Source organism: Streptomyces sp. NPDC018833 (genome assembly GCF_044390825.1).
Taxonomy (GTDB): domain Bacteria; phylum Actinomycetota; class Actinomycetes; order Streptomycetales; family Streptomycetaceae; genus Streptomyces.
Window position 1 is genome coordinate 57,672 of record NZ_JBIRZM010000001.1, and the last position, 56,351, is coordinate 114,022.

At 71.2% G+C, this 56,351-nt stretch carries 49 protein-coding genes, 1 tRNA gene, 1 other RNA gene and 2 pseudogenes (2 of these 53 cut by a window edge); 38 read left to right on the forward strand and 15 right to left on the reverse strand.

Annotation, left to right across the window (positions count from 1 at the left end):
- Together prfB and ACH5AF_RS00195 are read left to right on the forward strand one after the other, a co-directional pair.
- Positions 1-114, forward strand: partial view of a peptide chain release factor 2 gene (gene prfB / locus ACH5AF_RS00190; protein WP_398899022.1) — the end only. Its footprint begins 993 nt before the window's first position; the window shows 114 of its 1,107 coding nt (coding positions 994-1,107); its start codon lies off the left edge, out of view; the stop codon is at positions 112-114.
- A 266-nt stretch (positions 115-380) separates the two neighbouring features.
- Positions 381-1,262 (forward strand): LPXTG cell wall anchor domain-containing protein, encoded by an 882-nt coding sequence (locus ACH5AF_RS00195; protein ID WP_398899023.1) that lies wholly within the window; start codon positions 381-383, stop codon positions 1,260-1,262.
- Between the two features lie 84 nt (positions 1,263-1,346).
- Here ACH5AF_RS00195 and ACH5AF_RS00200 read toward each other — a convergent pair whose 3' ends face one another.
- Entirely contained in the window at positions 1,347-1,541 is a 195-nt protein-coding gene (locus ACH5AF_RS00200) for a hypothetical protein (protein ID WP_398899024.1), read from the reverse strand.
- Positions 1,542-1,791: 250 nt separating this feature from the next.
- On the opposite strand from ACH5AF_RS00200, the gene ftsE reads away from it, so the two are divergent.
- The 5 genes from ftsE (at position 1,792) to ssrA (ending at position 5,668) form a co-directional block, all read left to right on the forward strand.
- Positions 1,792-2,481 (forward strand): cell division ATP-binding protein FtsE, encoded by a 690-nt coding sequence (gene ftsE, locus ACH5AF_RS00205; protein ID WP_147986701.1) that lies wholly within the window; start codon positions 1,792-1,794, stop codon positions 2,479-2,481.
- A gap of 32 nt (positions 2,482-2,513) precedes the next feature.
- On the forward strand, positions 2,514-3,431 hold the full coding sequence (gene ftsX, locus ACH5AF_RS00210; RefSeq protein WP_398899025.1) for a permease-like cell division protein FtsX: 918 nt from the start codon (positions 2,514-2,516) through the stop codon (positions 3,429-3,431).
- Positions 3,432-3,498: 67 nt separating this feature from the next.
- A complete protein-coding gene (locus ACH5AF_RS00215; RefSeq protein ID WP_398899026.1) occupies positions 3,499-4,653 on the forward strand; it encodes a S41 family peptidase in 1,155 nt (384 codons plus the stop codon).
- 18 nt (positions 4,654-4,671) lie between these two features.
- Positions 4,672-5,151 carry an SsrA-binding protein SmpB gene (gene smpB / locus ACH5AF_RS00220; RefSeq protein WP_398899027.1) on the forward strand — a complete coding sequence of 160 codons (480 nt, stop codon included), beginning with the start codon at positions 4,672-4,674 and terminating at the stop codon, positions 5,149-5,151.
- Positions 5,152-5,281: 130 nt separating this feature from the next.
- Positions 5,282-5,668, forward strand: a transfer-messenger RNA (tmRNA) gene (gene ssrA, locus ACH5AF_RS00225).
- Between the two features lie 63 nt (positions 5,669-5,731).
- Here the strand turns inward: ssrA and ACH5AF_RS00230 are convergent.
- A complete protein-coding gene (locus ACH5AF_RS00230) occupies positions 5,732-7,018 on the reverse strand; it encodes an MFS transporter (protein ID WP_398899028.1) in 1,287 nt (428 codons plus the stop codon).
- Positions 7,019-7,112: 94 nt separating this feature from the next.
- Between ACH5AF_RS00230 and ACH5AF_RS00235 the strand changes: the two genes are divergently transcribed.
- The 9 genes from ACH5AF_RS00235 (at position 7,113) to ACH5AF_RS00275 (ending at position 18,911) form a co-directional block, all read left to right on the forward strand.
- Entirely contained in the window at positions 7,113-8,084 is a 972-nt protein-coding gene (locus ACH5AF_RS00235) for a LysR family transcriptional regulator (RefSeq protein WP_398899029.1), read from the forward strand.
- Positions 8,085-8,296: 212 nt separating this feature from the next.
- Positions 8,297-9,649 (forward strand): nitrate/nitrite transporter, encoded by a 1,353-nt coding sequence (locus tag ACH5AF_RS00240; RefSeq protein WP_398899030.1) that lies wholly within the window; start codon positions 8,297-8,299, stop codon positions 9,647-9,649.
- Positions 9,650-9,779: 130 nt separating this feature from the next.
- Positions 9,780-10,925, forward strand: coding sequence for a uroporphyrinogen-III synthase (locus tag ACH5AF_RS00245; protein ID WP_398899031.1), 1,146 nt, complete (start codon positions 9,780-9,782; stop codon positions 10,923-10,925).
- A gap of 813 nt (positions 10,926-11,738) precedes the next feature.
- The gene (locus ACH5AF_RS00250) at positions 11,739-12,338 is read left to right on the forward strand and encodes a CGNR zinc finger domain-containing protein (protein WP_398899032.1); all 600 of its coding nucleotides are present in this window, start codon (positions 11,739-11,741) and stop codon (positions 12,336-12,338) included.
- Between the two features lie 133 nt (positions 12,339-12,471).
- Positions 12,472-13,092 (forward strand): sigma-70 family RNA polymerase sigma factor, encoded by a 621-nt coding sequence (locus tag ACH5AF_RS00255; RefSeq protein ID WP_398899033.1) that lies wholly within the window; start codon positions 12,472-12,474, stop codon positions 13,090-13,092.
- Positions 13,089-13,904: an anti-sigma factor family protein gene (locus ACH5AF_RS00260; RefSeq protein ID WP_398899034.1), complete on the forward strand. Its 816-nt coding sequence runs from the start codon at positions 13,089-13,091 to the stop codon at positions 13,902-13,904. The genes ACH5AF_RS00255 and ACH5AF_RS00260 overlap by 4 nt, the downstream gene beginning before the upstream one ends.
- A 217-nt stretch (positions 13,905-14,121) precedes the next feature.
- A complete protein-coding gene (locus ACH5AF_RS00265) occupies positions 14,122-16,470 on the forward strand; it encodes a HelD family protein (protein ID WP_398899751.1) in 2,349 nt (782 codons plus the stop codon).
- Positions 16,471-16,842: 372 nt separating this feature from the next.
- Positions 16,843-18,276 (forward strand): NAD-dependent malic enzyme, encoded by a 1,434-nt coding sequence (locus ACH5AF_RS00270; RefSeq protein ID WP_398899035.1) that lies wholly within the window; start codon positions 16,843-16,845, stop codon positions 18,274-18,276.
- Between the two features lie 353 nt (positions 18,277-18,629).
- On the forward strand, positions 18,630-18,911 hold the full coding sequence (locus ACH5AF_RS00275) for an HU family DNA-binding protein (protein WP_004571953.1): 282 nt from the start codon (positions 18,630-18,632) through the stop codon (positions 18,909-18,911).
- Between the two features lie 23 nt (positions 18,912-18,934).
- On the opposite strand, the pseudogene ACH5AF_RS00280 reads toward ACH5AF_RS00275, so the two are convergent.
- Positions 18,935-19,427 (reverse strand): annotated as a pseudogene (locus ACH5AF_RS00280) (TetR-like C-terminal domain-containing protein).
- 156 nt (positions 19,428-19,583) lie between these two features.
- Positions 19,584-20,924, reverse strand: a complete 1,341-nt coding sequence (murA, locus tag ACH5AF_RS00285) for a UDP-N-acetylglucosamine 1-carboxyvinyltransferase (protein ID WP_398899036.1) — start codon at positions 20,922-20,924, stop codon at positions 19,584-19,586.
- 289 nt (positions 20,925-21,213) lie between these two features.
- On the opposite strand from murA, the gene ACH5AF_RS00290 reads away from it, so the two are divergent.
- The 7 genes and pseudogenes from ACH5AF_RS00290 to ACH5AF_RS00320 all read left to right on the forward strand — a co-directional run bounded on the left by ACH5AF_RS00290 (position 21,214) and on the right by ACH5AF_RS00320 (position 30,259).
- Positions 21,214-21,774: a YqgE/AlgH family protein gene (locus tag ACH5AF_RS00290; protein ID WP_398899037.1), complete on the forward strand. Its 561-nt coding sequence runs from the start codon at positions 21,214-21,216 to the stop codon at positions 21,772-21,774.
- A 71-nt stretch (positions 21,775-21,845) separates the two neighbouring features.
- Complete coding sequence (locus ACH5AF_RS00295) at positions 21,846-22,130, forward strand: DUF3039 domain-containing protein (protein WP_215181849.1); 285 nt, start codon at positions 21,846-21,848, stop codon at positions 22,128-22,130.
- Between the two features lie 335 nt (positions 22,131-22,465).
- Positions 22,466-23,151: pseudogene (locus ACH5AF_RS00300) on the forward strand (carbohydrate ABC transporter permease); the annotation flags it as partial.
- Between the two features lie 95 nt (positions 23,152-23,246).
- Positions 23,247-24,878: a beta-N-acetylhexosaminidase gene (locus ACH5AF_RS00305; protein WP_398899038.1), complete on the forward strand. Its 1,632-nt coding sequence runs from the start codon at positions 23,247-23,249 to the stop codon at positions 24,876-24,878.
- Between the two features lie 361 nt (positions 24,879-25,239).
- A complete protein-coding gene (locus ACH5AF_RS00310; RefSeq protein WP_398899039.1) occupies positions 25,240-26,136 on the forward strand; it encodes an FAD binding domain-containing protein in 897 nt (298 codons plus the stop codon).
- A complete protein-coding gene (locus ACH5AF_RS00315; protein WP_398899040.1) occupies positions 26,133-27,947 on the forward strand; it encodes a 2Fe-2S iron-sulfur cluster-binding protein in 1,815 nt (604 codons plus the stop codon). Before ACH5AF_RS00310 ends, ACH5AF_RS00315 begins: the two co-directional genes overlap by 4 nt.
- Positions 27,944-30,259, forward strand: a complete 2,316-nt coding sequence (locus ACH5AF_RS00320; RefSeq protein WP_398899041.1) for a xanthine dehydrogenase family protein molybdopterin-binding subunit — start codon at positions 27,944-27,946, stop codon at positions 30,257-30,259. The genes ACH5AF_RS00315 and ACH5AF_RS00320 overlap by 4 nt, the downstream gene beginning before the upstream one ends.
- A 267-nt stretch (positions 30,260-30,526) precedes the next feature.
- Here ACH5AF_RS00320 and ACH5AF_RS00325 read toward each other — a convergent pair whose 3' ends face one another.
- Both ACH5AF_RS00325 and ACH5AF_RS00330 read right to left on the reverse strand, forming a co-directional pair.
- Positions 30,527-30,985, reverse strand: a complete 459-nt coding sequence (locus tag ACH5AF_RS00325) for an alpha/beta hydrolase (RefSeq protein WP_398899042.1) — start codon at positions 30,983-30,985, stop codon at positions 30,527-30,529.
- Positions 30,986-31,263: 278 nt separating this feature from the next.
- A tRNA-Cys gene (locus ACH5AF_RS00330) sits at positions 31,264-31,335 on the reverse strand.
- 205 nt (positions 31,336-31,540) lie between these two features.
- Between ACH5AF_RS00330 and ACH5AF_RS00335 the strand changes: the two genes are divergently transcribed.
- From ACH5AF_RS00335 to ACH5AF_RS00360, 6 genes are all read left to right on the forward strand, one after another.
- Positions 31,541-33,010, forward strand: coding sequence for an MFS transporter (locus tag ACH5AF_RS00335; protein WP_398899043.1), 1,470 nt, complete (start codon positions 31,541-31,543; stop codon positions 33,008-33,010).
- Between the two features lie 33 nt (positions 33,011-33,043).
- Positions 33,044-33,241 carry an Arc family DNA-binding protein gene (locus ACH5AF_RS00340; RefSeq protein WP_187740698.1) on the forward strand — a complete coding sequence of 66 codons (198 nt, stop codon included), beginning with the start codon at positions 33,044-33,046 and terminating at the stop codon, positions 33,239-33,241.
- On the forward strand, positions 33,241-33,609 hold the full coding sequence (locus ACH5AF_RS00345) for a type II toxin-antitoxin system death-on-curing family toxin (RefSeq protein WP_398899044.1): 369 nt from the start codon (positions 33,241-33,243) through the stop codon (positions 33,607-33,609). Before ACH5AF_RS00340 ends, ACH5AF_RS00345 begins: the two co-directional genes overlap by 1 nt.
- 129 nt (positions 33,610-33,738) lie before the next feature.
- Positions 33,739-35,523: a DEAD/DEAH box helicase gene (locus ACH5AF_RS00350; RefSeq protein ID WP_398899045.1), complete on the forward strand. Its 1,785-nt coding sequence runs from the start codon at positions 33,739-33,741 to the stop codon at positions 35,521-35,523.
- A 373-nt stretch (positions 35,524-35,896) separates the two neighbouring features.
- Entirely contained in the window at positions 35,897-36,538 is a 642-nt protein-coding gene (locus ACH5AF_RS00355; protein WP_398899046.1) for an IclR family transcriptional regulator, read from the forward strand.
- Positions 36,539-36,615: 77 nt separating this feature from the next.
- Positions 36,616-37,404 carry a S16 family serine protease gene (locus tag ACH5AF_RS00360; protein WP_398899047.1) on the forward strand — a complete coding sequence of 263 codons (789 nt, stop codon included), beginning with the start codon at positions 36,616-36,618 and terminating at the stop codon, positions 37,402-37,404.
- Here the strand turns inward: ACH5AF_RS00360 and ACH5AF_RS00365 are convergent.
- From ACH5AF_RS00365 to ACH5AF_RS00380, 4 genes are all read right to left on the reverse strand, one after another.
- Positions 37,343-38,770 (reverse strand): MFS transporter, encoded by a 1,428-nt coding sequence (locus tag ACH5AF_RS00365; protein ID WP_398899048.1) that lies wholly within the window; start codon positions 38,768-38,770, stop codon positions 37,343-37,345. The two genes, ACH5AF_RS00360 and ACH5AF_RS00365, sit on opposite strands and share 62 nt — an antisense overlap.
- 76 nt (positions 38,771-38,846) lie before the next feature.
- A complete protein-coding gene (locus ACH5AF_RS00370; RefSeq protein WP_398899049.1) occupies positions 38,847-39,032 on the reverse strand; it encodes a hypothetical protein in 186 nt (61 codons plus the stop codon).
- 12 nt (positions 39,033-39,044) lie between these two features.
- Positions 39,045-39,629 carry an ArsR/SmtB family transcription factor gene (locus ACH5AF_RS00375; RefSeq protein WP_398899050.1) on the reverse strand — a complete coding sequence of 195 codons (585 nt, stop codon included), beginning with the start codon at positions 39,627-39,629 and terminating at the stop codon, positions 39,045-39,047.
- A gap of 100 nt (positions 39,630-39,729) precedes the next feature.
- Positions 39,730-40,212, reverse strand: a complete 483-nt coding sequence (locus ACH5AF_RS00380) for an Lrp/AsnC family transcriptional regulator (protein WP_398899051.1) — start codon at positions 40,210-40,212, stop codon at positions 39,730-39,732.
- Between the two features lie 121 nt (positions 40,213-40,333).
- Here ACH5AF_RS00380 and hppD point away from each other — a divergent pair, with 121 nt between their 5' ends.
- Entirely contained in the window at positions 40,334-41,479 is a 1,146-nt protein-coding gene (gene hppD, locus ACH5AF_RS00385; protein ID WP_398899052.1) for a 4-hydroxyphenylpyruvate dioxygenase, read from the forward strand.
- A 438-nt stretch (positions 41,480-41,917) separates the two neighbouring features.
- On the opposite strand, the gene ACH5AF_RS00390 is transcribed toward hppD, so the two are convergent.
- Positions 41,918-43,534 (reverse strand): tetratricopeptide repeat protein, encoded by a 1,617-nt coding sequence (locus ACH5AF_RS00390; RefSeq protein ID WP_398899053.1) that lies wholly within the window; start codon positions 43,532-43,534, stop codon positions 41,918-41,920.
- A gap of 108 nt (positions 43,535-43,642) precedes the next feature.
- Here ACH5AF_RS00390 and ACH5AF_RS00395 point away from each other — a divergent pair, with 108 nt between their 5' ends.
- Positions 43,643-45,010 (forward strand): FAD-binding oxidoreductase, encoded by a 1,368-nt coding sequence (locus ACH5AF_RS00395; protein ID WP_398899054.1) that lies wholly within the window; start codon positions 43,643-43,645, stop codon positions 45,008-45,010.
- A 17-nt stretch (positions 45,011-45,027) separates the two neighbouring features.
- Here ACH5AF_RS00395 and ACH5AF_RS00400 read toward each other — a convergent pair whose 3' ends face one another.
- On the reverse strand, positions 45,028-45,459 hold the full coding sequence (locus ACH5AF_RS00400) for an SsgA family sporulation/cell division regulator (protein WP_398899055.1): 432 nt from the start codon (positions 45,457-45,459) through the stop codon (positions 45,028-45,030).
- Between the two features lie 228 nt (positions 45,460-45,687).
- On the opposite strand from ACH5AF_RS00400, the gene ACH5AF_RS00405 reads away from it, so the two are divergent.
- Entirely contained in the window at positions 45,688-47,322 is a 1,635-nt protein-coding gene (locus ACH5AF_RS00405; protein ID WP_398899056.1) for an RDD family protein, read from the forward strand.
- A gap of 85 nt (positions 47,323-47,407) precedes the next feature.
- Entirely contained in the window at positions 47,408-48,190 is a 783-nt protein-coding gene (locus tag ACH5AF_RS00410) for an RDD family protein (RefSeq protein ID WP_398899057.1), read from the forward strand.
- On the opposite strand, the gene ACH5AF_RS00415 is transcribed toward ACH5AF_RS00410, so the two are convergent.
- Complete coding sequence (locus tag ACH5AF_RS00415; protein ID WP_398899058.1) at positions 48,179-48,511, reverse strand: hypothetical protein; 333 nt, start codon at positions 48,509-48,511, stop codon at positions 48,179-48,181. The genes ACH5AF_RS00410 and ACH5AF_RS00415 overlap by 12 nt on opposite strands.
- A gap of 378 nt (positions 48,512-48,889) precedes the next feature.
- On the opposite strand from ACH5AF_RS00415, the gene ACH5AF_RS00420 reads away from it, so the two are divergent.
- Both ACH5AF_RS00420 and ACH5AF_RS00425 read left to right on the forward strand, forming a co-directional pair.
- On the forward strand, positions 48,890-51,307 hold the full coding sequence (locus ACH5AF_RS00420) for an immune inhibitor A domain-containing protein (protein WP_398899059.1): 2,418 nt from the start codon (positions 48,890-48,892) through the stop codon (positions 51,305-51,307).
- Positions 51,308-51,428: 121 nt separating this feature from the next.
- A complete protein-coding gene (locus ACH5AF_RS00425; protein WP_398899060.1) occupies positions 51,429-51,743 on the forward strand; it encodes a hypothetical protein in 315 nt (104 codons plus the stop codon).
- Positions 51,744-51,815: 72 nt separating this feature from the next.
- Here the strand turns inward: ACH5AF_RS00425 and ACH5AF_RS00430 are convergent, their stop codons facing one another.
- Both ACH5AF_RS00430 and ACH5AF_RS00435 read right to left on the reverse strand, forming a co-directional pair.
- Complete coding sequence (locus ACH5AF_RS00430; RefSeq protein ID WP_398899061.1) at positions 51,816-52,403, reverse strand: isochorismatase family protein; 588 nt, start codon at positions 52,401-52,403, stop codon at positions 51,816-51,818.
- 188 nt (positions 52,404-52,591) lie between these two features.
- Positions 52,592-53,944 carry a nicotinate phosphoribosyltransferase gene (locus tag ACH5AF_RS00435; RefSeq protein ID WP_398899062.1) on the reverse strand — a complete coding sequence of 451 codons (1,353 nt, stop codon included), beginning with the start codon at positions 53,942-53,944 and terminating at the stop codon, positions 52,592-52,594.
- 92 nt (positions 53,945-54,036) lie between these two features.
- On the opposite strand from ACH5AF_RS00435, the gene clpS reads away from it, so the two are divergent.
- The 3 genes from clpS to ACH5AF_RS00450 form a co-directional block, all read left to right on the forward strand.
- Complete coding sequence (gene clpS / locus ACH5AF_RS00440; RefSeq protein WP_215181899.1) at positions 54,037-54,348, forward strand: ATP-dependent Clp protease adapter ClpS; 312 nt, start codon at positions 54,037-54,039, stop codon at positions 54,346-54,348.
- Positions 54,348-54,941: a DUF2017 domain-containing protein gene (locus ACH5AF_RS00445; protein ID WP_398899063.1), complete on the forward strand. Its 594-nt coding sequence runs from the start codon at positions 54,348-54,350 to the stop codon at positions 54,939-54,941. The genes clpS and ACH5AF_RS00445 overlap by 1 nt, the downstream gene beginning before the upstream one ends.
- 397 nt (positions 54,942-55,338) lie before the next feature.
- Positions 55,339-56,351 carry the 5' portion of an amino acid permease gene (locus ACH5AF_RS00450; protein WP_398899064.1) on the forward strand. It continues 430 nt past the right edge of the window, so only the first 1,013 of its 1,443 coding nucleotides appear in the window; it begins with the start codon at positions 55,339-55,341; the stop codon falls past the right edge of the window.

The following is a 56,351-nucleotide window of genomic DNA, read 5'->3' on the forward strand; positions in this document are numbered from 1 at the left end:
GTCAAGGACCTGCGCACCGAGTTCGAGGTGGGCAACCCGCAGTCGGTGCTCGACGGCGAGATCGACGGCTTCCTGGAAGCCGGAATTCGCTGGCGCAAGCAGCGGGAGAAGTAGAACAGCGCTTTGTCGACAAGGGAACTGCCGCCCCCGAGGCGGCAGTTCCCTTTTATGTCACAGTTGCATCCCCGCACGTCAGTCAACTGACAGCATTTCGGGCATCGCGCCCGCAACGACCTTGACGGTGTTGCGAAAACTGGGAAAGCTGGCGCGCGGCATGCGTGTTCCCGAGGCGCGTGTGAACGGGGGAGCGGTACGAACCCCTGGTCCGGCTGCCACGGACGCTGTCCTGATGACGATGAGCTACTGGGGGTAGCAAACATATGACGAACAAGACGCGGGTTCGTGTCGCGCGCATAGCCGCGGGCGCGGTGATCGCCGCCGGTGCGTCGCTGACCGCCGCGGGTGCGGCACAGGCCTTCGACCTCGGCGCCTCGGTCGAGGTCGGCGGTGTCGAGGTCCAGGCCGGCATCAACGACGACTGTGAGCTCAACCCGTTGATCTGCGAGAGCGGCGGTACGACCGGCGGTGACACCACCACGGGTGGTACGACCGGCGGTACGACTGGCGGTGACACCACCACGGGTGGTACGACCGGCGGTGCGACTGGCGGTACGACCGGCGGTACGACTGGCGGTGACACCACCACGGGTGGTACGACCGGCGGTGCGACTGGCGGTACCACCGGCGGTGCGACTGGCGGTACGACTGGCGGTACGACCGGCGGTACGACCGGCGGTACCACCGGCGGTACCACCGGCGGTACGACCGGCGGTACGACCGGCGGTGACACCACCACGGGTGGGACCACCGGCGGTGACACGACCGGCGGCACGACCGGTGGCGGCAACACCGGTGGTGGAGACAACGGCGGCGGCAACACCGGTGGCAACGGCACCGGCGGCAACACCGGTGGCAACGGCGGCGGCGGCAACGGCGGCGGTGACAACGGCGGCGGCACCGGTGGCAACGACACCGACCCGAACGGCGGCGTGATCGACGGCGACGCCCCGGTGACCGGCGGCACCGACACCGACAGCGCCGGCTCGCAGCCGGTCGAGCAGGGCAAGGCCAAGGAGGAGCTGGCCGAGACCGGCGCCGCCGAGACCACGTTCCTGCTGCTGGGTGCCGCGACGATGATCGCCGGTGGCATCGGCTTCCGTATGCTGCCGCGCCTCGTCGGTGGCGGACGCGCTGCTGTCTGAGCGACACGTAACGTAACGAGCGTATAGCGCGCAGGAGGGCCCGGGTGCCGAGCACCCGGGCCCTCCTGTGTCCTCGGAGAGGAGCTACGCGGTCCTGTAGGCCGCCAGCATCGCCACCGTCGTTATCAGAGCCACCAGCAGCGCCAGCAGCATCACGGGGCTCACGCCACCGAAGGGGCCCTCCTGCTGGAGGCGCTCGCGATTGGCCCGGCAGACCGGGCAACGGCCCTCTGCGACGGGTGCCGCGCAGTTGGCGCACACCAATCGGTCGTAGGTCATGCGCTTTCCTCCTCCCGCGCACCGGAGCCGCAGGCGCGGACCGTTCAGCACATTTCTCTCCCGACAACGCACTGGGAAACGCCACTGTTCCCCTACCACTGTGCCAGCTCGCGCGCTTTTCGGCGCGCCCCGCCGGATTACCCCCGATCCGTAACCGGACATAACAGACATGTCCGGGCGGTGACTGCGCGGCGCGGGCCGGTTCGCGTAAGGTCGCGCTCACCTACTCCCGGCCGACCGTGGTGCACCCGTGATCCGATTCGACAACGTCTCCAAGAGCTACCCCAAGCAGAACCGACCTGCCCTGCGCGACGTCTCCCTCGAAATCGAGAAGGGCGAGTTCGTCTTCCTCGTGGGGTCGTCCGGTTCCGGCAAGTCCACGTTCCTGCGGCTCCTCCTTCGAGAGGAGCGCGCCAGCCAGGGCATGGTCCATGTCCTCGGCAAGGACCTGGCCCGCCTGTCCAACTGGAAAGTGCCGCACATGCGGCGCCAGCTGGGCACCGTCTTCCAGGACTTCCGCCTCCTGCCCAACAAGACCGTCGCGGAGAACGTGGCGTTCGCCCAGGAGGTCATCGGAAAGCCGCGCGGTGAGATCCGCAAGGCCGTGCCCCAGGTCCTCGACCTCGTCGGACTCGGCGGCAAGGAGGACCGGATGCCCGGTGAGCTCTCCGGCGGTGAGCAGCAGCGCGTGGCGATCGCCCGTGCCTTCGTCAACCGACCGATGCTGCTGATCGCCGACGAACCGACCGGAAACCTCGACCCGCAGACGTCGGTCGGCATCATGAAGCTGCTCGACCGGATCAACCGCACCGGTACGACCGTGGTGATGGCGACTCACGACCAGAACATCGTCGACCAGATGCGCAAGCGCGTCATCGAGCTCGAGAAGGGCCGTCTCGTACGCGACCAGGCACGCGGCGTCTACGGCTACCAGCACTGAGCCCGGACAGACTGAAAGGCTGAAAGCACGCCATGCGCGCCCAGTTCGTCATGTCGGAGATCGGTGTCGGTCTCCGTCGCAACCTCACGATGACGTTCGCCGTGATCGTCTCCGTCGCCCTGTCCCTCGCCCTGTTCGGCGGCGCGCTGCTCATGCGCGAACAGGTCAACACCATGAAGGACTTCTGGTACGACAAGGTCAACGTCTCCATCTTCCTGTGCAACAAGAACGACGCGGCCACCTCGCCGCAGTGCGCCAAGGGCGCCGTCACCAGTGCGCAGAAGGAACAGATCCAGTCCGATCTGAAGAAGATGAACGTCGTCGACACCGTCGACCATGAGACGGCGGAGCAGGCGTACAAGCACTACAAGGAGCAGTACGGCGACACCCCCATCGCCTCCACCATCACGCCGGACCAGATGCAGGAATCGTTCCGGGTCAAGCTGCACGACCCCGAGAAGTACAAGGTGGTCGCGACCGCCTTCGCGGGGCGGGACGGTGTGCAGTCCGTCCAGGACCAGCGCAACATCCTGCAGAACCTCTTCGACCTGATGAACGGCATGCGCATCGCCGCGCTGTGCGTGATGGGCCTCATGCTGGTGATCGCGATGATGCTGATCGTCAACACCGTGCGTGTCTCCGCGTTCAGCCGTCGGCGTGAAACCGGCATCATGCGCCTGGTGGGAGCCTCCAGCTTCTACATCCAGACGCCGTTCATCATGGAGGCCGCGGTCGCCGGTGCGCTGGGCGGTGCCGTCGCCTGCGTGATGCTGCTCGTCGGCCGGTACTTCCTGATCGACAACGGTCTGGCGCTCGCCGACAAGATGCAGTTGGTCAACTTCATCGGCTGGGACTCGGTGTTCGCCATGCTGCCCCTGATCCTGGTGATCGGTCTGCTGATGCCCGCCGTGGCGGCTTTCATCGCATTGCGCAAGTATCTCAAGGTGTGACAAGCGCCCTGGGCGCCGTACGGTCAACAGCCGTACGGCGCCTTTCGCTTGTCCTAGACTCGACGCCATGTCGGACCCCGAGTTCAGTCCCCGGCCCCACGGCATCCGCCGCGGGGCAGCCCTGACCTTGGTCTTCGGAGCCGTCCTCGCCACCGCCGCCGCCACCGGCGGTCTGCCGAGCGAGGAGCACGAGACATCGCGCAGACTCTCCGTCCGTGCGGCGGCCGCGACCGTGGACCGCGACGCGGTCGCCCGGGCCGCCGCCGAGGCAATAGCGGACGGCAAGTCGGGTACCGAGGCGGCGGAGCAGTTCGTCAGCCGCAGCGGCGACCGCTGGAGCGCGGTGTACGACAGCGAGGAGTACGAGGAGTTCGAGAACGCCCTCGACGGCGAGTACACCGGCGTGGGCCTGCGGACCCGGCGCAGCGGCGGCCGCACGGAGGTCGCCGAGGTCCAGAAGGGCGGCCCCGCGGACCGGGCCGGAATCCGGCCCGGCGACCGGCTGCGGACCGTGGACGGGCAGGAGGTCGCCCGGCGTCCGGTCACCGACGTCGTGGCACTGCTGCGCGGGGCGGACGGCACGGACGTCGTCCTCGGACTGGAGCGGGACGGCCGGCGCTGGTCCGAGACCCTGACCCGCACCCTGCTGACCACCGAGACCGTCACCGTCCGGCACCTCGGCGAGGACACCGTCGTGATCAGGGTGGCCTCGTTCACCAAGGGCTCGGGCGCACGGGTGCGGGACGCGGTGCGCCGGGCCCCCGAGGGTGCGGGCGTCCTCCTGGACCTGCGGGGCAACGCGGGCGGCCTGGTCTCCGAGGCCGTCACGGCCGCGTCCGCCTTCCTCGACGGCGGCCTGGTCGCCACGTACGACGTGCGCGGCGAGCAGCAGGCGCTCTACGCGGAGGGCGGCGGCGACACCGACCGGCCCCTCGTCGCGCTGGTCGACGCTGGCACGATGAGTGCCGCGGAGCTGGTCACGGGCGCGCTGAAGGACCGCGGCAGGGCGATCACCGTCGGCTCGCGCACCTTCGGCAAGGGGTCGGTGCAGATGCCGAGCCGGCTTCCCGACGGCTCGGTGGCCGAGCTCACGGTGGGCCACTACCGCACTCCGGCGGGTCACAGCGTCGACGGCCGGGGCATCACCCCCGACCTCACGGCCGGCGAAGGGGCCGAGCAGCGTGCGAAGTCGGTATTGAGTGGCCTCAGGGGGGCCTCGTAGTGCGAAAATGACTGCACTATGGCAAAGGAAAAAGGGCGCAAGCTGATCGCGCAGAACAAGAAGGCGCGGCACGACTACCACATCCTCGACACCTACGAGTGCGGTCTCGTGCTGATGGGGACCGAGGTGAAGTCGCTCCGTCAGGGGCGGGCCTCGCTGGTGGACGGCTTCGTCCAGATCGACGGGCACGAGGCCTGGCTGCACAATGTGCACGTCCCGGAGTACAGCCAGGGCACCTGGACCAACCACAGCGCGCGCCGCAAGCGCAAGCTGCTGATGCACCGGGCGGAGATCGACAAGCTGGAGTCGAAGTCCCAGGAGACCGGTCACACGATCGTGCCCCTCGTCCTGTACTTCAAGGACGGCCGGGCCAAGGTCGAGATCGCGCTGGCGAAGGGCAAGAAGGAGTACGACAAGCGGCAGACGCTGCGGGAGAAGCAGGACCGGCGCGAGGCGGAGCGGGCGGTGTCGGCGGCGAAGCGGCGCCAGCGGGCCTGACCCGCCGCACCCGACCGGCGACCGGCTATCGGTGACCGGCGGGAATAGGCTGGCACGCTCGTGCGCTGTTCACGTACGATGGCACCCGCACCCCGGAGACGGGGTGTGCACCACCTTGATAAATCAACATGGGGATGATCGGTTTCGACAGCGGATGTCGAAGCAGGGGAAGCGAGTCGAGGAAGCGGCAATGATCTCGTAAACCATATGTCGCAAACAATAATCGCCACTTCCAAGCGCGATTCCTCCGCCTTCGCCCTCGCTGCCTAATTAGCAGCTAGCGAAGACTCTGCGGAGTGTCAGCCCGGGGCTGTTCCCGACCCGGATCCTGGCATCGACTAGGGAACTAAACCTCCGAACCCGGTCACGGGGTACGGAGGGAAATCAAACAGTGACTGAGCCCGTCGGAGACTTGTTCGCGTGATCTCCGGGGCCGAGAAAAACGCAGCGAACTGCACTCGGAGAAGCCCTGGTTCTGCACCGTTGGACGCGGGTTCGATTCCCGCCATCTCCACCGATGGAGATCCCGGAGGTGTTACGCCTCCGGATCCCCGCATCCCATGTGGACAAGGCCCGGCAGCTACGGTTGCCGGGCCTTCGTCATGCCCGCCACCGCCAGTGCCGTCGCCGCCGCGCACACCGGGACGGCGTACCCGGTCGCCGGGCTCATGTTCTCCACCACCCAGCCGCCGCTCGCCGAGCCGGCCGCGATGCCCCCGAGCAGCGCGGTGACGGCCAGGGTCATGCCCTCGTTGCTCTGGCCCGGCGGGGTCAGACGCTGGACCGTGGTCATCCCCGTCACCATCGTCGGCGCCGTCGCCATGCCGGCGAGCAGCAGGGCGCCCGCCACGGCGAGGACGGAGCCGGTGCCCGCGGCCAGCAGTGGGAGACACATCAGGACGGTCATCGCGGAGAGCGTGGTCACCAGCCCGGCGCTCCGCCCGACCCGGCCGTACACCAGGCCGGCGGCGCACGAGCCGCCGGCCTGGAGGGCGAGCACCGCCCCGGCGGCCGGACCGTCGACGAAGGCGAGCGTGACGACCTCCATGGCGCCGAAGACCGCTCCCGTGACCAGGAAGACGACGAGGAGGGCGGGCATGCCGGGGGCGCGCAGCGGCGAGCTCGCGGAGGCGCGCGGGGCGGCGGGCGGCTCGGTGGAACGCTGGGCGGCGAAGACGAGGACGCCGCCGAGCAGCAGGATCGCGCCGATCAGCGTGCCCGCCTCCGGGAACAGCGCCGCGCACAGGAACGCCGCGAGGACGGGGCCGAGCATGAAGCAGAGCTCGTCGGCCGCCTGCTCGAAGGAGTTCGCCGTGTGCAGGGCGGCCGCGTCGCCCCGGTGCAGGTGGGCCCACCGGGCCCGGGACATGCCCCCGGTGTTGGGGGTGGTGGCGGTCGCCGCGTAGGCGGCGAAAAGCGTCCAGTCGGGGGCGTCGAGGCGTACGCACAGCAGCAGGGCGAGCGAGCCGAGTACGGCGAGCGCGGTGGCGGGCACGGCGACACGGGCCTGTCCGTACCGGTCGACGAGCCGCGCCGTCCACGGCGCGACCAGCGCGGTGGCGGCGAGCCCGGTCGCGGTGACGGCGCCGGCGAGGGCGTACGACCCGCGCGAGCCGGCGATCATGATGACGGCGCTGATGCTGAACATGCCCATGGGCAGCCGGGCGATCAGGGTTCCGGTCGTGAAGGCGCGGGTGCCCGGGGTGGCGAACAGCCGCCGGTAGGGCCCCGGCGGTCTGCGTCGCCGGACGCGTCCGGGAACGTCGTCGAACCGTGGCACGAAGGCGGGCGCCCCGGGCGTGATCGCGGGCGGGGAAGCGGGCAGGGAAAGGCGAACGGCCTGGTACGGCCGGGAGGGCTGCGGCATGCCTCCACCCTCACGGCCGGTGCCGTGACCCGTCCAACACCTGTTCGACGGCTATTCACGCACCTGTGTTGTGGAAAGTGTTGTTCAATGCAGCGTGTCCCGAGACCTGGAACCCCGGCTGCTGCGCGCCTTCGCCGCCGTCGCCCAAGAACTCCACTTCACCCGCGCCGCCGCCCGGCTCTACATCGCCCAGCAGGCGCTCAGCCGTGACGTCCGGCGACTCGAACGGGAACTGGGCACCGAGCTCTTCGTACGGACCACCCGCCAGGTGACGCTCACCATGGACGGCGAGCGGCTGCTGCCGTACGCCCGGCGGGTGCTCGCCGCCCACGACGAGCTGCTCGCCGCCGCCACCGGGGCCGCCCGCCCGCTGCTGGTCGATCTCAACAGCCCGGGTGCCACCATGACCTCCGCACGCGTCCTCGCCCGCGCCCGCGAACTCGCCCCGGACTGCGAGCTGATGGCCCGCTACGAGAGCGGACTCACCCACGCCGCGGCGGAGATCGTGGCCGGCCGGCTCGACGTGTCCTTCGGGCGCTACGCCGGACTCGAGCCCTCCGTGCGGGCGCAGCTGGCCCAGCAGCCCGTACGGCTGGAGCCGATGGCGGTCCTGCTGCCCGAGCACCATCCGCTCACGGCGCTGGAGCGCGTCCCGCTGAGCGCGCTGGCCGGCGAGAGCGTGTACGCCGGTGACGGCAACCCCCGGACACCGGAGTGGACCGACCTGGCGCGCCGGCTGTTCGCCGGGCGGGGCATCACCGTCGCGCCGCCCGCGCCGCTGGCTGTGGGCGAGGAGGAGTTCCGGCGGGTGATGGAGAAGTTCGGCAACCCGGTGCTCGTCGTCGTCGACTTCGCCGCGCTGCCCGGCACCGTACCGCGGCCGCTCGCCGATCCCGTACCGCTGTCGCCGCTCTCCCTGGTGTGGCGCAAGGGGCTGCACCACCCCGGTCTGGACGCGCTGCGCCGGGCCGCGGCCGAGCTCGCCGCGCAGGGGGGCTGGCTGGAGCGGGACCCCGCCGCCTGGCTGCCCGAGCGGGACGCGTCCTTGATGGGTGTGGCCTCCTGAGCCCCCCGTCCGGTGTGCCGCATCCACCGGCTCCTGAGCCCGCCGTCCGGCGGTGTGGTGTCCACCGCAGCCCTACGGCCACGGCCGCGGCCTCACCGAGCCGTGCCGGCGGACGTGAGAGCAAGGTTTCGCACCGGTCACCTCGCGGCACCGGCCTGAAACGCGCCGTCCATAACGTCTTGTCCAGGACCAGACCCAGGTGGAGGCACGCGATGGCAGGCCGGTGGATCGAACAGTGGGACCCCGAGGACGAGACCTTCTGGCAGACGAAGGGGGAACGGATCGCTCGGCGCAATCTCCTCTTCTCCGTACTCAGTGAACACATCGGGTTCTCCATTTGGAGCCTGTGGTCCGTGATGGTCCTGTTCATGGGACCGGAATACGGCGTCGACCCGGCCGGGAAGTTCTTCCTGATCGCCACCGCGACGGTCGTCGGGGCCGTGATCCGGGTGCCCTACACCTTCGCCGTCGCGCGGTTCGGCGGACGCAACTGGACGATCTTCAGCGCACTGCTGCTGCTCCTGCCGACGGGCGCGGCCTACGTGGTGATGGAGCCCGGCACCTCGTACGGCACGTTCCTCGCGGTCGCCGCCCTCACCGGCGTCGGCGGCGGCAACTTCGCCTCGTCGATGACCAACATCAACGCCTTCTTCCCGCTGCGGAAGAAGGGGTGGGCGCTGGGCCTGAACGCGGGCGGCGGCAACATCGGTGTCCCCGTCATCCAGCTCGTCTCCCTGCTGATCATCGGCACCGCGGGCGCGGCGCACCCCCGCCTCGTGCTCGGCATCTACGTGCCGTTCATCGTGGTCGCCGCCGTGTGTGCGGCCCTGTGGATGGACAACCTGGCACCGGTCAAGAACGACACCGGGGCCGCGAAGGACGCCGCCAAGGCCCCGCACACCTGGATCATGGCCTTCCTGTACATCGGCACCTTCGGCTCGTTCATCGGCTACAGCTTCGCCTTCGGTCTCGTACTCCAGACCCAGTTCGGCCGGACCCCGCTGCAGGCCGCGTCGCTCACCTTCATCGGCCCGCTGCTCGGCTCGCTCATCCGGCCCGTCGGCGGAGCGCTCGCCGACCGCTTCGGCGGTGCCCGCATCACCCTGTGGAACTTCGCCGGCATGGCCGCCGCGACCGGTGTCGTGGTCGCCGCGTCCGTCCAGGAGTCCCTGGGAGTCTTCCTCGTCGGCTTCATCTCCCTGTTCGTCCTGAGCGGCCTCGGCAACGGCTCGACCTACAAGATGATCCCCGGCATCTTCCAGAACAAGGCGCTGGCCATGGGCATGACCGGCGAGGCAGCGGCCGCCTACGGGCGCCGGCTGTCCGGCGCCTCCATGGGGCTCATCGGGGCTGTGGGCGCGCTCGGCGGCCTCGCCATCAACCTCGCCTTCCGTCAGTCATTCCAGACGGCGGGCACCGGCACCGGCGCCTTCGTCGGCTTCCTCGCCTTCTACGCGGTGTGCCTCGTCGTGACCTGGGCGGTATACCTTCGCCGGCCCGTCGTCGTCCCCGCCCGCACCGCGGCAACCGAGACGGAGTCCGAGCCGGCCTACGCCAGGGTGTGAACCGACCTGGGGTGTAACAACCACGAAATCTGAGCGATCCGGGCCTGTCACGCGCCTTTGACAGGCTCGGCCGCCAGTTCAGCAGTCCAATGGGGTACATCCAGGGGCACATCCAGTAGGGACGACCGAGATGCACGACCACGGCCAACCTCCCGGCCCGCTCGCGGGCTTCACCGTCGGCGTCACCGCCGCACGCCGCGCCGACGAGCTCGGCGCCCTGCTGCGACGGCGGGGCGCGGCCGTCATGCACGCCCCGGCGCTGCGCATCGTTCCGCTCGCCGACGACGCGGAGCTGCTCGCCGCCACCAAGGAACTCATCGACCAGGCGCCCGACGTGGTCGTCGCCACGACCGCCATCGGCTTCCGCGGCTGGGTCGAGGCCGCCGACGGCTGGGGCTTCGGCGAGGACCTGCTCGCACGGCTGCGCGGCGTCGAGCTGCTCGCCCGCGGTCCGAAGGTGAAGGGCGCGATCCGCGCCGCCGGGCTCACCGAGGAGTGGTCCCCGGCGTCCGAGTCCATGGCGGAGGTCCTCGACCGGTTGCTGGACGAGGGGGTCGCGGGCCGCCGGATCGCACTGCAGCTGCACGGGGAGCCGCTGCCCGGATTCGTCGAGTCGCTGCGGGCCGCGGGCGCCGACGTCGTCCTCGTCCCCGTCTACCGCTGGATGGAGCCCGAGGACCTTGCCCCGCTCGACCGGCTCCTCGACGCGACGATCGCCCGCAGCCTGGACGCCGTGACCTTCACCAGCGCGCCCGCCGCGGCCTCCCTGCTCTCCCGCGCGGAGATCCGCGGACTGCTGAGCCGGCTGCTGGAGGCCTTCGACCACGACGTCCTCGCGGCGTGCGTGGGCCCCGTCACCGCGCTGCCGCTCCAGGCCGCCGGGGTGACCACCGTCCAGCCCGAACGCTTCCGGCTCGGCCCGCTCGTCCAGCTACTCGGCAACGAACTGCCCGCCCGCGCGCGCACGCTGCCCGTCTCCGGCCACCGCGTCGAGATCCGCGGCCACGCGGTCCTGATCGACGAGGAGCTGCGCCCCGTACCGCCCGCCGGAATGGCACTGCTGCGCGCGTTGACGGTACGGCCCGGCTGGGTCGTCTCCCGGGCCGACCTGCTGCGGGTGCTGCCGGGCACGGGCAAGGACGAACACGCCGTCGAGACGGCAATGGCGCGCCTGCGTACGGCTCTTGGCGCACCCAAACTCATCCAGACGGTGGTCAAACGCGGCTACCGCCTGGCCCTGGACCCGTCGGCGGACATGAAGTACGCGGACGCCTGAGGGCAGGGGCCGCGGCTGTCTCACTGGGCTCCCCTCCCGTGACCCCGTGACCCCGCGCCTCGATTGCCGACGGGGCCGGGACGCCCGGCGCGCGGTTGTCGGCCCCGGCCTGCGGGCGGGGGCAGCAGGTCTCGTGGCTCTGCGCCCCTGCCCCAGTGCCTCGATCGCCGACGGGCCGAGTCGGGGGGCGGGGATCCGGCCGATGCTCGGCGGGCGCTGCCGGGTCGGCCCGTGGGCGTAGGCGGGGGGACGCCAGGCCCACGGGCATGGGCAGGGGCCGTTCCGCCACGTGACGCGGTAGGCCCGGGTTCCACCCGGTGGGGCGCCGGTTTGGTCGGGCCAGGGGTGATGCGGCGGTCTCGCGAGGGCGCTTCCCCGAACCCGGCCTCGATCGCCGGCGGGCCACGTGCGCGCCGGGGCCACCGCGCCGGGGGCTGGATCCGGCCGGGTCCGCGAAGTTGCCCGGCCAGGGCGCGGGGAGGGAAACGTGGGCGCGGACCCGCCGGGTCCGCAGGGCAGCCCGGCTGGGGCGAGGCGGTCGGCTCGCCCTGCGGAGCTCCGCCCCTCACCCCACGTCTCGAACGCCGGCGGGGCTGGAGCCGGTCCGGGACCCGGGCTGGGCGGCCTGCCCTCCACAGGGCGCGAGGGGCAGCAGCGCCCCGCGCGGGTGAGGAGTGCTGGATCCGGCCGGGTACGCGCGTCTGCGTGCCTGCCTGTTCAACTCCAGAGGGGGACGCGGGCTTTCGGGGGGTCGCGGGGGCGGGCACTCTGGTGGGGAGCGGCGGTGGTGGACTCCGAGGCGGTGGCAGGCGCATGGTGGCGGGCACGGGCTCGTACGACTGGCGGTTCGACTCCGGGCGCGTCTGCCTGGATCTCGTGGCCACGGCACCACAGGCGGACCGGGCAGGCGCCTGTGGCGAGCCGCTCGCCGAGCCGGGGAGGCTCGCCTGCTGGCTGACGGGCGCCGGGCTCGTGCCCGCCGGGACACGGCTCGGGGCCGTCGACGCCGTATGGGTCGCCGGGTTCCTCGAACTGCGCGACTCCATCGCCCAGTTGGTCGGTGCCGCCCTTGAAGGGCGCGCCGCGGGACCGGCGTTGGAGACGCTCAACGACCTCGCCGAAGGGCCGCCGCCCGGCATACGGGCCGTACGGGACGAGAACGGCACGCTCGTGCGGGCGTTGAGCACCGCGCCGGCGCGCGACGCGCTGCTCGCCGCCGTCGCCCGCGACGCCGTCGACCTGCTCACCGACCCCGTCGCCCGCTCCCGGCTCCGCCGCTGCGAGGGCGACAGCTGCGCCCGCGTCTATCTGGACACCTCCCGCGGCCGGCGGCGGCGCTGGTGCTCCAGCGAGGTGTGCGGCAACCGGGAGCGGGTGGCGCGGCATCGGCGCAGGGCAGCGGCCCATTCATAAAAGATCTTGAATTTTCTTCTCCGTGCGTTGAATGATCCTTCCGTGGTCCCCGTAGTGAAGGGGGACCAGGCCGCGTCCGCGAGGTCCGCCTGGCAGCAGCCGTGAAAAACAGGGTCTCGACCGGGAGGTTCAGGTGCGCAAGGATGCCGCCGTGGCCGATGACCGTCCGCAACGGGCCCGCCATCGCAAAGGGCACCTCCCGGGCCCGGAGGGCTCCGGGGGAGAGAAACCACGCATCGACGCCTCCGTCCCCGACGAGGAGTTGATGCGGGCGCTCTACCGCGACCATGCAGGACCGTTGCTCGCCTATGTACTGCGTCTCGTCGCCGGCGACCGCCAGCGCGCCGAGGACGTCGTGCAGGAGACGCTCATCCGTGCCTGGAAGAACGCCGGCCAGCTCAACCGGGCGACCGGCTCTGTCCGACCCTGGCTGGTGACGGTCGCCCGGCGTATCGTCATCGACGGTCACCGCAGCCGGCAGGCCCGGCCGCAGGAGGTCGATCCGTCGCCGCTGGAGGTCATGCCCGCGGAGGACGAGATCGACAAGGCGTTGTGGCTGATGACGCTCTCTGATGCGCTCGACGATTTGACGCCCGCCCACAGGGAAGTTCTTGTCGAGACGTATTTCAAGGGGCGTACGGTCAATGAGGCGGCCGAAACGCTCGGCATACCCAGTGGGACCGTGCGGTCCCGAGTGTTCTACGCGCTCCGTTCCATGAAGCTCGCTCTGGAGGAGAGGGGGGTCTCAGCATGACCAGGTACGAGCAGGAGTCCGTACACGACGCCGTCGGCGCGTACGTGCTCGGCGTGCTCGACGACGCGGACGCCTCCGCCTTCGAGGCGCATCTGGCCGGCTGCGACATCTGCGCAGCCCGCCTCGAGGAGTTCTCGGGGATGGAGCCGATGCTGGCGATGCTGGCCGAGGCACCCGCGCCGCAGAACGTGCACAGCCTGCCCGGCATGCCGGGCCGCACCGACTTCCCGCCGCCGCGGCCCGTCCCCGTCGTGCCCACCTCACCCAGCCCCCGCGTGCTCGACGGGCTGCTCAACGAGGTGGCGGCCGGTCGCGCCGCCAAGCGCCGGCGCGGGATGTACCTCCTCGCGGCAGCGGCCGCGCTGATCATCGGCGGTCCGGCCGTCGCGGTCGTCGTCACGGCCGACGACACCACCGGCAACCAGGCCGTCGAACCGCAACCGACCAGCCCCGCCGAGGACGCCTTCTTCAACCACATGGAGGAGAAGGTGCAGGCCACGGACGCGACGACCAAGGTCACCGCGGCCGTCGGCATGGAGCGCAAGGGCTGGGGCACCCACACCGTCCTGGAGCTGAAGAACGTCAAGGGCCCCCTGAAGTGCAACCTGATCGCCGTCTCCAAGACGGGCGAGCAGGAGGTCGTGACGTCCTGGGCCGTCCCGAAGTGGGGCTACGGCATCCCCGACAGCCCGGACAAGGCGGCCAAGAACCCGCTGTACGTGCACGGCGGCGCGTCGATGGACCGCAACGACATCGACCACTTCGAGGTGCGCACCTTCGACGGCAGGCGCCTGGTCGAGGTCGATGCCTAGGGATGTCCTGCCCTGATTTACCGGCCCCCTGGCCCGCCCGGCGGACGCCCGGGACATACTGCTGTCCCGGGCGCGGCCCGGACAGGTGCAATGTCCGCCCCCCTTGGCGTACGGTTGACGGCTGCCCAGTGCACGTCAGAAGGGGGCCTCGGTGGCCGCGCAGGATGCCGCTGAATCGGTTGATTCCGTCGATCGCGTCGATTCCGTTGTCGACCCCGTGATCGGCTCCGCTGCCGACTCGGTGAGGGACCGCGAGATCGCGATCGAGCAGGTCCATCTCGACCGGGTGTACCGCCGTCTCGAGGAGAAGATCCACGAGGCGGAGTTCCTGATGAACGACGCCGCCAAGCGGGGCCAGGTCGGTACCCCCGGCGCGCTCGCCGAACGGGACGCCCAGGTCTTCCGCGCCGGCCTGCATCTGAACCGGCTCAACAACGAGTTCGAGGACTTCCTCTTCGGCCGGATCGACCTGTTGAACGGCAAGGACGGCCAGAAGGGCCCCGACGGTGCGTACACCTCCGTCGAGCCCGCCGACGACGCCGTACGGCCGGACAACACGGCCGACATCGGGGAGACGCTCCACATCGGCCGTATCGGCGTCCTCGACTCCGACTACGCCCCGCTGGTCATCGACTGGCGCGCCCCCGCCGCCGCGCCCTTCTACCGCTCCACGCCCGTCGACCCGGGCCGTGTGGTGCGCCGGCGGGTCATCCGCTCCAAGGGGCGCAAGGTCCTCGGTGTCGAGGACGACCTGATGCGCCCCGAGCTGACCGCCACCCTCGGCGGCGAGACGCTGCCCGTCGTCGGCGACGGCGCGCTGATGGCCGCCCTCGGGCAGGCCCGAAGCCACACCATGCGCGACATCGTCGCCTCCATCCAGGCCGAACAGGACCTGGTGATCCGCGCGCCCGCCGCCTCGGTCACCTATGTCGAAGGCGGTCCGGGCACGGGCAAGACGGCGGTGGCCCTGCACCGGGCCGCGTATCTGCTCTACCAGGACCGGCGCCGCTACGCGGGCGGCATCCTGATCGTCTCCCCGACCCCGCTGCTGGTCGCCTACACCGAGGGCGTGCTGCCCTCGCTGGGCGAGGAGGGGCAGGTCGCCATCCGCGCGCTCGGCTCGCTCGTGGAGGGCGTGGAGGCGACGGCGTACGACGAACCCGCCGTGGCGCGCATCAAGGGCTCATCCCGGATGCTGAAGGTGCTGCGCCAGGCCGCGCGCGGCGCGCTGGAGCAGCACCCGGCGCCGCCCCGGAGAGGTCAGCTCGCCTTCGGCGAGGAGAGCGGGACGCCCACGCGGCTGCGGGTCGTCGCCTTCGGGCGGCGCCTGGAGCTGGAGGCCGACGAGCTCCAGCGCATCCGCAACAACGCGCTCGGCGGCACCACCCCCGTCAATCTGCTGCGCCCCCGCGCCCGCCGGCTGCTGCTCGACGCCCTGTACGCCAAGTCCGGCAGCGCCTCCCGGCACAACGACCCCGAGCTGGCGGCCGAGCTGCGCTCGTCCTTCGACGAGGACGTCACCGGCGAGGACAGCTTCATCGCCTTCCTGGACGCCTGGTGGCCGGAGCTGACCCCGCGCGGGGTGCTGACGGCGATGGCGGACGAAAGGCGGCTCGGGCGCTGGGCCCGCCGGGTGCTCACCCCGGGGGAGGTGCGCAGGCTCGCCCGTTCCCTGCGCCGCGACGCCCTGTCCGTGCACGACGTGGCGCTCCTGGACGAGCTCGGCACCCTGCTCGGCACGCCCGCCCGGCCCCGCCGGAAGCGCGAGCTCGACCCGCTGGACCAGCTCACCGGGCTGGAGGAGCTGATGCCGCAGCGCGAGGAGTCGCAGCGCGAGCGGGCGGAGCGGCTGGCGGCCGAGCGGACCGAGTACGCGCACGTGATCGTCGACGAGGCGCAGGACCTCACGCCCATGCAGTGGCGGATGGTCGGTCGCCGCGGCAGGCACGCGACGTGGACGGTCGTCGGCGACCCGGCCCAGTCGTCCTGGTCGTTCCCGGACGAGGCGGCCGAGGCCCGTGACGAGGCGCTGGGCAGCCGCCCGCGGCGCCGCTTCGAGCTGACCGTGAACTACCGCAACCCGGCCGAGATCGCCGAGCTCGCGGCCAAGGTGCTCGCCCTGGCGATGCCGGGCATGCGGTCTCCCGCGGCGGTCCGCTCGACGGGCGTCCGGCCGCGGTTCGCCGTCGTCCCCGACGGCGGCGACCTGGCCGGGACGGTGCGGGCCGAGGCTGAGCGGCTGCTGGCGCAGGTGGAGGGCACGGTCGGCGTGGTCGTCGCCATGAGCCGCCGCGAGCAGGCCGCCCGCTGGCTCGCGGGACTCGGGGAACGCGTGGTGGCCCTGGGCTCGCTGGAGGCCAAGGGACTGGAGTACGACGCGACGGTGCTGGTCTCGCCCGCGGAGATCGTCGGGGGCGCCTCCCAGGACGAAGCCTCCGGGGAAGAGTCGGCCGGACTGCGGGTGCTGTACGTGGCACTGACCCGTGCGACACAGCAGCTCACGGTCGTCTCGGACCGCCGTGACAAGCCGGACGGGAAGGGTGTGCCGGACCTGCTGCGCGACTGACGGCGAGTCAACACGCGGTAGGGGAATCACTTGCCCGGGTGGTGCGTTAGCCTGGTTGTGGCACCGGCTCGATCCAAGCCCCCGGGCCCAACCTTCGTCGCTACGAGCGACCACTTGCCGCGAGGCGAGCATGGCGGGTCGGTGCCACTTGAACGACATGTGAACGGCACAGAAGAGGCCCGGAGCACCGTATCGGTGCTCCGGGCCTCTTCTGTATCCGAGTCACTTCTCGTATGATGGAAAAAAGTTTCCGAAAACTAAATGACCGCATTACCTGCTACCGGCAGGTAGGTGTCACCATCGGAGGGCGCTGCCGGGCCTCGGTCCGCTGCCGCGCAGCATCGAAGCTAGGGAAAGCAGAGGAACCCGGTCATGGCAACGGCGCCCAGCGTCTCGTACTCGATGACGGTCCGGCTGGAGGTGCCCGCGAGCGGAACCGCGGTCTCCCAGCTCACCACGGCCGTGGAATCCTCCGGCGGCTCCGTGACCGGACTGGACGTGACCGCTTCCGGCCACGAGAAGCTGCGGATCGACGTCACCATCGCCGCGACCTCCACCGCCCACGCCGACGAGATCGTCGAGGAACTGCGCAAGATCGAGGGCGTCGTCCTCGGCAAGGTCTCCGACCGTACGTTCCTGATGCACCTCGGCGGCAAGATCGAGATGGCGTCCAAGCACCCCATCCGAAACCGTGACGACCTCTCGATGATCTACACGCCCGGTGTGGCCCGCGTGTGCATGGCGATCGCGGAGAACCCCGAGGACGCCCGCCGCCTGACCATCAAGCGCAACTCCGTCGCCGTGGTCACCGACGGCTCCGCCGTCCTCGGCCTCGGCAACATCGGCCCCATGGCCGCGCTGCCCGTCATGGAGGGCAAGGCGGCGCTGTTCAAGCGGTTCGCGGGCATCGACGCCTGGCCGATCTGCCTGGACACCCAGGACAGCGACGCGATCGTCGAGATCGTCAAGGCGATCGCCCCCGGCTTCGCCGGCATCAACCTGGAGGACATCTCCGCGCCCCGCTGCTTCGAGATCGAGGCACGGCTGCGTGAGGCCCTGGACATCCCCGTCTTCCACGACGACCAGCACGGCACCGCCATCGTCGTCCTCGCCGCCCTGACCAACGCCCTGCGCGTGGTGGGCAAGTCCGTCGGGGACGTGCGGGTCGTCATGTCCGGTGCGGGCGCCGCCGGCACGGCCATCCTGAAACTGCTCATCGCGGCGGGCGTCAAGCACGCCGTCGTGGCCGACATCCAGGGCGTCGTGCACGCGGGCCGCGAGGACCTGGTGGACGCCACCTCCGACTCCCCGCTGCGCTGGATCGCCGACAACACCAACCCCGAGGGCGTCACCGGCACCCTCAAGGAAGCGGTCGTCGGCGCGGACGTCTTCATCGGCGTCTCCGCCCCGAACCTGCTCGGCGCCCAGGACGTCGCGGCCATGGCCGACGGCGCCATCGTCTTCGCGCTCGCGAACCCCGACCCCGAGGTCGACCCCGCAATCGCCCGCCAGACAGCGGCAGTTGTCGCCACCGGCCGCTCCGACTTCCCCAACCAGATCAACAACGTCCTGGTCTTCCCCGGTGTCTTCCGCGGCCTGCTGGACGCCCAATCCCACAGCGTCAACACCGAGATGATGCTCGCCGCCGCCACCGCCCTCGCGAACGTCGTCACCGACGACGAGCTCAACCCCAACTACATCGTTCCCTCCGTCTTCAACGACAAGGTCGCCGGCGCCGTCGCGGGCGCCGTACGCGAGGCGGCGAAAGCGGCGGTCGCGGCTGTGACGGGCCCCACGTCTGCCTGACATACGGCGCGTCGCGGGTCGCGGGGCCCCAAACCCCCCTTTAGGGTGGCGGACCATGAGCCCGCGGCCGCAGTCCGGCCGCGGTCGGGCCGCTCCAATGAGTCTCAAGGGAGTCGACGGAACGTCACCACGACGAGGCGCTGGCGCTTTTCGTGTGACTCCGGAGGGTGCCGGATTGGCTTTCCCGCCGCTGGTGGGGGCAGGATGCTTCCTCGAGGACCTGCGTCCTGGGGAGACCCCCGCGGGCGCGGAGGGGTCTGACAGCAGACCCGGGTCCGGGGACTGTCCGAGGGCCCTGGCAGCATCGGCTTCGATCCACGCCTCACAGGCAAGAAGAACACGGGAGTAACGAAATGAACCGCAGTGAGCTGGTGGCCGCGCTGGCCGACCGCGCCGAGGTGACCCGCAAGGACGCCGACGCCGTTCTGGCCGCTCTCGCCGAGACCGTCGGCGAGGTCGTCGCCAAGGGCGACGAGAAGGTCACCATCCCCGGCTTCCTGACCTTCGAGCGCACCCACCGTGCCGCTCGCACCGCTCGTAACCCGCAGACCGGCGACCCGATCCAGATCCCGGCGGGCTACAGCGTGAAGGTCTCCGCGGGCTCGAAGCTCAAGGAAGCCGCCAAGGGCAAGTAAGACCTTCGGCAGCGTGAGGGCGGTCACCCGGTTCCGGGTGACCGCCCTTCTGCGTGCCTGCGGCCTGCCAGGCCGGGGCGTGGGGGCCCGCCCCGTACCACCGCCAGCCGCCAGTACAGCGGCCCCACGATCAGATCCAGCGCCCTGTCGGGGTCCGTGTCCCGCGGGAGTTCTCCCCGGGCGACCGCCTCGCGGACGACCACGGCCGCCACCCCTTGCTGGCTGTCCAGCAGTGCCGCCTTGATCGCGTCCGAGATCTCGGGGTTGCGCGCCGACTCCACCAGCAGATCCGGGATCACCTGCGACGCCACCGGGTGGCGCAGTGCGTGCGCCGCGACCTCCAGCAGCGCCCGTACGTCCCCGTGCAGCGATCCCGTCGACGGCGCGAGGGGGCGGCTGGGCGGCCCCCCACCCGGCCCTCTCCCCTACGCCTGGCGGCCGTGGGAGGTGCCGCCCCCATCCCGTGACGGGGGCTTCGCCCCAGACCCGTACTGCCTGAGGGGGATACTCCGCCATGGCTTCGCCGGGGAACCCCCGCCCACGGCCGCCAGGCCGTAGGGGAGTTCGAGGCGCGGGGTCCCGGGAGAGCACCCGGGAAGCGGCCCCATGGCCCCCACAAAGCCGACGGCCCCCGCGGGAACCCCGCGAGGGCCGTCGCCGCGTGACCGCGCGTCAGACGATCGGGCCGCCCGGCAGCTCCACCTTCGCCCCGAGCTTCTCCAGCTTCTCCATGAAGTTCTCGTAGCCGCGGTTGATCAGGTCGATTCCGTGCACCCGGCTCGTCCCCTGCGCCGCCAGCGCCGCGATCAGGTACGAGAAACCGCCGCGCAGGTCGGGGATGACCAGGTCCGCGCCCTGGAGCTTCGTCGGGCCGGACACGACCGCCGAGTGGAGGAAGTTGCGCTGGCCGAAGCGGCAGTGGGAGCCGCCCAGGCACTCGCGGTACAGCTGGATGTGCGCGCCCATCTGGTTCAGCGCGGACGTGAAGCCGAGCCGGGACTCGTACACCGTCTCGTGGACGATCGACAGGCCCGTGGCCTGCGTCAGGGCCACCACCAGCGGCTGCTGCCAGTCGGTCTGGAAGCCCGGGTGGACGTCCGTCTCCAGCGCGATGGACTTCAGCCGCCCGCCCGGGTGCCAGAAGCGGATGCCCTCGTCGTCGATCTCGAAGGCGCCGCCGACCTTCCGGTAGGTGTTCAGGAACGTCATCATCGAGCGCTGCTGTGCGCCGCGCACGTAGATGTTGCCCTCGGTGGCCAGCGCCGCCGACGCCCAGGACGCCGCCTCCAGGCGGTCCGGGATCGGACGGTGGGTGTAGCCGCCGAGCTTGTCGACACCGGTGATCCGGATCGTCCGGTCCGTGTCCATGGAGATGATCGCGCCCATTTTCTGCAGGACGCAGATCAGGTCCTCGATCTCCGGCTCGACCGCCGCGTTGGTCAGCTCGGTGACACCCTCCGCCAGGACCGCGGTCAGCAGCACCTGCTCGGTCGAGCCGACCGACGGGTAGGGCAGGCGGATCTTGGTGCCGCGCAGCCGCTGCGGGGCCTCCAGGTACTGGCCGTCCGCCCGCTTCTCGATCGTCGCGCCGAACTGGCGCAGCACGTCGAAGTGGAAGTCGATCGGCCGGCCGCCGATGTCGCAGCCGCCCAGGCCGGGGATGAACGCGTGGCCGAGCCGGTGCAGCAGCGGGCCGCAGAACAGGATCGGGATGCGCGACGAGCCGGCGTGGGCATCGATGTCGGCGACGTTCGCGCTCTCGACGTGCGTGGGGTCGAGGACCAGCTCGCCGGGCTCCTCGCCGGGGCGGACCGTCACACCGTGCAGCTGCAGCAGTCCGCGGACGACTCTCACATCGCGGATGTCGGGCACATTGCGCAGCCGGCTCGGCTCGCTGCCGAGCAGGGCGGCAACCATCGCCTTGGGCACGAGGTTCTTCGCGCCGCGGACGCGGATCTCGCCCTCGAGCGGGGTTCCGCCGTGGACAAGCAGTACATCGTCTGTGCCGGTCATGAATCTCGCGTTCCGGAGAGGTCGGTCAGGGGGCCAGGGAAAAGGGTAAGGGGCCGAAGGCCCTGCCTTGTATGGGTGAGGGGCACCTTGGGACGTAATGAATTGGGTACAACACGCTCCGTCAGTCGCCTCTCGCGTAGCGTCACCGGCGCCCCCGGGCCTCACCGTCCAAGCTCCCGTCGCGGGCGGTGCACTCCCACCTGCGCCCCTCCTGCCCCTCGTGCTGACTCGGCGCGGCACTGTGCCCCTCGGGCCCCGCGGAGGGCCGAGATGCGGGATCATGTGTCGCATGACCGAGGTGTCCTCGCTCACAGGGCGGCTGCTCGTCGCCACACCCGCCCTCACGGACCCGAACTTCGACCGCGCGGTGGTCCTGCTGCTCGATCATGACGACGAAGGCTCCCTCGGCGTCGTCCTCAACAGACCCACGCCCGTCGGCGTCGGCGACGTCCTCGAGCCCTGGGCCGCTCTGGCCGGCGAGCCGGGCGTCGTCTTCCAGGGCGGGCCCGTCTCGCTCGACTCGGCCCTCGGCGTCGCGGTGATCCCCGGCGACGAGGGCCCGCTCGGCTGGCGGCGCGTCTACGGGGCGATCGGCCTGGTGGACCTGGAGGCGCCGCCCGAGCTGCTCGGCTCGGCACTCGGTTCGCTGCGGATCTTCGCGGGGTACGCGGGCTGGGGCCCCGGCCAGCTGGAGACCGAGCTGCGGGAGGGGGCCTGGTACGTCGTGGAGTCGGAGCCGGGAGATGTCTCCTCACCCAGGCCGGAGAAGCTGTGGCGTGCGGTGCTGCGCCGCCAGCGCAACGAACTGGCCATGTTCGCGACGTATCCGGACGACCCGAGTCTCAACTGACCCGATCCGGGTCGCCGCGCCGCGGGGTCCTCGCTCCCGTACCGGCGCGGGCGTGGGTACCCTTGGAGCTCATGAGCACTCTTGAGCCCGAGCGCGGGACAGGCACCGGGACCCTGGTAGAGCCGACGCCGCAGGTGTCGCACGGCGACGGCGACCACGAGCGCTTCGCCCATTACGTCCAGAAGGACAAGATCATGGCGAGTGCTCTCGACGGCACTCCCGTGGTGGCGCTGTGCGGAAAGGTCTGGGTGCCGGGGCGCGACCCCAAGAAGTACCCGGTCTGTCCGATGTGCAAGGAGATCTACGAGTCCATGGGCTCGGGTGGCGACAAGGGCAAGGACGGCGACAAGAAGTAGTCCGCCGCCGCTGGACGGCTCGGTCCCCGTACGGCCCCCGGGGCACGCGTTTCGCGTGCCCCGGGGGCCGTTCTCGTGCGTTCCGAGCCGCTTCGCCTGCTCCGTCGGTCGCCGCGGCGTTGCACGGTGTGCGGCCACGGGGCACAGAGTGGTTGAGACCACTTGTCGGGCCGGTCGGGCGCCTCTAGCCTCCTGCGTGTTGTGCACTACGAAACAGTCGTTGCATTATGCGCAACGCGCGATTCGTAGGGGTCCCGAATGAAGCTCATCGCCAAACTCGCCGCCCCCGTGGCGGCACTCGCTCTGGCGGGCCTCACCGCCACCGCCTGTGCCCCCCCTGGACGCTCACGCCCTCGCTGGACTCCTTCCGCCGCGTCTTCGAACAGCAGGAATTCGGCCGCTATTTCGTCAACAGCCTCGTCGTGGCGGGGACGGTCGTCGTCGCCTCGGCCCTGATCGCGTTCCTGGCGGCCACGGCGGTCACCCGGTTCCGGTTCCGCTTCCGGACGACGCCGCTCGTCATGTTCCTCGTCGCGCAGATGGTGCCGATCGAGGCGCTGACCATTTGTTCTTCCTGATGCGGGACTTCGGCCAGTTGAACACCCTCAGCTCGCTGATCCTGCCGCACATCGCCTTCTCGCTGCCGTTCGCGATCTGGATGCTGCGCGGCTTCGTCAAGGCGGTCCCCGAGGCCCTGGAGGAGGCCGCGTATCTCGACGGCGCGAGCCGCGGGCGGTTCCTGTGGCAGATCCTCTTCCCGCTGGTCTTCCCCGGGCTGGTGGCGACGAGCGTGTTCTCCTTCATCTCCACCTGGAACGATTTCCTCTTCGCCAAGTCGTTCATCATCAGCGACATTTCGCAGTCGACGCCGCCGATGGCCCTGCTGGTCTTCTTCAAGCCGGACGAGAACGACTGGGGCGGGATCATGGCCGCGTCCACGGTGATGACCGTGCCGGTGCTCGTCTTCTTCGTCCTCGTACAGCGGCGCCTGGTCTCGGGCCTCGGAGGCGCGGTGAAGGACTGGCACGGACCCGCCGGGGCGCCGCCCCCCGCAGACGGATTCCGCAGCAGACTCCGCTGAGACAACTGGGCATACACAAACGGAAGGCTTACCCGATGGATGTCATCCCCGCCCCGCGCAGTGGCAGCACGATCGAGTCACTCGACGCGTTCGTCCTCGACGAGACCACCGTCGTCGACGCAGGCCCCGGCACCGAGAGCGCCGCCCGCTTCCTGCGCGCGGACCTGGGCGCGGCGACCGGATCGCCCCTGCCGCCCGGCTCCGGCGGAGACGGCGGGACCATCCGGCTGCGCATCGATCCCGCCGATGCCGGACACCTCGGACCCGAGGGCTACAAGCTGTACGCAAGCGTCGACGGCATCGCCGTCCACGGCGGCGGTGCCGCAGGTGTCTTCTGGGGCGTGCAGACGCTCCGTCAACTCCTCGGCCCGGCCGCCTACCGCAGGGCACCCGTGCGGCGGGACACCCGCTGGGTGGTGCCGGACACCTTCATCGAGGACGCACCCCGATTCGCCTGGCGCGGCCTCATGCTCGACGTCTCACGGCACTTCATGCCCAAGGACGAGGTCCTGCGCGAACTCGACCTGCTCGCCGCCCACAAGCTCAACGTCCTGCACCTCCACCTCACCGACGACCAGGGCTGGCGCATCGAGATCGCACGCCACCCGAGGCTCACAGAGGTCGGCGCATGGCGCTCCCGCACCAAGCACGGACACCGCGCCTCCCCGCTGTGGGACGACACCCCGCACGGCGGTTACTACACGCACGACGACATCCGCGAGATCGTCGCCTACGCCACCGAGCGGCACATCACCGTCGTCCCCGAGATCGACATCCCCGGGCACTCGCAGGCGGCCATCGCCGCATATCCCGACCTGGGCAACACCGACGTCGTCGACACCACCTCCCTGACGGTCTGGGACAACTGGGGCGTGAGCCCCAACGTACTCGCCCCCACCGACAGCACCCTCCGCTTCTACGAGGGCGTCCTGGAGGAGGTTCTCGAACTGTTCCCGTCCGAATTCGTCCACATCGGCGGCGACGAGTGCCCCAAGAGCCAGTGGCAGAAGTCACCGGCCGCGCAGACCCGTATCGAGGAGCTGGGGCTGGCCGGCGAGGACGAGCTCCAGTCCTGGTTCATCCGGCACTTCGACCGGTGGCTCGCCGACCGCGGCCGCCGCCTCATCGGCTGGGACGAGATCCTCGAGGGCGGACTCGCCCCCGGCGCCGCAGTGTCCTCCTGGCGCGGCTACCAGGGCGGCATCGCCGCCGCCGAGGCCGGGCACGACGTCGTCATGTGCCCCCAGCAGCAGGTGTATCTGGACCACCGGCAGGCCGCCGGTGATGACGAGCCGATGCCCATCGGATACGTCCGGACCCTGGAGGACGTCTACCGGTTCGAGCCCGTGCCGCCCTCGCTCGGCCCGGAGGCAGCCGCACGTGTGCTCGGCACGCAGGCCAACGTCTGGACCGAGGTCATGCAGAACCGCTCCCGCGTCGACTACCAGGTCTTCCCGCGGCTCGCCGCCTTCGCCGAGGTCGCCTGGTCCGCCCTGCCCGCCCCCGCCGAAAGGGATTTCGCCGGATTCGAGCGGCGCATGGTGACCCACTACGCGCGCCTCGACGCGCTCGGTGTCGAGTACCGTCCGCCCGGCGGTCCCCGGCCCTGGCAGCGCCGCCCGGGCGTCCTCGGACGCCCGATCGAGGGGACGCCCCCGAACGTGTGAGCCGAGCCCCCGGCCCGCCCCGCCAGGCGTCGGTCCCCGGGCTGCGTCCCTCCTCCCCGGGCGGCGTCCTTCGTCCCCGCGGCGTGACCGGTTCCCGCGGCTCCCGCCCGTGCCCCGCCCCGGCCCCGTCCCGGTCAGGGTGGCGGTCCCGGGCCCGGGCACCCACGCTCGTCGCGGCCGGAGGACGACCCGCGAAACCGGGCCATCGTGCACGGAAGCGGACTTACGGGTCGGACGCACCCTTCGTGGACCCTCGCGACGGTCGGCTCGGAAGATGTGCCAGAGTTGCCACGTCCGGCATGTGAGCACGTACGGTACGGCACACAGGCGGGACAGCCGGGACACCGGGAAGGGGCACTGGGTGACCACGCACGCACCGCAGACGGCGCAGTCGGTGACGCTGCCGGGCTCGCTCGACGAGGCCGTGGCGGCTCTCACCGCCATGCCTGCCGCCGTGCCCGTCGCCGGAGGCACGGACCTCATGGCCGCCGTCAACAGGGGGCAGCTCCGCCCCGCGGGGCTCGTCGGACTCGGCCGCATCAGCGAGATCCGCGGCTGGCGCTACCAGGACGGTCACGCGCTGCTCGGCGCCGGACTCACCCACGCCCGGATGGGACGGCCCGACTTCGCGGCCCTCATCCCCGCCCTCGCGGCCTCCGCGCGCGCGGCGGGCCCGCCCCAGATCCGTAACGCCGGCACGCTCGGCGGCAACATCGTCACCGCCGCGCCCACCGGCGACACCCTGCCCGTGCTGGCCGCGCTGGAGGCGGAGCTGGTCGTGGCGGGCCCCGACGGCGCCCGCCGCGAGATCCCGGTCTCCCACCTGCTCGCCGGCCGGGAGATGCTCGGTCCCGCTGAACTCATCGGCTTCGTACGGGTGCCCCTCCTGCACGCCCCGCAGGTGTTCCTCAAGGCCACCGGCCGCACCGGCCCCGGCCGCGCCACCGTCTCCGTCGCCGTCGTGCTCGACCCGGCGCGGCGGGGCGTGCGCTGCGCGGTCGGCGCGATCGCGCCCATGCCGCTGCGCCCCCTGGAGGCGGAGCGCTGGATCGGGTCGCTGATCGACTGGGACGGCGAGCGGGGGCTCGCGGGCGAGGCGCTGACGGCCTTCGGTGAGTACGTGGCAGCCGCGTGCATCCCGGACCCGGCCCCGGTGGCGCCGGGCGAGGAGCAGCAGGTGCTGCCGCCTGCCGTACTGCATCTGCGGCGCACGGTCGCCGCGCTGGCCCGACGGGCACTGGGGAGGGCGCTGTCGTGAGCAACGAGGACCACCAGCAGGGGCGTTTCCCGGAGCCGTCGGACCCACAGGACCACGAGGACCGCACGGGCGGCGGCCAGCGGCGCCTGGACCTGCCGGACGCCTTCGTCCAGGACGGGCCTCACGAGTACCCGCGGAGCAGGACGCAGGGGTACGCCGAGGGGGCGCAGGACTACCCGGGCTACCAGGACCCTGAGGGCTACCAGGACCCTCAGGGTTACCAGGACCACGGCCAGGACCACGGCCAGGACCACGGCCAGGACCACGGCCAGGGCTTCCCGGGCGAGTACGGCGGCTGGCAGCCGACGGCCCCGGGTTCCGACTACGACGGAGAGGCGACGGGTTTCTTCCAGCTGCCGCCCGACGGTTCCCTGGACGCCGCCCCTCTGGAGGCGCCCGGCCACGGCTACGTACCGCCGATGATCGTGCCGCTGACGCCGCTCACCCACGAGACGGGGGCCGACCCCGCGTCGCCCGGTGGTTGGGCGGCGCAGCAGCAGCCGCAGGCCGCCGACCCGGGGGCGCAGCCCTCCGCCGCCGCGCCCGAAGCCGTGCAGTGGCCTGAGGCGGGCGCGCAGCAGCACGCCGATCCGCAGGCGACCGGGCAGTGGACGTATCCCGAGGAGCGGGCCTCTGTACCCGCGCAGGCCACCGGTCATCACGAGATGACCGGACAGTGGTCGATCCCGATCGCCGAAGGTGATCTTCCGGAGGAATCGGGCGAGTTCCTGCGCTCCGCTCCGCCGGCGGCCGAGACGCCCTGGGCCGCGGGGGAGCGCCCGGCGACGCTTCCCGGCGGTGCGCCGGCACCCTGGGCGACGCTGCCCGGCGGCGCGCCCGCGCCATGGGCCGAGCCGGTGGCCGAGGAGCCGGACACGACGCCCGCCGAGGCGCCCGAGACCGCGCCGGAGACCGCGCCCGAGGCCGTGCAGGAGCCTGCCGCGGCCCCCGTGGAGCCGGTTGACGCCGCCGCGGACGCCGCGAGCCCGGAGTCCGCTCACGAGCGGCAGCCCCTGCCGGAGCCCGCTCAGGAACCGGAGGTCCCGGAGAGCCAGGCGGCCTCGGGAGCCCCCCAGCCCTCCACGGAACCGCCGGGCACCGACGCCACCGACGTCACCAACGCCACCGACGCCAGCGGAACCCCCGGCGCCGACCCGCTCCCGCCCAACGACGAGCACACGCCCACCTCGTACGTCCTGCGGGTCAACGGCACGGAGCGCCCGGTCACCGACGCCTGGATAGGCGAGTCCCTCCTGTACGTCCTGCGCGAGCGCCTCGGCCTCGCCGGCGCCAAGGACGGCTGCTCCCAGGGCGAATGCGGCGCCTGCAACGTCCAGGTGGACGGCAGGCTCGTCGCGTCCTGCCTCGTCCCCGCGGCGACGGCCGCAGGCTCGGAGGTCCGTACGGTCGAAGGGCTCGCCGGCGACGGCGAACCGTCCGACGTGCAGCGGGCGCTGGCCAACTGCGGTGCCGTCCAGTGCGGCTTCTGCATCCCCGGCATGGCCATGACCGTCCACGACCTCCTGGAGGGCAACCACGCCCCCACCGAACTGGAGACCCGCCAGGCCCTGTGCGGCAACCTGTGCCGCTGCTCGGGCTATCGGGGCGTGCTCCGGGCCGTACGCGAAGTCGTCGCCGAACGCGCGGCGAGCGCCGCCACGGCGGCCGAGGAGGCGCACCCGGAGGCGTACCAGGAGCAGTACCAAGGAGCGCAGGAAGCGCACGAAGCGCAGGAAGCCCGCATCCCGCACCAGGCGCCTCCCGGCGCCGGTAGGGTGCAGGCCCACCCGCACGACGGAGGCATGGCGTGAGCAACGACGCGGCCACCACGACGACTTCCCAGGCCGTCGACGCCCCCCGGACGAAGCCGCCGGAGCACGGCCTCGGCGCCTCCCTCCCCGCGGCGGACAGCCGCGCCAAGACGGAGGGCACGTTCCCCTACGCCTCCGACCTGTGGGCCGAGGGCCTGCTGTGGGGAGCGCTGCTGCGCTCACCGCACCCGCACGCGCGCATCGTCTCCATCGACACATCGGCCGCGCGCGACATGCCCGGCGTACGAGCGGTGATCACCCACGAGGACATCCCGGGCGACGCGGCGTACGGCAGGCGCATCGCCGACCGGCCGGTGTTCGCGTCCGAGATCGTCCGCCACCACGGCGAGGCGATCGCCGCCGTGGCCGCCGACCACCCGGACACCGCACGCCTCGCCGCGGCGGCGATCACCGTCGAGTTCGAACTCCTCGACCCGGTGACCGACCCGGAGAAGGCGTTCGCCGCCGAACCGCTGCACCCCGACGGCAATCTGATCCGCCACATCCCGCTGCGCTACGGCGACCCGGACGTGACCGGCGAGGTGATCGTCGAGGGTCTGTACCGCATCGGCCGCCAGGACCCGGCGCCGATCGGTGCCGAGGCGGGGCTCGCCGTACCGCGTCCCGACGGCGGCGTCGAGCTGTACATGGCGTCCACCGACCCGCACGTCGACCGCGAGCTCGCCGCCGCCTGCTTCGGCCTGGAGCCGGAACGGGTCAAGGTCGTCGTCACCGGTGTCCCCGGCGCGACGGGCGACCGCGAGGACCCCGGCTTCCAGCTCTCTCTCGGACTGCTCGCGCTGCGGACCGGCTGCCCGGTCAAACTCACCGCCACCCGCGAGGAGTCCTTCCTCGGCCACGCCCACCGCCACCCGACGCTGCTGCGCTACCGCCACCACGCGGACGCCGAGGGTCACTTGGTCAAGGTCGAGGCCCAACTCCTGCTGGACGCGGGCGCCTACGCCGACGCCTCCTCCGAATCCCTGGCCGCGGCGGTCGCGTTCGCCTGCGGTCCCTACGTCGTTCCGCACGCCTTCATCGAGGGCTGGGTGGTGCGCACCAACAATCCGCCGTCGGGCCACGTGCGCGGCGAGGGAGCGATGCAGGTCTGCGCGGCGTACGAGGCGCAGATGGACAAGCTCGCGGCCAAACTGGGCCTCGACCAGACCGAGATCCGCCTGCGCAACGTGCTGGCCACCGGCGACATCCTCCCCACCGGCCAGACGGTCACCTGCCCGGCGCCGGTCGCCGAACTGCTCCAGGCCGTACGTGACTTCCCGCTGCCCTCCCTGCCCAAGGACACCCCCGAGGACGACTGGCTCCTCCCGGGCGGCCCGGAAGGCGCCGGCGAACCGGGCGCGGTGCGCCGGGGCGTCGGCTACGCGCTCGGCATGGTGCACATGCTCGGCGCGGAGGGCGCGGACGAGGTCTCCACGGCGACGGTCAAGGTCCACGACGGCATCGCGACGGTCATCTGCGCGGCGGTGGAGACCGGTTCCGGTTTCTCCACCCTGGCCCGCCAGATCGTGCAGGAGACCCTGGGCATCGAAGAGGTCCACGTAGCCGCGGTCGACACCGACCAGCCCCCGGCGGGCCCGGCGGCGCACGGCCGCCACACCTGGGTCTCTGGCGGCGCGGTCGAACGCGCGGCGAAGATGGTCCGCACCCAGCTCCTGCAGCCGCTGGCACACAAGTTCGGCATGTCCACGGAGCTGCTCCAGATCACGGACGGCAAGATCACGTCGTACGACGGCGTGCTGTCGACGACGGTCACGGAGGCGATGGACGGCAAGGAACTGTGGGCCACGGCCCAGTGCCGCCCCCACCCCACCGAGCCGCTGGACGAGTCCGGTCAGGGCGACGCTTTCGTGGGCCTGGCGTTCTGCGCGATCCGCGCGGTGGTCGACGTCGACATCGAACTCGGCTCGATCCGCGTCGTCGAGATGGCGGTGGCCCAGGACGTGGGCCGCGTCCTCAACCCGGCCCAGCTGGAGACCCGGATCGAGGCGGGCGTCACCCAGGGCATCGGCGCGGCCCTCACGGAGAACCTCCGCACGGCCCGCGGCCTGATCCGCCACCCGGACCTGACGGGGTACGCACTCCCGACATCCCTGGACGCGCCGGACATTCGGATCGTGAAACTGGTCGAGGAACGCGACGTGGTGGCCCCCTTCGGCGCGAAGTCGGCGAGCGCGGTCCCGGTGGTCACATCCCCGGCGGCAGTGGCCTCAGCGGTGCGCGCGGCCACAGGCCGCCCGGTCAACAGGCTCCCGATCCGGCCACAGGCGGCAGTGGCTACGCCCAACTTGTAGTGTCCTGACGCACATTGCAGTGGCCGGCGGAAGGTGTGCACCGCCTCCGCCGCGGTCGTGCCCGAAATCCCCTGCCACTGCGGACTGATGGTCCGGTCCGCAAGCAGCGGCGTCAGCTCCCGCACCTCCCGCAGCACCGCATCGGTGATCTCGGTCCGAGCCGGCGGCATCGAGGACGTGTACGAGGGGGCGACCTCTGCCAGGTGTTCACCGCACACCCGGATCGCTCGGGCACGTCCTCGCGGTCGGTGGCCACGATCGTCGACATCAGGGCGAAGGAGGTGTCCGGGTGCCCGACGTACGGTCCGGCCCGGTGGGCCAGGCAGGGAACAGGTCCGCCGAGCGCAGCGGCCACACCGGGAACCGCACCGCGCCCTTCGGAGCCACGGTCCCGGACGGCGTACCCGCCTTCCCCGCGCCCGTGCTCCGACCCGTCGCCGCGGTACCGGCGGGTGATTGCTCCCGCTCTGCCGGGGCGGCGAAGGGCGGGGTGTCCTGTGGGCACCGCGCGTCCTGCGGTGGCAGCGCCCCGGTGAGGAAGTACCGGACGACGTGCCGTTTCACGCAGGTGCTCGGGTTGTCCAGCGCGGTGTGCCCGTAGCCGTCGAGCGTCAAGAGCCGGGCTCCGTCGAGCTCCGCGGCCATCGCCTGCCCCGCGCGGTAGGGGGTGGACGGGTCGTGGCTCGGATTGACCACCAGTAGCGGTGCGTGGTGGCGCGGTCCCACGGGCCGGTGTAGGGGTCGGCCGCGCGGGCCGGCCACGCGGTGCACGGCTCGTTCGCCCAGACCCATCAACGCCCGAGGGCCCCGGCCTGCTCCACTGCCCGCTGCTCCAGCGCCGTGTACCGGCTGGGCAGGGCCGGGTTGGGGCTCTCGGCGCACAGGACCGCGAGCGACTGCTCGAACCCGGGGTAGCGGGCGGGCCCGGCCGGGGCCGGGGGTTGAGCCGCTGCGCCCGCGAAAATCTGGGTGCCGCCCTTTTGTTTTCCTGGTCAAGGCAGTAGAGGCCGTGACCGGATTCGAACCGGCGTAACTCGCTTTGCAGGCGAGCCCCTGAGCCACTCGGGCACACGGCCGTGCCGCTCGGTTCGGGTGCTCGTGCCCCGATCCGTGCGTTTCCGACTCCTCGACCGTCGGCGGGCCGCTCAAGCGTCCGGCCGGGGCTGCAACGCGACTGCCATGCGCCGTTCACGATCGCGCGCGGTCGTACGACGAAGGGACCAGCACGGCCCCGCCGAAAGACAGGGCCCACAATGGGCCATGCCCCTTACTCTGGGGGCCATGACCGACCCCGAACCGCGCGACACGGACGTCGCGCAGCCGCCCGCCGGCGCAGTCCCCGGCCCCGAGGAAACGGACGGTGGGGGCGTTCTCGGCGCGGCGTACCGTGCGCTCAGCATCGGTATCGTCTCCGTCGTCTTCCTGATCGCCTTCGAGGCGACCGCCGTCGGCACCGCGATGCCGGTGGCCGCGCGCGAACTGCACGGCATCCCGCGCTACGCGTTCGCCTTCTCCGCGTACTTCACCACCAGCCTCTTCGGCATGGTCGTCGCCGGGCAGTGGGCTGACCGCAGGGGGCCGCTGGGCGCGCTCGCCGGCGGGATGAGCGCCTGGGCCGCCGGGCTCCTGCTGTCGGGGACCGCGGGCGCGATGTGGGTGTTCGTCGTAGGGCGCGCCGTCCAGGGCCTGGGCGGCGGGCTGGTCATCGTCGCGCTGTACGTCGTCGTCAGCCGCGCCTATCCCTCCCGGCTCCAGCCCGCCATCATGGCGGCCTTCGCGGCGAGCTGGGTGATTCCGTCCGTGATCGGCCCCCTCGCCTCCGGCACGGTCACCGAACAGCTCGGCTGGCGCTGGGTCTTCCTCGGCATCCCTGCGCTCGTCGTCGTACCGCTCGCCCTCGCGCTGCCCGCGATCCGGCTGCGGGCCTCCGGGCCGGCGGACCCGGGCGCGCCCGTGCCGGCGTTCGACCGGCGCCGGATCCGGCTCGCCCTCGGGGTCTCACTCGGAGCGGGACTGCTCCAGTACGCCGGGCAGGACGTGCGCCCACTGTCCGTGCTGCCCACGGCGCTTGGCGCGGTGCTGCTCGTGCCGTGCGTGCTGGGCATCCTGCCCAAAGGCACCTACCGCGCGGCCCGGGGGCTGCCGTCCGTCGTCCTGCTGCGCGGCATCGCGGCGGGCTCGTTCATCGCCGCGGAGTCGTTCGTCCCGCTGATGCTCGTCACCCAGCGCGGGCTGTCCCCGACCCTGGCCGGGCTCTCGCTCGCCGTCGGCGGCGCGACCTGGGCCCTGGGCTCGTACGCCCAGTCCCGGCCGCGGGCCGAGCCGTACCGCGAACCGCTGGTCGTCCTCGGCATGCTGCTCGTGGCGGCGGCGATCGCCACAGCCCCGACCGTGCTCATCGACGCGGTGCCCGTGTGGATCGTGGGGGTGGCGTGGGGGTTCGGGTGCTTCGGCATGGGGCTCGTGATCGGGTCGACGAGCGTGCTGCTGTTCAAGCTGTCGGCCCCCGAGGAGGCCGGCACCAACTCGGCAGCGCTGCAGATCTCGGACGCGCTGTCGAACGTGCTGCTGCTGGCCGCGGGCGGTGCGGCGTTCGCCGCGCTCGGCGGCGGGGCGGTGGGGGCGGCCCACGTGGTGGCGGACGGAACGGGCTCGCACCCGGTGGCGTTCGCGGCGGTGTTCCTGCCGATGGCGGGGGTGGCGCTGGTGGGGGCGTGGGTGGCGACGCGTTTGCGCCCGGCTAAGGCGTAGCGCCGCGTGGTACCACGCGGTACCATGAGCTCCATGGCTGGTCTGAATCTGCGGTTCACCGAGGAAGAGCTCGACGCCCTGCGTAAGCGGGCAGAGGCGGAAGGCCGAAGCATGCAGTCGTTCGCGCACGACGCGGTGATCACGGCCATAAACGAGCATTCGCGCCTCTTCAACGAGGCCGCGGACCACGTGCTGAAGGTGAGCGAGGAGCTCAACCGGAGGCTCGCCTGATGAAGTACCTCACCCTTCCCGAGCTGCTCAAGCTTGCCGAGCGGCTCGGGGCTGACGAGGTACGTGACTACGGGCTGCTGGACTCTGCGCTGACCCGGCCGCAGTCCAGTGTGTTCGGACAGGACGCCTATCCGGACATCTGGCAGAAGGCGGCGGCGCTCATGGAGTCGCTGGCCCGCAACCATGCGCTCGTTGACGGCAACAAGCGCATCGCGTGGTATGCGACGTGGGTCTTCCTGCACATGAACGGGCACCCGCTGAGTGCGGGGTTCGACGTGGACGAAGCCGAGCGGTTCGTCCTGGACGTGTGCCAGGGGCAGTTGGATGTCCCGAAGATCGCCGAACAGCTGCCGCGCTTCGCGCAGTGACCTCTTGGTGTGAGGCAGCTCGCAGTCGGTGCGCCTCGGACGTGATTCCGGCCGGAAGGGGACCGGGTCACCGGTAGGGTGGCCCGGTTGTCGTACCGAGCCCGCGCCGAAGCATCCGAACCGGAGACCGTGACTACTACCGCCTCCCACCACCTCTCACCCGCCTTTCCCGGCCGTGCCCCCTGGGGTACGGCCAACAAGCTGCGTGCCTGGCAGCAGGGGGCGATGGAGAAGTACCTCCAGGAGCAGCCGCGCGACTTCCTCGCCGTCGCCACGCCCGGCGCCGGCAAGACGACCTTCGCGCTCACCCTCGCCTCCTGGCTGCTGCACCACCACGTCGTGCAGCAGGTGACGGTCGTGGCGCCGACCGAGCACCTGAAGAAGCAGTGGGCGGCCGCGGCGGCGCGGATAGGGATCAAGCTGGACCCCGACTACAGCGCGGGCCCGCTCAGCAAGGAGTACCACGGGGTCGCCGTCACCTACGCCGGTGTCGGCGTACGGCCCATGCTGCACCGCAACCGCTGCGAACAGCGCAAGACCCTCGTCATCCTCGACGAGATCCACCACGCCGGTGACTCCAAGTCCTGGGGCGAGGCCTGCCTCGAGGCGTTCGAGCCCGCGACCCGGCGGCTCGCGCTCACCGGTACGCCGTTCCGGTCCGACACCAACCCCATTCCCTTCGTGACGTACGAGGAAGGCAACGACGGGATCCGGCGCTCCTCCGCCGACTACACGTACGGCTACGGCAACGCACTCGGCGACGGCGTCGTCCGGCCCGTGATCTTCCTGAGCTACAGCGGCAACATGCGCTGGCGCACCAAGGCCGGTGACGAGGTCGCCGCCCGGCTCGGCGAGCCGATGACCAAGGACGCCGTCTCGCAGGCGTGGCGTACCGCGCTCGACCCGCGCGGCGACTGGATGCCGAACGTGCTGCGCGCCGCCGACCAGCGGCTGACCGAGGTCAGGAAGGGTATCCCCGACGCGGGCGGGCTGGTCATCGCCTCCGACCAGGACTCGGCCCGCGCGTACGCCAAGCTGATCCGCGAGATCACCGGCACCAAGGCCACCGTCGTGCTCTCCGACGAGGCCGCGGCGTCCAAGCGCATCGAGGAGTTCAGCGAGGACGGCTCCCGCTGGATGGTGGCCGTCCGCATGGTGTCCGAAGGCGTCGACGTGCCGCGCCTCGCCGTCGGCGTGTACGCGACCACCATCTCGACGCCGCTCTTCTTCGCGCAGGCCGTGGGCCGTTTCGTACGGTCCAGGCGGCGCGGCGAGACCGCGTCCGTCTTCCTGCCGACCATCCCGAACCTCCTGGGCTTCGCCTCCGAGATGGAGGTCGAACGTGACCACGCGCTCGACAAGCCGAAGAAGGACGGCGACGAGGATCCGTACGCGGAGTCCGAGAAGGAGATGGCGGAGGCCGAGAAGCAGCAGGACGAGGACACCGGCGAACAGGACATGCTGCCCTTCGAGGCCTTGGAGTCCGACGCCGTCTTCGACCGGGTGCTGTACGACGGCGCCGAGTTCGGCATGCAGGCCCACCCGGGCAGCGCGGAGGAGCAGGACTACCTCGGCATCCCCGGCCTGCTCGAACCCGACCAGGTGCAGTTGCTGCTCCAGAAGCGGCAGGCGCGGCAGATCGCCCACAGCCGCAAGAAGCCCGACGAGGAGGCCGACCTCCTGGAGCTTCCGGCCGAGCGGCGCCCCGTCGTCTCCCACAAGGAACTCCTTGAACTCCGCAAGCAGCTGAACACCATGGTCGGCGCGTACGTCCACCAGAGCGGCAAGCCGCACGGCGTCATCCACACCGAGCTGCGCAGGGTGTGCGGCGGTCCGCCGAGCGCGGAGGCGACGGCCGGACAGATCCGCGAGCGGATCAAGAAGGTGCAGGAGTGGGCGACGCGGATGCGCTGACCGCGTCGATCGCCCACTCGTCCGCCGTCCGTCCGCCTGCGCGCTCGTCCGCGTCCGCCGCCCGTCGGCTCGCCTGCGCGCCACCCGGTCCGTCCGCCTGCGCGCTCGCCCGCTCGCCTTTCCCTCGGCCGGTCCCCCGTGGGACCGATAACCCGTCGTCGGCCGAAGATCGCCCGGATTCTGGACGAGGCCTTCCGCTGAGCGGTGCCGGTCGCTACTGTCCCCGCAATACAAACGCCCCGTGGCAGCGCCGCCGCGGAGCGCAGTCGGTGTGCCATGGCCTGCCGGCGGCCTCTGGGTGCGTCGCCGATGGGACCGGTGTCGCGACATCTCTACGAGGACCGCCGTCACTCACTCCGAAGGAGAGGGCGTCGTGACCGCGGAAACCTCCCAGACGCTCGACAGGGGACTACGTGTCCTCAAGCTGCTCGCCGATACCGACCACGGGCTGACCGTCACCGAGTTGTCCAACAAACTCGGCGTCAACCGCACCGTCGTCTACCGTCTGCTCGCCACCCTCGAGCAGCACGCCCTGGTCCGACGTGACCTCGGCGGCCGGGCCAGGGTCGGCCTCGGTGTGCTCCGGCTCGGCCGGCAGGTGCACCCCCTTGTACGGGAAGCGGCCATGCCGGCCCTGCGCTCGCTCGCCGAGGACATAGGGGCGACGGCTCATCTCACCCTGGTCGACGGCGCGGAGGCCCTCGCGGTCGCCGTCGTCGAACCGACCTGGACCGACTACCACGTCGCCTACCGGGCGGGCTTCCGGCACCCGCTGGACCGGGGGGCTGCCGGCAAGGCGATCCTCGCCGCGCGCCAGAACCCGCCCGCGGAGCCCGGCTACACCCTCACGCACGGCGAGCTGGAGGCGGGCGCGTGCGGCGCGGCCGCGGCGCTCGTGGGCGTGACCGGGATAGAGGGCAGCGTCGGTGTCGTCATGCTGGCGGACGCGGTTCCGGAGCGGGTCGGCCCGCGCGTACTGGACGCGGCTCGCGAGGTCGCTGACGCCCTGCGCTGACGCCTGCGCTGACCGGTCGGCGCCGGGGGATCACGCCCCCCGGGGCACGGCAGGCGCGGGCGGATAGATTGGCACCCGTGCTCTCCAGTCTCACGCGCCCCCGCGCCCTCGCCCTGTGTGCCCTGCCCGTCGTCGCGCTGCTCGCCGTCGCCGGACTCGCGCCGCTGCCGTACGTCGTCGCGCAGCCGGGGATGACCGCGGACGTGCTCGGCAAGGACCAGGGGCGGCAGATCATCACGATCTCCGGGGCTCCGACGCGCAGGACGGAGGGCTCGCTGCGCATGACGACGATCGTGGCGAGCGGACCGTCCGCCGAGGTCGACCTCGGTGATGTCGTCGACGGGTGGTTCCGTACGGACCGCGCGGTGCTGCCCCGCGACGCCGTCTACCCGGCCGGCAAGTCCGACAAGGAGATCGAGCGGCACAACGTCCGCGACATGGAGCGGTCGCAGGACGTCGCCACCCGCGCCGCCCTCGACCATCTCGGCGTGGACCCCGCGAAGGTGAAGGTCTCGCTGCACCTGGCCGACGTCGGCGGGCCCAGTGCCGGCCTCCTGTTCTCCCTGGGCATCGTCGACAAGCTCGACGGCGACGGCACGGGCGGCGACCTCACCGGCGGTCGTGACATCGCCGGTACGGGCACGATCAGCGCCGACGGCAAGGTGGGCCCGGTCGGGGGCGTGGCGCTGAAGACCCTGGCGGCCAAGCGGGACGGCGCGACGGTGTTCCTGGTCCCGAAGGACGAGTGCGCGGAGGCCGAGGCGGAACTGCCTGCCGGGTTGCGGCTGATTCCGGTCACCACGCTCAAGGGCGCGGTCGATTCACTGCGGGCGCTGGAGCGGGGCGGGAAGGTCCCGGCCTGCTGACACCGACGGCGTCCTGCCCGGCGCCGTTCCCGGTGTGGTTCACGTTTCCCGGCCCGTTTGCAGGCCCGGTGTGGTTCACGTTTCCCGGCCCGTTTGCAGGCCCGGTGTCGTTCACGTTTCCCGGCCCGGTGCCGTTCACCTCTCCGGGCGGTCCGTCCGAGTCCGTACGCAACCCCTGCGACCCGTCAGCGCCCGCGTTCAGTTCCCGCCAGGACGGGAACACCGCCGGTGCCAGTGTCGCCAGGAAATACAGCCCGCCCAGCACCAGCAGCGTCGCCACGAGGCCCGACCGCTCGATCAGGTAGCCCGCCGCCAGGCCGCCGAGCGGTGTCGTCATCAGCACCCCGGCCGTCGTCGTGCTCGCGACGCGGCTGCGCAGCCCGTCCGGGATGCGCTCGTACATCATGGTCGTCAGGATCGGGTTGAGCATGCCCGCCCCCAGCCCGCCGACCGCCATCGTGCCGACGAGCGGCGCGGTCCCGTCCACCAGCGCGGCCACCACGAACCGCGGCAGCCCGCACAGTATGAACGCGACCGTGAACAGCACCCGCCGGGGGAAGCGGTGTCCGACCGCCGCGTACAGCAGTGCGCCGAGCAGCGCGCAGCCGCCGAAGACGGCGACGAGCAGGCCGAGGTCGCGTGCGCCGCCCAGGTTCTCGCGTGCGTGCACGGGCAGCAGGACCGAACTCCAGCCCTGGTCGAGGCCATTGGTGAGCATCACCATCAAAACGGCGCCGAGCAGCAGCCTGCTGCGCAGCAGGAAGGCGTACCCCTCCCGCAGTTCGCCCCGATAGGCGGCGAGGGAGATGCGGGGCACGTCCCGCTCGGGCTCGGCGGCGCGCAGGCCGCGCAGGCCGACGGAGACCAGCAGTGCCGAGCCGCAGAACGTGGCCGCGTCCACGGGCAGGACGGCTTCCGCGCCGACCAGCGCGATCAGTACGCCGGCCAGCGCCGCCCCGGCCATGCGCGCGCCGCGCGAGACCGCGTCGAACAGGCTCGCGGCGCGGGCCAGACTCGTACCGGCCCGCTCGGCGAGGTCGGGCACCAGGATGTGGCGCGCGGTCTCGCCGGGTGCGTGGAACAGGCCCGTGACGGCCACCAGCGCGCACAGCATCCAAAACCGCAGCGCGCCCGCATGGTGCAGGAGCGGGATCGCGGCGAGGGAGGCGGCGCAGACCAGGTCGGTGACGACGCTGACGCGGCGGCGGCCGATGCGGTCGATGACCGGGCCGCCGGTGATCGCCGAGACCACCACCGGCAGGGTCGCGCAGAAGGCGACAAGACCGGCCTTCGCGGGACTGCCCGTGGTCTCCAGGGCGAACCACGGGACGCCGATGAGCGTGAGCGAATTGCCGCTGATGGACACCGCGTTGGCCGCAAGAACGGCGGCGAGTGGTCGGCGGCTGCCGACGCGGGCCGCGGCTTTCGGTCCCCCTGCCCGCTCATGCCGTACGGATCGTGCGCCGGTCCGGTCCGCGATGCGGCTGCTCCAGCAGGCGCAGGCCCAATTCGACTAAGGTCCAGCCCAGTTGCGTACGCAGCCGTTCGCGCGGCACATGGTCGGCGGCTTCCGCGCGCAGCTCGTCGGCGCGCAGTTCGTGCAGCCGCAGGTGTATGTCGGCGTGCATGTCCGTGTCCCCTCAGTCGGTGATGCGCGGGAATGCGTGCGTGTGCAGACGGACCTGGGCGACGCCCTCGGTGCCGGGGTCGGGCGCGAGGTTCCGGTAGCTCTCGATGAGCTCGTGGAGCTTGTCCCTGAGTTCGCAGGTCTGCGCGGCGGTCAGCCGCAGCGTGAAGTCGCTGAGGTCGGCGCTGCGTCGCCACTCCTCGGGCCAGTCGCCCCTGGTGCCGAGCCAGGTCGCGACCTCCTGGGTGTGTATGGTCGCGATCTCGTGGATGAAGAGGTCGGCGGCGCCGCGCACCGCCGGGTCCGGGTTGCTGAGCAGGGTGTCGTCGAAGCGCGTGCCATGCGCCGACGCCTTCCACCACCGCTCCCGGCCCTTGCCGCGCTCGGGGTCGTCCTCGACGAAGCCGTGGGCGGCGAGCTGGCGCAGGTGGTAGCTGGTGGCGCCGCTCGACTCGCCCAGTTTCTCCGCCAGCCCGGACGCCGTGGCCGGCCCGTCGTGCCGCAGTACCGACAAAAGGCGCATGCGCAGGGGATGGGCCAGACCGCGCAGCGAGTGCGGGTCGAGCGTGCGAACCTTCGGCGTCTCGTCCTCGGCCATGACGCAAAGGTAGTGTTGCAAAGGATTCTTTGCAACGGCTTTTTGCACAACCTTCTTTGCGGCGGTGTCCTGGTGCGGCGGTCTGCGCGTCCCGCCTCGCTCAGCGGTCGGCCGTCGAGTCCTTTGCCGCCTGCTCCACCAGCGGAATGATCCGCAGCGGCACCGGGTTCTCCATCACGATCGCCGTCGATGCCCGCACGATCCCTTCGAAGCCGACGACCAGGTCGATCACCCGCTGCAGATCGGCGTTGGAACGCGCGACGAGCCGGCAGAGCATGTCGCCGTGGCCCGTGGTCGTGTGCAACTCCAGCACCTCCGGCACCGTCGCCAGGTGCGCACGTACGTCGGAGCCCTGTCCCTGCTTGATCTCCAGCGTTGCGAACGCGGTCACCGGGTAGCCCAGCGCCGCCGGATCGACGTCCGGCCCGAAGCCCCTGATCACGCCGTTCGCCTGGAGCCGGTCCATGCGTGCCTGCACGGTGCCGCGCGCGACCCCCAGCCGCCGGGACGCCTCCAGTACCCCTATCCGCGGTTGGCGGGCGAGCAGCACGATGAGCCGCCCGTCCAGATGATCGATCGCCATGGTCCCTCCGCAATGGTCATCCTGTACACAACGTCCGGCGACTTGCCGGTTCGACTAAACACATTGTCCAGCTGACAAGCCAACTATTGCGCACCTTGCGGAGCAGGGGGAGCCTGCTGCCATGACTGAGACCACGCATCACACCCCGGACACCGCGCGTGAGGCCGACCCCTTCCCGGTGAAGGGAATGGACGCGGTCGTCTTCGCCGTCGGCAACGCCAAGCAGGCCGCGCACTACTACTCCACGGCCTTCGGCATGAAGCTCGTCGCCTACTCCGGACCGGAGAACGGCAGTCGCGAGACCGCGAGTTACGTCCTCACGAACGGCGCCGCCCGCTTCGTCCTCACCTCGGTGATCAAGGCGTCCACCGACTGGGGCCGCTTCCTCGCGGACCACGTCGCCGCCCACGGCGACGGTGTCGTCGACCTCGCCATCGAGGTGCCCGACGCCCGCGCCGCCTACGCGTACGCCGTCGAGCACGGTGCCACCGGCATCGTCGAGCCGCACGAGGTCAAGGACGAGAACGGCACCGTCGTGCTCGCCTCCATCGCCACGTACGGCAGCACCCGCCACACGCTCGTCGAACGCAGCGGCTACGACGGCCCGTACCTGCCCGGTTTCGTCGCCGCCGCCCCGATCGTCGAGCCGCCGGCCAAGCGCACGTTCCAGGCCATCGACCACTGCGTGGGCAACGTCGAGCTCGGCCGGATGAACGAGTGGGTCGGCTTCTACAACAAGGTCATGGGCTTCACCAACATGAAGGAGTTCGTGGGCGACGACATCGCCACCGAGTACTCCGCCCTGATGTCGAAGGTCGTCGCCGACGGCACGCTGAAGGTGAAGTTCCCGATCAACGAGCCGGCGATCGCGAAGAAGAAGTCGCAGATCGACGAGTACCTGGAGTTCTACGGCGGCGCGGGTGTACAGCACATCGCGCTCGCCACGAACGACATCGTCGCCACCGTGCGCACCATGCGGGCCGCCGGTGTCCAGTTCCTCGACACCCCCGACTCGTACTACGACACCCTCGGCGAGTGGGCCGGCGAGACCCGGGTGCCGGTAGAGACGCTGCGCGAGCTGAAGATCCTCGTCGACCGCGACGAGGACGGTTACCTGCTGCAGATCTTCACCAAGCCGGTCCAGGACCGCCCGACCGTCTTCTTCGAGATGATCGAACGGCACGGCTCGATGGGCTTCGGCAAGGGCAACTTCAAGGCGCTCTTCGAGGCGATCGAACGCGAACAGGCGAAGCGCGGCAACCTGTAGGGCCCGACCCCGTGCCGCGTCCGGGGGCGCTGCCCCCGCGCCGTTGCGCGTCGGTCGCGGCGGGGCTCGGTGTGCGCCGGGCCTGGCCGGGGCTCCGCCCGAGCCGTGTGTCTCATTCGCGGGCGGGGCTGGTTTTCGGGGCTGGCGTTGCTGTGCCGTTGTGCCTGGGGTGCGGTGGGGTTCGGTGTGCGCCGGGCCTGGTCGGGGTTCGCCCGAGCCGTGTGTCTCATTCGCGGGCGGGGCTGGAGGCGGCCGGCCGGGCGCAGTGGCCCGGTTGGGCCGGATTCGATGACGGGATGGGTCGCCGTGCAGCGGTGACCCACCCCGTCCGGGTCCCACGGCCGTAGGCCACACCCGGGGGAGGGGCGGAGCCCCCGTTTTCGGGGCGGGGCACTCCCACGGCCGCCAGGCCGTAGGGGGAGGGCGGGGTGCGGGAAATCAGCTCCTCCCGGCTGCCTGCGCCGTCGGCTCCACCGACACCGCCCCTGGCGCGGCAGGAGCTGAGGCAGAAGCGGCGGGTGAAGCCGACGCCTCCGCCTCGGCGTCCTCCGCCTCCGTCTCAGCGGACTCCCCCTCCACCCCGTCGGCCTCCCCCTCCACCCCGTCGGCCTCCCCCTCCACCCCGTCGGACGACGGCTCCGCCTCGTCGGCCGCCGACGCCTCCTCCGTCGCGTCCGGGCCGTCCCCGTCCATGTCCACCGGGCCGCCCGGCGGCGGTTCGCCCAGTGTGTCCAGGGCCTCGCGGGCCAGCGGTGCGAGCAGTGGCGAGAACTGAGGGTTCGTCTGCAGCGCCTCCTCGATGTGCCGCCGCGCCGGCCCGTACTCGCCGAGCTCCCGCTCGATCTGGCCCCGGTGGTACGCGAACAGCGCGCTCCGCAGCCCCTGCCCGGTGGCGAGCTTCGCGAACGGCAGCGCGTCCTCAGCCCGGCCGACACGGTACAGCGCCCAGCCCATCGCGTCCGCGACGTACACGCTGCGGTGGCCGCGCCGCCATTCGCCCTGGAGCAGGCGTACCGCCGTCGCCGGGTCGCCGTGGTCCGCCTCGTACCGCGCCAGCACCAGATCGTTGTCGACCCCGTGGGCACGCGCCTCCTCGACCAGCGTCCGCACGCGGGCGTACTGGGTCGCGGCATCCTCGTCCTGGCCGAGGGACTCGGCCAGCTCGCCCGCCTCCAGGGCGTACTCCGGCTGCGGTGCCTTCTCCAGTGCCTCCTCGTAGTCGCGCTGCGCCGCGTCCACAGGGCCCAGCGCCACCAGGGCACGGGCCCGGCCGGCCAGCGCCCGGTGGGCCTCCGGGTCCTCCTCCAGCGCCGCGTCGTAGTGGCCCACGGCCTCCGCGGCCTCGCCCCGTTCCCAGGCCAGGTCGCCCTGGCGGAGCAGCCCGGCGGCCTTCTCGGGGGACGTGCTCGCTGTCACCGTCGCGTCGTACGCGAGGGCCGCCGCGTCCTCGCGATGCCCCTTGTCCCGGTAGAGCTGCGCCTCACGGCCCCGCACCTGGGGACCCGAGTGCAGCTTCTGCAGCATGTCCGTCGCCTGGGCGGCGAGCTTGTGGTTCCCGAGCCCGTTGTAGGCGTCGGCCAGGACCGGGTAAAGAGTCCACGCCTTGGGTTGCTGTCTGCGCGCGCGCTCGCCCCAGATGCTCGCGGCGACATGGTCGTGTCGGGCGTTGGCCAGTGCCGCCATCCCCACCAGCGCGCGGACGTCCCCGTCCCGGGCCGCACCGAGGGCCAGCGAGCGTCTCAGCGCACGCTCCGCCTTCGGGAAGTCAGCGGGCCGAGCCGTTCGCGTGCCCCGCTCGACGTAAGCCGCGCCGAGCACCGCCCATGACTCGGCGTCACGCGAATGGTCGCGCAACCACGCCTCACGGTCCTCGATCAGCGCCTTCAGATCCGCGGGGGCGGCCGGCGCGCCCGCCCCCGCGGCGGCCATCGCGCGGGCCGCGGGACGCGGACTCGCCTCATCCTCCCATCCGGGCGCGAGCAGGATCACGCAGGTGACCAGCGTCGCGCCGACCAGCGTGCTGACAGCGGCGTTCTTCACGGTTTCGCTCTTCATGGCGCTCACTGTGCGTCAGCGGACAGCCCATACGAAGAACACACTCTGCTGTGTGAAGCGGAAGGCGGACGGGTTCACACCGATGGCCCCTGGTGCGACGCTGGGATCATGGACGATCTCCTGGAACGGCTGCGTACCGGCCTGCCGGCCGAGGCCCTGATCACCGACCCGGACGTGACCGCCTCGTACGGACGCGACATGGCGAGCTTCTGCGACGCGGGCCGTCCCGCCGTCGTGGTCCTGCCCCGCACCGCCGAGCAGGTCCAGCATGTGATGAGGACCGCGACCGCACTGCGCGTGCCGGTGGTCCCGCAGGGTGCCCGCACGGGGCTGTCGGGCGCGGCCAACGCCTCGGACGGCTGCATCGTGCTGTCGCTGACCAGGATGGACCGGATCCTGGAGATCAACCCGGTCGACCGGATCGCCGTCGTCGAGCCCGGCGTCGTCAACGCGGTGCTGTCCCGGGCGGTGAACGAGCACGGTCTGTACTACCCGCCGGACCCCTCCAGCTGGGAGATGTGCACCATCGGCGGCAACATCGGCACCGCGTCCGGCGGCCTGTGCTGCGTCAAGTACGGGGTGACCGCCGAATACGTGCTGGGCCTGAAGGTCGTCCTCGCCGACGGCAGGCTGCTGACCACGGGCCGGCGCACCGCCAAGGGCGTCGCGGGCTACGACCTCACCCGGCTGTTCGTCGGCTCCGAGGGCAGCCTCGGCATCGTTGTCGAAGCGGTCCTGGCGCTCAAGCCGCAGCCGCCCGCCCAGCTCGTGCTGGCCGCCGAGTTCCCCTCCGCGACGAGTGCCTGCGACGCCGTCTGCGCGATCATGGGTCGCGGCCACACACCGTCGCTGCTGGAGATCATGGACCGCACCACTGTCCGGGCGGTCAACAAACTGGCGAACATGGGTCTTCCGGAGACCACCGAGGCGCTGCTCCTATGTGCCTTCGACACCGCCGATCCGGCCGCCGACCTCACTGCTGTCGCAGCGCTCTGCGAGGCCGCTGGCGCGAGCGAGGTCGTGCCCGCCGACACCGCCGCCGAGTCCGAACTGCTGCTCCATGCCCGCCGGTTGTCCCTGACGGCGCTGGAGACCGTCAAGTCGGCGACGATGATCGACGACGTGTGCGTACCGCGCTCCCGGCTGGGCGAGATGATCGACGGGACGGCCGCGATCGCCGACAAGTACGACCTCACCATCGGCGTCTGTGCGCACGCCGGCGACGGCAACACCCATCCCGTCGTCTGCTTCGACCACCTCGACCCCGACGAGTCGCGGCGGGCCCGCGAGTCGTTCGACGAGATCATGGCGCTCGGTCTGGAGCTGGGCGGCACGATCACCGGCGAACACGGCGTCGGCGTGCTGAAGAAGGACTGGCTGGCACGCGAACTGGGGCCGGTGGGACTTGAGTTGCAGCGCGGTATCCGCCGGACCTTCGACCCGCTCGGGATTCTCAACCCCGGCAAGCTGTTCTGAGCCCTCACCCTCCTCCGTCACGCGTCCTCGGTCCTGGTGGGCGCGAGCAGTTCGGCCAGGCCGTCGTCGATGCCGAGCTGCTCCGTCTCGGTGCCGGGCGGGACCACACGCAGCGTCCGCTCGAGCCAGGCGTACACCGCCGCGGATGACGCCTCCAGCAAGGCGTCACCCTCGGGTGAACTCAGCGCCATCATGATGACGCTGCGGCCCCCGGACCTCGACGGCCACACCCGCACGTCCCCGCTGCCGCACGACCGGAGCACACCCTCGACGAGCAGCTCGCGGGCGAACGTCCAGTCGACGGGGTGGTCCGAGCCGATGTGAAAGGTGATGTGCACGGCGTAGGGGTCGTCGGTCCGGTACGTCAGCCGGGCCGGCACGGGGATGCTGCGCTCCGACGACAGCATCAGCTTCAGCTCCAGCTCGCGCTCCACCACGGTGTTCTTCATCGTCGTGTTCCTCATCTCTTCGCTGCTGCGACGGGCCCGCCCGGAGCGGGCCTCACAGGAAGAGAGCGGCTTCCCCCACGGCTCTTACGCGACTTTCGACAATAACTTTCCGTGATCGTACCCTCACCGGAAAGGAGTCGTTACCGAAGGACCGGCCCAGGTGTGCACGAGGGTCTGATAGATGTGGAGCCTTGAATTGAGGCCTCGAAGAGATACGGGACCACGGTGATGAGCGCCCCAACCCCGGCCACCGGCGACAGCAGCCCCGCCCCCGGCTACTACCCGGACCCCTCCATTCCCGGATATGTCCGGTACTGGAACGGCGCCGCCTGGGTGCCCGGTACGAGCAGGCCGGCCCCCCAGCCGGACGAGGAGATGCCCACGCCGCCCGCGGCGGCGGCCTCCGTTCCGGCCCCTGCTGCGCCCGCCCCCGCGCCCGCTCCGGCGGCAGTGGAGGAGACCGGGCCGGTCTTCCTCGACGAAGAGCCCGACGCCGCACCGTCGCGCCCCGAGCCCGCGACCGCCTGGCACGCCGACACCTCCCGCCAGTCGGGCTTCGGCGGTGACCTGGACAGCCGCGTCTCCTGGGGCGGCGCCCAGGACCCGCGTACCGTCGACCGCCCCGACGCCGGCGCCGACCCGCGACGGCCCGCCGACCCGCGACGGCCCGCCGAGCCCGAGGGCTCGGTCGACCCGAGCGGCGGCCGGCTGCCCGGCATGCGCTCGGTCGCCCAGCGGAGCGGCACCGGCCGCGGCGACGCCCCCGGCGACGTCCGCCCGGTCGCGCCGTCCGCCGCGGACGGACCCCTCACCGACGGCACGGTCGCCATCCGGGCCCTGCGCCCCGGCGCCGGTGGCGGCGAGTCCGGTGCCCCGTCGGGCGGTGACGGTCCGGCGGGCCGCCCGCCGGCCGATCACACGGTCGCGATGCGTGCGCAGCGCCCCGGCGGCGCTGCAGCCGGGGAGCAGCCCGACGGCACCATGACGGTCCGCGCGCTCGGAGCCGACGCCGCCGCACCCCCGAAGCAGCCGCAGTCGACCGTTCCCACGCAGTCCCGGCCGCAGCCCCCGGCCCCGTCGCCTGCCCCGCGGCAGCAGTTGCCCCAGCAGCAGTCGATGCAGCAGCAGTTGCCGCAGCAGCAGTCGATGCAGCAGCAGTTGCCGCAGCAGCAGTCGACGCAGCCGCAGGCACCAGCTGCCCGGAGCGCCGCGCCGCAGACGCCCGTCACCGACGGCCCCGGCGGCGGCGCCGCGTCCTGGGCGCAGCAGGTGCACCAGCTCGCCCAGTCCGGCCCGGCCTCCACCGCCGGCGAGCAGCCGGTCCTGCCGTGGAAGCCCCCGGTCGCCGACCCGTTCCTGGCTGCTGCCCAGGCCCAGGCGAACGCCCGCCCTGCCTCCCTCGGCAGGCGGCTCGCCGCCCGGCTCGTCGACACCCTGGTGCTCGGCGCGCTCGTCGGCGCCGTCGCCGTCCCGGTGGTCACCAGTGCGGTCGCCCACGTCAACGACAAGATCGAGGCGGCGAAGCTGTCCGGCGAAACGGTGACGGTCTGGCTGATCGACGGCACCACCGCGGGCCAGCTCGGCATCGTCCTCGGCGCGCTCCTCGTCCTCGGCGTGCTGTACGAGGCCCTGCCGACGGCCAAGTGGGGCCGCACGGCGGGCAAGAAGCTGTGCGGTGTGAAGGTGCTCGACATCGAGTCGCACGAACCGCCGGCGTTCGGCGCCGCGCTGCGCCGCTGGCTGGTCTACAGCGTGCTGGGCCTCCTCGTCGTCGGTGTGCTCAATGTGCTGTGGTGCCTGTTCGACCGCCCGTGGCGGCAGTGCTGGCACGACAAGGCGGCACACACGTTCGTGACCGGCTGACCCCCGCCGTACTCCGGCTCGCGCGCGTTCCCCCGAACGCGCGCGAGCCGTTGCGGGCCCCTTTGCGGCGGTATGCACTGCCCCCATGAGCAACGATCAGCCGCCACCCGGTCCGCCGCCCGATGACGACCCGTTCCGCAAGCGGCCCCAGGAACCCACGCCCGGCGGAGACGGCGGCGGCGCGGGGCAGGGGCCGCCGCCCGGTTCTCCGTACGGCGGGCCAGGTGGGCCGGGCGAACCAGGTGGGCCGGGCGGTCCGCCGCCCGGTGGCGGTTCCCCCTACGACACCCCCGGCGGCGGCGCCGGCGCGCCGGGCGGACCGTACGGCGGCGGCACGCCTCCTCCGTACGGTCCGAATGCCTTCGGGGGTGCTTACGGCGGTGCCGATCCGCTCGCCGGAATGCCGCCGCTGGCCGAGTTCGGCAAGCGGTTCGTCGCACGGCTGGTCGACATCCTGATCATCGCGATCCCTCTCGCGGGGATCTCGCTGCTGATCGGCGGCTGGGACATGACCACGGACGGCAACGACTGGGAGGACTTCACCGACCAGGTGAACACGGGCCGGCAGTGGCTGGTGACGCTCATCTCCCTGGTCGCGTACATCGGTTACGACACGATCATGACGAAGAGGAACGGTCAGACCGTCGGCAAGCGGCTGATGAAGCTGCGGGTCGCGATGCTCAACGACGGCCGGACGCCCGACACGAGTTCCGCGCTGATGCGTGCCGTCGTGCTGTGGGTGCCCGCGCTGGTGTGCTGCTACTGCATCTGGTGGCTGGTCATCCTCATCACCGTGCTGACCGACAAGCCCTACAAGCAGGGCCTGCACGACAAGGCGGGAAAGACCGTCGTCGTCTCAGCGGCGTAGGGAGGGCCCGGCGACTCCTGCCTCGGCGCGGGGCGCCGGCACCCGGGTGGTGAGACCGTCGTGGGCCGCCGCCGAAGTGACGGGCATTGACGCATGGTCGGCCGCGACGGGGTCCGCCTCGCGGGCGGGGTGCTGTCCGTGGGAGGTGGAGCGGCGCACGGGCAGGGCGAGCGCGACCGCGAGGCCGAGAGCCAGGCAGAGGACACCGATCGCGGTGATGGCGATGCCGGCCGTCGTGCGGGTCAGCAGCAGCAGGGCGACGGTCGAGAAGACGACGGTGGCCGAACCGTAGGCGTACTGTGCGGCAGTCGGACGCGGCATCACGGTATCCGTCCTCGGGACATGGGCGGGGAAGGCCTGGGCCAGTGGTCACACTGCCCCAAGACTCTACGAGTCTCCATGCCCGCGAGGAACCGGCAGTAAGCGTGACCTAACCCATGGTGCCGGTGCATGGGGGGCGCACGGAGTCATTCCCTCGGCCGCTTGGCCGGAATTCCGCCCTTCTCGTCCGGATTCGGCATCGTCCGGATTCCGGAACTCCGCTCCTGCATAGTGCAGTTGACTTGCCCAAGTCAAGGACTGTCTTTTCTTCTTCAACTCCGGTCGAATGTCGTCACTTGAGACGCGTATACCGTGCGCGCGGACAACCCCACACTCCGGTCCGCAGCGGCGACGGAACGCGGGGGAGGACACCATCAAGTGACCAGCACGCGACGGACGTTCAGAGCGTCCGCGGTTGTCGTGGCTCTCGCCGCGACGACCGCGACGGCCTCGGCGTTCACCTTTGCCCAGGCCGACAACCAGAAGTCGTCGGACCCGGCGGCCATCGAGCGGCACGACCCGGCGCCTCACAAGGACCATGTCGACCACGACCTCGAAGGCCCCTTCAGCAAGCAGCAGGAGGCGCAGCGCGCGGCTGCCATGGAGCAGCTGATATCCGGCGACGCCATCGTGCAGACCCGCGGTGGTTCCAAGGTCGTCAAGCTCGACGACAAGAAGTACGTCGAGCTCGCCCGGGAGAAGACCGACAAGATCTTCACCATCCTGGTGGAGTTCGGCGACAAGGTCGACGACACGACGATGTTCGACCCGGACGGCGCGGACGGGCCCAAGCCCCCGGTCAAGAAGTACGGCGGAACGCCCGGCCCGCTGCACAACCGGATCGCCGAGCCCGACCGGTCGAACGACAACTCGACCGCCTGGCAGGCGGACTACAACCAGCAGCACTTCGAGGACCTGTACTTCGGCACCGGCAAGGACGAGGACGGCCGGAGGAAGGAGTCGCTGAAGACCTACTACGAGAAGACCTCCTCCGGCCGCTACTCGGTCGACGGCATGGTCTCCGACTGGGTCAAGGTCGAGTACAACGAGGCCCGTTACGGCTCCAACTACTGCGGCCAGTCCAACTGCGCCAACGTCTGGGACACGGTCCGCGACGGTGTGAACGCCTGGGCGGCCGACCAGAAGGCCAAGGGCATCAGCGACGCCGAGATCAAGGCGCAGCTGGCCGAGTACGACCAGTGGGACCGCTACGACTTCGACGCCGACGGCAACTTCAACGAGGCCGACGGCTACATCGACCACTTCCAGATCGTGCACGCGGGCGAGGACGAGTCCGCCGGTGGCGGCGCCCAGGGCGGTGACGCCCTGTGGGCCCACCGCTGGTACGCCTACGGCACCGACGCGGGCAGGACCGGCCCGTCGAACAACAAGGCCGGCGGTGCCCAGATCGGCGACACCGGCATCTGGGTCGGCGACTACACCGTGCAGCCCGAGAACGGCGGCCTCGGCGTCTTCGCCCACGAGTACGGCCACGACCTCGGTCTGCCCGATCACTACGACACCTCGGGCAAGGGCGAGAACTCGACCGGCTACTGGACCCTGATGTCGGGCGGCTCCTGGCTCGGCACCGGCAAGGACTCCATCGGCGACCTCCCCGGCGACATGACCGCCTGGGACAAGCTGCAGCTGGGCTGGCTCAACTACACCAAGGCCAAGGCGGCGACGAAATCCACCCACAAGCTGGGCGTGGCGGAGTACAACACCAAGAACCCGCAGGCGCTTCTCGTCGAGCTGCCGAAGAAGAAGGTCACCACGACTGTCGTGAAGCCCGCCGAGGGCTCCATGCAGTGGTGGAGCGGCATGGGTGACGACCTCAAGAACACCCTGACCCGCACGGTCGACCTGACCGGCAAGTCCAAGGCTTCCCTGGATCTCACCGGCTGGTGGGACATCGAGGCCGACTACGACTACCTCTACGCCGAGGTGTCGACGGACGGCGGCGCCAACTGGACGCCGGTGGACGGCACCGCCGACGGCAAGGCCATCACCCGCGACGCGGGTGACAAGCCGGCGCTGACCGGTGTCTCCGGCGGGCACAAGAAGGTCGTCTACGCGCTGGACGCCTACGCGGGCAAGAAGGTCGACGTCCGCTTCCGCTACCAGACGGACGGCGGCGTGGCGGGCAAGGGCTTCACCGCCGACTCCCTCGTGATCAACGCCGACGGCGCCCCGCTGTTCTCGGACAACGCCGAGAGCGAGGCCGCGGGCTGGACCGCGACGGGCTTCTCCCGCATCGCTGAGGGCTTCACCAAGGAGTACGAGCAGTACTACATCGCGGAGAACCGCCAGTACGTCTCGTACGACAAGACCCTCAAGGCCGGCCCGTACAACTTCGGCTTCAAGGCGCCGAAGGACGGCTGGGTGGAGCACTACCCGTACCAGAACGGCCTGCTGATCTGGCAGTGGGACACCTCCCAGAAGGACAACAACACCAGCGCCCACCCGGGACAGGGTCTCCTCCTTCCGATCGACGCCCACGCCAAGCCGCTGAAGTGGGCCGACGGCACGCTGATGCGCAACAGGATCCAGTCGTACGACTCGACGTTCAGCCTGTACCCGACCGACGCGTTCACCCTGCACAAGCAGGACGTGGCGCAGCGGATCGGCTCGCAGCAGGGCGTCTCGGTCTTCGACGACCGCAAGGGTGTCTACTGGTACGCCGAGAACCCGACGGCTGGTGTTCAGGTAACTGACACCAACACCAAGATCTCGATCGTCAAGGAGCCGCGCAGCGGCCAGACGATCACGCTCCAGGTGGGTCCGTCGACCAATTAGTTTTCAAAACAGCAGGTCAAAGCGTTATCGGCCGTCGCCCTCTAGCGGGCGGCGGCCGATCGTGTTTAGGTGCGGGGGTTGAAGTTCTTATTGACGGCGACTCACGGGGGAGTGGTTCCGCATGCCCGGCGGAGGTTTCTGCAAGCTGCCCAGCGGCAGCGTGGTCGTCGCGCTCAGCCTGCCCAGCCCGGTCGGCGACGGGACCTCCGTGAGGTTCTTGGTGCATGCCGCGAACCGGGCCAGGGCGCTGACCAGGTTGCGCAATCTGGGGCTGCGCGCGGTCTACCTGCGGGGCAACGCCGAGCCGCCCACGCCGGACGAGATCACCGCCGTGCTGCACCACCCGGACGGCCTGCTGTGGCGGGGGGACCCGGGCACGGCCCCGGAACTCTGGCACCCGATACGGGCCCTGCTCGGATCCGCCCGTACCGCCTGACCGGCCGGCCGCCACCGACGCCGGGGCCCTCCCGGGCACCACGGCCGGTCGTGGCGCCGGGCCGGTGACCCGTCAGACCACCACCGGCTTACCGCTCAGCTCCACACCCGACGCGCGCAGCTCCTCGAGAGCGCGCTCGGTCGTCCCCTTGGCGACGCCCGCGGTCAGATCCAGCAGCACACGGGTCGTGAAGCCCTCGCGTGCCGCGTCCAGCGCGGTGGCACGCACGCAGTGGTCGGTCGCGATGCCGACCACGTCGACCTCGGTGACGCCGCGGGCCCGCAGCCACTCGGCCAGCGTCGAGCCGTTCTCGTCGGTGCCTTCGAAGCCGCTGTACGCCGCCGCGTACGCGCCCTTGTCGAAGACCGCGGCGACGGCGCCGGAGGCGACGGCCGGCGCGAAGTTCGGATGGAATCCGACACCCTCCGTGCCCGCGACGCAGTGCCGCGGCCAGGACTCGACGAAGTCGGGGTGGTCGGAGAAGTGGCCGCCCGGGTCGATGTGGTGGTCGCGTGTGGCCACCACATGACGGTAGCCCGGCTGGGCCTGACCGATCAGTTCGGTGATGGCGGCCGCGACGTCGGCACCTCCCGCCACCGCGAGGCTGCCCCCCTCGCAGAAGTCGTTCTGAACGTCCACGACGATCAAGGCGCGGTGCATGGCGGGTGTCCTTCGGTGGAGGGGGCGACGGGTCGGCGTGGGACCGGCGGACCGACCCGGCCGGACGGGGCCGGACGACTGTTCAGGGCTCGACTACCGAGCGTAGAGACTTCGCACGCCCTGCGGGAGGGGGCTGCGGAAAGCGCAGGCCCGATCCCCTTCCGCAGGCGTTCCCCTTTCGTGTGGGGTCACGCGTATGCGGCCGTATCGGGCCCCACGTACTCGGTCGGGATCACGGGCTCGCCGCGCGAGAGCTGGATCGCCGACATCGGCAGCGCGCCGCGCGCCGCGATGTGGCGCTCGCGCGCCGCGTCGAGCGGCTCACGGGCCACGATCTCGCCGCCCCTGACCAGCCGCACCAGCAGCTGCCGGTCGGCCAGCTCGGGCGGTACGTCGCCGACCCCGACGACCTCGGCCTCGGCGACGCCGTGCTCGTCCAGCCGGCGCGCTGCCCACTTGCGGCCGCCGACCGACAGCTTCCCGCCCAGCGACTTCTTGGCCACCGGCTCCAGCGGCGCCGTGGGGTCCGCCGACCGGGCCCGCGCGACCAGCTTGTAGACCATCGAGCAGGTGGGGTGCCCGCTGCCCGTGACCAGCCGGGTGCCCACGCCGTACGCGTCCACCGGAGCCGCGGCGAGCGACGCGATGGCGTATTCGTCGAGGTCGGAGGTGACCACGATCCTGGTGTTCACCGCGCCCAGCTCGTCCAGCTGCTTGCGCACCCGGTGCGCGACCAGCAGCAGGTCGCCGGAGTCGATCCGTACGGCTCCGAGCTCCGGGCCCGCGATGTCGAGGGCCGTGCGCACGGCCTCGGCCACGTCGAAGGTGTCGACCAGCAGGGTCGTACCGTGGCCCAGCGAGTCGACCTGCGCCCGGAAGGCGTCGCGCTCGCTGTCGTGCAGCAGGGTGAAGGCGTGGGCACTGGTGCCGACGGTGGGGATGGCGTAGCGGAAGCCGGCCGCCAGGTCGGAGGTGGAGTCGAAGCCGCCGACGTAGGCGGCGCGGGCGGCGGCGACGGCGGCCAGCTCGTGCGTGCGGCGGGCCCCCATCTCGATCAGGCCGCGCCCGTCGGCGGCAGTGGACATACGCGAGGCGGCGGCGGCGATCGCCGAGTCGTGGTTGAGGATCGAAAGGATCACGGTTTCGAGGAGCACGCACTCGGCGAAGGAGCCCTCGACGCGCAGGATCGGCGAGCCGGAGAAGTACACCTCGCCCTCCGGGTAGCCCCAGATGTCGCCGCGGAAGCGGTAGTCGGCGAGCCATTGGAGGGTGGGTTCGTCGATGATGTGCTGCTCGCGCAGGAAGCCGAGCACGCCCGCGTCGAACCGGAAGTTCTCCACGGCGTCCAGCACCCGGCCGACGCCCGCGACGACCCCGTAGCGGCGGCCCTCGGGCAGCCGGCGGGTGAAGACCTCGAAGACCGAGCGCCGCTCGGCGGTCCCGGCCTTGAGCGCCGCCTGGAGCATCGTGAACTCGTACTGATCGGTGAAGAGCGCGGTCGACGGCACGTCCACCGGCAGCCCAAGGTCTGCAGTGTTCATGACGACGATGCTAGCGCACATTTCGTCAGTCTGACGAGATGTCTCGATTCCGGGTGGGGGCGTTTGTGCGACGAGGGGGCTCAGGTGGCAGCATGGGTGGAGTGACTGTGCCACTGGAGATCGAGCAGACCGAGTCGGCCGAGGAGACTGCGGCCGTCCCCGAGCCCGATGTGCCCTGGGTGACCCTGGTGCACAACGACCCGGTCAACCTGATGAGCTATGTCACCTACGTCTTCCAGGCATACTTCGGCTACTCCAAGGACAAGGCGCACAAGTTGATGCTCGACGTCCATCACAAGGGACGCGCCGTCGTCTCCAGCGGCAGCCGCGAGGAGATGGAACGGGACGTGCAGGCGATGCACGGATACGGACTCTGGGCCACGCTCACCCAGGACCGTGGCTGATGAGCTCTCACTTCGAGCCGCTGAAGGGCGGCGGTGCCGCCGTGGCGCTGGACGAGGTCGAGGTCTCCATCCTGCGCTCCCTCGCCGTGCAGATGCTGGAGCTCATCGGGCCCGGTGACGAGCCGGCCCAGGGTGAGGACCCGCTGGCCGCCCTGTTCGCCGAGGGGCCGAGCGAGCCGCCCTCCGACCCGGCTCTCGCGCGCCTGTTCCCCGAGGCGTACGCCGACCCCGAGGGCGGCTCCGAGGACGAGGAGCGGCGCGCGGCCTCCGCCGAGTTCCGGCGCTTCACCGAGAACGACCTGCGCACCCGTAAGCGCGACGACGCCCTCGCGGTGGTCCGCAGTCTGGACTCGCTGACCGTCGCCGGCGACGGCGGCGCCGTGCTGGAGCTCGACCCCGAGGAGTGCCTGCACTGGCTCGGCGCGCTCAACGACCTGCGCCTGACCATCGGCACCCGGCTCGAGGTCACCGACGCGGACGACAACGAGGACCTGTACCGGCTGCCGGACTCCGACCCGCGCAAGCCCATGGTGATGGCCTACCTCTGGCTCGGAGCCCTTCAGGAGACGCTCATCGAGACGCTGCGGCCCTGACCCTGACGCTCCTTACGCTCTGATGTTCTGTTGCCCTGAGGGGTTCGCTCTCCTCTGGCACCCCTTTGTCCCGGGGTGGGGCATACGCCCTGGCCGAATGTTCGCTCAACGGACGCTCAAATCCGGATAACGATCATGTCACCGCGCTGCGGGACTTTTCCGTTTCGCGGGCCCTTTGTCCCCTTCTTCCTGTGTGGTGCGTCACTCTCGCCTCAGTTGATCACCGTTGCGGCCGTGATAGATCTTCACGACCGCCCGGGGACGCCACCCCTGTCCCCGAGGGCGCTTGAACCGGCAGACCGCCGGTAGCACTCCATCCACATCCGGGGGGATCAGGACCTGATCCGTTACCGCGCAGCGGTCGCGGCGGATCAGCATGGAGAAAGGGCGCATCACCATGACCTCGGTGCAGGTCGACAAGCACACCGGCGACGAGGCCGGGGGCAACACTTCGCAGGAAGGCTACGAGCGCGGGCTCGGCAGCCGGCAGGTCCAGATGATCGCCATCGGCGGAGCCATCGGCGTCGGACTCTTCATGGGGGCCGGCGCGAACATCGCCAAGGCGGGTCCCAGCATCATCCTGATGTACGCCCTCGCGGGCGTCGTCATCTTCTTCATCATGCGCGCGCTCGGAGAGCTGCTCCTCTATCGTCCGGTCTCCGGTTCCTTCGCCGAATACGCCCGTGAGTTCCTCGGCCCGTTCTTCGGCTTCGTCACCGGCTGGACGTACTGGCTGATGTGGATCGTCACCGGCATGGCCGAGCTGACCGCCGCGGCCATCTACATACACTTCTGGTTCCCCGAGATCCCGCAATGGGTCAGCGCCCTGGTCTTCCTGGTGGTGCTCTTCGGCGTCAACCTGATCTCGGTGAAGATCTTCGGCGAGGTCGAGTTCTGGTTCTCGATGATCAAGGTCACCGCGATCATCGGCATGATCGTGATCGGTCTCGGCGTCCTCACCCTCGGCTTCTCCGACGCCGGTGACACCGCCTCCGTCTCCAACCTCTGGTCCTACGACGGGATCTTCCCCAACGGCATCGGCTCGAGCCTGATGACCCTCCAGGGCGTCATGTTCGCCTACCTCGCCGTGGAGCTCGTCGGTGTCACGGCCGGCGAGTCCGAGAATCCCGAGAAGACCCTGCCCAAGGCGATCAACACGCTGCCCTGGCGCATCATCATCTTCTACGTCGGCGCCCTGGTCGTGATCCTCTCCGTCGTCAAGTGGACGGAGTTCTCCGCGGGCGAGAGCCCCTTCGTGCACGCCTTCGCGAAGATCGGCATCCCGCTCGCCGCGGGCATCGTCAACTTCGTGGTCCTCACCGCGGCACTGTCCTCCTGCAACTCCGGCATGTACTCCACCGGCCGGATGCTGCGCGACCTCGCCTCCAACGGCGAGGCTCCCCAGGCCCT

Coding starts and splice junctions, on each gene's coding strand:
- ACH5AF_RS00340 (WP_187740698.1), top strand. CDS start 33,044: ATGGCTGGTCTGAATCTGCGGTTCACCGAGGAAGAGCTCGACGCCCTG.
- ACH5AF_RS00275 (WP_004571953.1), top strand. CDS start 18,630: ATGAACCGCAGTGAGCTGGTGGCCGCGCTGGCCGACCGCGCCGAGGTG.
- ACH5AF_RS00390 (WP_398899053.1), bottom strand. CDS start 43,534: ATGAAGAGCGAAACCGTGAAGAACGCCGCTGTCAGCACGCTGGTCGGC.
- ACH5AF_RS00245 (WP_398899031.1), top strand. CDS start 9,780: ATGCACGACCACGGCCAACCTCCCGGCCCGCTCGCGGGCTTCACCGTC.
- ACH5AF_RS00425 (WP_398899060.1), top strand. CDS start 51,429: ATGCCCGGCGGAGGTTTCTGCAAGCTGCCCAGCGGCAGCGTGGTCGTC.
- hppD (WP_398899052.1), top strand. CDS start 40,334: ATGACTGAGACCACGCATCACACCCCGGACACCGCGCGTGAGGCCGAC.
- ACH5AF_RS00200 (WP_398899024.1), bottom strand. CDS start 1,541: ATGACCTACGACCGATTGGTGTGCGCCAACTGCGCGGCACCCGTCGCA.
- ACH5AF_RS00445 (WP_398899063.1), top strand. CDS start 54,348: ATGAGCTCTCACTTCGAGCCGCTGAAGGGCGGCGGTGCCGCCGTGGCG.
- ACH5AF_RS00260 (WP_398899034.1), top strand. CDS start 13,089: ATGACCAGGTACGAGCAGGAGTCCGTACACGACGCCGTCGGCGCGTAC.
- ACH5AF_RS00395 (WP_398899054.1), top strand. CDS start 43,643: ATGGACGATCTCCTGGAACGGCTGCGTACCGGCCTGCCGGCCGAGGCC.
- ACH5AF_RS00345 (WP_398899044.1), top strand. CDS start 33,241: ATGAAGTACCTCACCCTTCCCGAGCTGCTCAAGCTTGCCGAGCGGCTC.
- ACH5AF_RS00410 (WP_398899057.1), top strand. CDS start 47,408: ATGAGCAACGATCAGCCGCCACCCGGTCCGCCGCCCGATGACGACCCG.
- ACH5AF_RS00375 (WP_398899050.1), bottom strand. CDS start 39,629: ATGGCCGAGGACGAGACGCCGAAGGTTCGCACGCTCGACCCGCACTCG.
- ACH5AF_RS00270 (WP_398899035.1), top strand. CDS start 16,843: ATGGCAACGGCGCCCAGCGTCTCGTACTCGATGACGGTCCGGCTGGAG.
- ACH5AF_RS00370 (WP_398899049.1), bottom strand. CDS start 39,032: ATGCACGCCGACATACACCTGCGGCTGCACGAACTGCGCGCCGACGAG.
- ACH5AF_RS00290 (WP_398899037.1), top strand. CDS start 21,214: ATGACCGAGGTGTCCTCGCTCACAGGGCGGCTGCTCGTCGCCACACCC.
- murA (WP_398899036.1), bottom strand. CDS start 20,924: ATGACCGGCACAGACGATGTACTGCTTGTCCACGGCGGAACCCCGCTC.
- ACH5AF_RS00250 (WP_398899032.1), top strand. CDS start 11,739: ATGGTGGCGGGCACGGGCTCGTACGACTGGCGGTTCGACTCCGGGCGC.
- ACH5AF_RS00230 (WP_398899028.1), bottom strand. CDS start 7,018: ATGCCGCAGCCCTCCCGGCCGTACCAGGCCGTTCGCCTTTCCCTGCCC.
- ACH5AF_RS00405 (WP_398899056.1), top strand. CDS start 45,688: ATGAGCGCCCCAACCCCGGCCACCGGCGACAGCAGCCCCGCCCCCGGC.
- smpB (WP_398899027.1), top strand. CDS start 4,672: ATGGCAAAGGAAAAAGGGCGCAAGCTGATCGCGCAGAACAAGAAGGCG.
- ACH5AF_RS00305 (WP_398899038.1), top strand. CDS start 23,247: ATGGATGTCATCCCCGCCCCGCGCAGTGGCAGCACGATCGAGTCACTC.
- ftsX (WP_398899025.1), top strand. CDS start 2,514: ATGCGCGCCCAGTTCGTCATGTCGGAGATCGGTGTCGGTCTCCGTCGC.
- ACH5AF_RS00400 (WP_398899055.1), bottom strand. CDS start 45,459: ATGAAGAACACCGTGGTGGAGCGCGAGCTGGAGCTGAAGCTGATGCTG.
- ACH5AF_RS00215 (WP_398899026.1), top strand. CDS start 3,499: ATGTCGGACCCCGAGTTCAGTCCCCGGCCCCACGGCATCCGCCGCGGG.
- ACH5AF_RS00335 (WP_398899043.1), top strand. CDS start 31,541: ATGACCGACCCCGAACCGCGCGACACGGACGTCGCGCAGCCGCCCGCC.
- ACH5AF_RS00195 (WP_398899023.1), top strand. CDS start 381: ATGACGAACAAGACGCGGGTTCGTGTCGCGCGCATAGCCGCGGGCGCG.
- ACH5AF_RS00435 (WP_398899062.1), bottom strand. CDS start 53,944: ATGAACACTGCAGACCTTGGGCTGCCGGTGGACGTGCCGTCGACCGCG.
- clpS (WP_215181899.1), top strand. CDS start 54,037: ATGGGTGGAGTGACTGTGCCACTGGAGATCGAGCAGACCGAGTCGGCC.
- ACH5AF_RS00380 (WP_398899051.1), bottom strand. CDS start 40,212: ATGGCGATCGATCATCTGGACGGGCGGCTCATCGTGCTGCTCGCCCGC.
- ACH5AF_RS00430 (WP_398899061.1), bottom strand. CDS start 52,403: ATGCACCGCGCCTTGATCGTCGTGGACGTTCAGAACGACTTCTGCGAG.
- ACH5AF_RS00295 (WP_215181849.1), top strand. CDS start 21,846: ATGAGCACTCTTGAGCCCGAGCGCGGGACAGGCACCGGGACCCTGGTA.
- ACH5AF_RS00240 (WP_398899030.1), top strand. CDS start 8,297: ATGGCAGGCCGGTGGATCGAACAGTGGGACCCCGAGGACGAGACCTTC.
- ACH5AF_RS00415 (WP_398899058.1), bottom strand. CDS start 48,511: ATGCCGCGTCCGACTGCCGCACAGTACGCCTACGGTTCGGCCACCGTC.